Origin of the sequence: Microcoleus sp. FACHB-672 (assembly GCF_014695725.1) — a bacterium.
Lineage (GTDB): Bacteria > Cyanobacteriota > Cyanobacteriia > Cyanobacteriales > Oscillatoriaceae > FACHB-68.
The window spans coordinates 1-57,671 of the sequence record NZ_JACJOU010000025.1 but is presented as its reverse complement, the minus strand read 5'-3'; the positions used below and the strand labels follow the sequence as shown (position 1 = coordinate 57,671).

Below are 57,671 nucleotides of genomic sequence, written 5' to 3'. Positions count from 1 at the left end.
AAGAAATTTCAAGCAGCCTAGGAATAAAAGTACCCACTTTAAGCAGTTTTTTTCAGCGATGCTGTAGTAAATTTCGCCCTCAATTTCAGAAAGACTTAGCACCGGACTGAGTGCTGTAAAATTTATGAAAACATTAGAAACCTCATCTGTGTTTATCTGTCTGTAAGTTCTGACCTTTACAGTAACTTTACAGATTACCCAAAAATGTAAAGTTTTTGTAGAATACGTTAAATTTGCATAAAATTTACCCCTACGGCCAGAGTAACTCATGAAAGCCAAACAAAAACCAACCTCAAACTGCTGGAAATCAGAGTGCTTATGAATCCCCCCACTAAATTCTTAACCTATACCGTACCACTAGGACTAGCGGCGCATTCTCGCGCGGAACAACTACGGTGTCACCAATCTAATGCCGCTAAAGCCAAACAAGTTTATCTCAATAGTCTTGCGGTATGTGCTGTGCAACTTTACCTTCAATGGCATGGATTTGAAACAGATTGGGAAAACAGTGATAGCTACAATCCGGCAACAAGCACACTCATGGATGTGGCAGATTTAATTATCCCAAATTATGGCAAACTCGAATGCAGACCTGTGTTACCAAATACAGAAGTTATTAGCATTCCCGAAGAAGTTTGGTCAAATCGGCTGGGTTTTGTCTGTGTGCAATTGCATGAGTCTTTGCGGGAAGCAACAGTTTTAGGATTTGTCCAAGAAATAACGACTAAGGATTTACCTATAAACCAACTCCAATCCTTGGATGAATTTATTTTATATCTTAATCAATTCCAGCAATCGGCTTCTATTAAACAACCTATTCAGCTAAGCCCATGGTTCCAAAATATTATAGAAGCCGGCTGGGAAACTTTAGAAACTTTGCTGGCTTCGCCTCAACCTCAACTAGCATTTAATTTTAGGCGAGCGCAAAAAGCAAGTGTTGAAAGAGGAAAGTTGCTAAAACTAGAACAAGCTGGCGAACGAATTGTTTTATTTGTAAGATTAACGCCTGCTGACGATTCAGAAATTGATGTTTCTGTTGAAGTGCTTTCAGCCGAAAGTCAAATCGAGTTACCGCAAAACTTGCAGCTTATTATTTTAGATGAAAACGAAAAGCCGGTGATGCAAGCAGAAGCCGGAAGCAGCGAAAGTTTGGAATTTCAGTTTAGCTGTGTACCCGGAGAGCGTTTTAGCGTCAAACTTGTTTTAGGAGAAGCGATTGTCACTGAACTGTTTGCGATCTGAGGAAGTGAGAATCATCTATGAGTAAGTTAGTGGTTTTAGAACTAGATGGCAACTTAGAAAGTCAAGGATTCCGAGTCACCTTGGAAATAGGATCTGATGGCGAAACCTTACAATTTCCGATCAAAATCAAAGGAGGACTACCGCCTAACCCTACTCTGGCTAATAACTTGCACTTCCACTGGCAAGAAAATTACCGAAATTTAGGGAATTGTACAAGGATTAAAACTAAGAAAATCATTCATAAAGGCTCGATTAATAAACGGATTTCTGACTGTGTTGACTCTGCAAAACAACTGAGCAATCACCTAAAAACCTGGCTTAAAGAAGAAGGATTTCGTGAAATTGATAGCCGGCTGCGAGAAGAACTCAACCGAAATGAAACCATCCGGTTTTTAATTTGCAGTGAAGATTCCAATATTCAAAAATTACCTTGGCATCAATGGGATTTTTTTGAACGTTACCCTAAAGCAGAAGTTGCACTGAGTCCTCTAGAATCAAAATCATCTCAGAAATTAACAGGTGAGATTAGAACTAAATCTTGCGTAAGTATTTTAGCTATTCTTGGACATAAACAAGGAATAGATATTGAGAAAGACCTGCAATTATTAAAGAGTTTACGCAACGTTAATTTAACTTTTTTGGTAGAACCCGAACATCAGGAGATTAACGACCAACTTTGGGGAGAGTGCTGGGATATTATTTTTTTCGCAGGCCATAGCGAAACCCAAGGAGATACGGGTCGAATTTATATTAATCCAACAGATAGTTTAACAATTCCAGAACTTTGGTATGGGTTGCAAAAAGCGATTAAAGGCGGCTTGAAACTAGCCATTTTTAACTCTTGTGATGGGTTGGGACTGGCAAGACAACTCGGCGACTTGCATATTCCGCAAATGATTGTGATGCGGGAGTTAATTCCTGACCAAATTGCTCAAGAATTTTTAAAACATTTCTTAAAGGCATTTGCCGGCGGACAGTCATTGTATTTAGCAGTGCGAGAAGCGCGACAGCGTTTGCATGATGATTTTGAGCGTGAATTTCCTTGTGCAAGTTGGCTGCCGGTGATTTGTCAGCAGCCGGCTGAAATTCCTCCTACTTGGAATCAGTTATTAGGGAACTCAGAAAGTGATTTACCAAGCTTACCATCAGCTAATTTTCCTAAAATTAATCTATCTTCACCTTCCCCTGTAAAAAGACAGCGCACCTTAGCAGCTATTGTCTTTACAGATGCGGTTCGTTTTAGCACGAGAATGGCAACCAATGAAGAAGAAACCATCACTTTATTAAACCGCGATCTCGAATTGATGACTGAATTGTGTCATCGCTTTGAGGGAGAAGTTCTCAAATCAACAGGTGATGGCTTGTTAATGTATTTTTCCAGCGCCACTCAAGCAACCGCCTGTGCAATTGAAATTCAAACGACTTTTTTAAATACTGCCAGTTTACCGCCGACAGAAAAGCTATTGCATCGCATTGGCATTCATTTGGGAGATGTTCTTTTCAATGATAGCGATGTTATGGGAAATGGAGTTAATATTGCGTCGCGGCTGCAATCAAAAGCACAACCCGGTGGAATTTTAATATCTCAGACGGTTTATGAAGTCGTCAAAAATAGCTTGTCTCTGGAAGTGTCTGACTTAGGAGAACGGAAGTTAAAAAATATTCCTAATCCGATTCGGGTTTACCAGATTTTACAGAAGCAGCCAAGTCAAGACAATGATAAAAAGCGAAAGTTAACCAAAGTTCTATCGATAAATCAGTATAAACCTGTTTTTTTTGCTGGCATTTTTCTGACAATTTTAGTCATGGGAATGAGAGACTTAGGTTTATTCCAAACTTTTGAACTTAAAGCGTTTGACCAATTAATGCGGTTACGTCCTAATGAAGGAATAGATTCGCGTTTGCTAGTGGTTGAAGTAACTGAAAATGATATAAACCAATATGGGTTTCCGCTGCCTGATGCCACAATCGCCCAGGTTATTGAGAAATTAGAGGCGTATCAACCGCGAATAATTGCTTTGGATATCTTTCGCAATCGACCTCTAGAACCTGGTCACGCGCAGTTAAGCCGCCAGTTTCAATATAATAATCGGCTGATTGCGGTCTGTAGTGCCGGTGAAGCGAACAATCCCAATAAACCAGGTATTCAACCGCCACCTAAACTTCCTGAATCTCGCTTGGGTTTTACCGATGTTCTGGTGGATTTAGACGGAATTTTACGCCGGCATTTAATGTTTATGCAACCTTATGAACATGATTCTTGTGTTACAAACTATGCGTTAAGCACAAGAGTTGCACTGCATTATCTCGCCACAGAAGGCATTCAGCCAAAAGCTGTTTCAAGGGAACAAGTTAAAATTGGCAGAGTGATTTTTCAAGATTTGGAAGGAAATACAGGAGCTTATAAAAAATTAGACGATGGAGGATTTCAAGTTTTACTTAATTATCGAAAAAATATAGCAAAAACAGTGGGAGTTTCAGAAATATTAAAAAATCGAGTTGCTCCTCATTTATTAAAAAATAAAATTATTTTAGTTGGAGTCACAGCGCCGACTGCCGATGATAATTTTTCGAGTCCCTATAGTGCCGGCAAAGAATACTATGAAAGGACAGCAGGAGTTCTTATTCAAGCGCAAATGATAAGCCAAATTCTCAGTGCTGTTTTGGATCAGCGACCGCTTTTAAGTGTTTGGAACCAGTGGGCAGAAACTTTCTGGATTTGGGGATGGGCAATGATTGGAGGAGTTGTTTGTCAAATACAGCACCTTCGTTATCGGGTTATGGCTGTATTAGTAACAGTGGGGGTATTATGGGGAGTTTGTTTAGGTTTGTTAATCCAAGGTTTTTGGGTGCCGGTGGTTCCATCCGTTGTAGCTATCATCGCTACGGGAGGAATTGCAATGACTAGGACAATGTCTCACCAAAAATTGTAAATACCAAAGCAAAAATATGAAGCTGAAAAAACTGCAACATCAGTTATTAACTCTAACCTATACATTCCTGTGGCTGCTGACCTGCTTGAACGTCCGTTCTTTAGCAGAAACGTCTACTTTCAAACCCCCCAGTGATGGGGCACCAGGTAGGCGCGAAGATGCCGGCAGTCGTCCCCTTTGTCCCGCACCCACCGGCTCTTTTGCTGCTTTAATTCCCGCGACCAATTTCGGAAAAACAGCCGCAGAAAACCCGACATTCTGGCTATATAGCCCCTATCCATCAGGGTCAGTTGAACTGATATTAGAGGATGAAATTAGCAAGAAGCAAGTTTATAAAACCACATTTGAAACCAATAAGGGGCCAGGAATCATCAGCTACCGTCTCCCAGAAACAGCACCGTCGTTAGAAATTGATAAAAAATATCGTTGGCGGTTCTTTTTCTTCTGTAATTCAGCAAATCAAGCGGATTTCATGTCTATAAATGGAGTTATTGTGCGCGAGAATTTGCCGGCAGAGGTTCAAACTCAGTTAGAAAATGCTACTTCACCCTTAGAACGGGCAGATTTGTATGGTGCTAACGGTTTTTGGTATGAGATGGTGCATGAGCTAGCCACACTACAGCGAACATCTAACAATCCTGAAATTACAACAGCCTGGACAAATTTATTGCAGCACCCAACAGTACGTTTAGAGAAAATGGTTTCAGTGCCGGTGGTTTCTTGTTGCACAGTGGATTGAAGCTAATTTCATTTCTAATTGAGCTTTTGGCAGCTTTTTTGTAAGAATACTTAATGTTTTTACTAAAAAATGTGTGCTAAAATAATTCGCCATACTTAGCAAGCAGGGTCTTCTTTTTTCACTAAATTCCGCTGGTTAGATTTGCTGAAAGATTAGCCTCAGCCAGTTTGTTAGCCTTCGCAAAAGATTGAAGCTATTTGAGAGAACTCTGATGAATTCAGCCAGAACATCCCTTAAGCCGTTCGTTCTCGGTTTATTCATAGCATTTTACCCCATTTTACCGGCATCATCTCAACCGATCAAACCGGCAAACGATGGCACCGGCACAGTCGTCACCCCCAATGGCAACCGCCTTGAAATCAATGGGGGACAGCGTTCTGGCGATGGAGCAAATTTATTTCACAGTTTTGAGAAATTTGGGCTGGATGCCGGTCAAATCGCCAACTTTAACTCGAATCCTGAAATTCTCAATATTTTAGGCAGAGTTGTCGGAGGTGATGCCTCGTTGATCAACGGATTAATTCAAGTAACGGGGGGAAATTCTAACTTATTTCTGATGAATCCCGCTGGTATCATTTTTGGCCCGAATGCTAGCTTAAATGTGCCGGCATCCTTCAGCGCTACAACCGCTACAAGTATTGGATTTGGCGGTAATGGGTTCAATGCAATTGGGCCGAATAACTATCCGCTTCTCATCGGTTCTCCCACTGCTTTTGACTTCTCAACGCTGCAACCGGGTGCTGTGATAAATTCAGGTGTTCTCAGCGTTAATCAAGGACAAAATTTAACGTTAATGGGGGGAACCGTCGTCAATATCGGCCAACTTTCTGCGCCGGGAGGTGAGATTGTTTTAACCGCCGTTCCCGGTGAACACCGAGTTCGCCTCAGTCAAGCCGGCATGGTGTTAAATCTAGAATTTCAACCCGCCACAACCTCCGAAGGAAACTGGACATTCCCGATTGCTGACTTGCCAACGTTACTAACAGGAAATGCCGGCAGTCATGCTACAGGATTAACAGTTAATCCTGATGGCACAGTTCAACTGACAGGTTCCGGTGTTTCGGTGGCTCCTAACACAGGGACAGTCATTGCTTCGGGAACAATTAATGCTGCAAATTTAAGTGCCGGTGAAACAGGCGGAACCGTACAAATTTTAGGAGATAAAGTTGGAGTATTGGGAGCAAATATTAATGCTTCAGGCTCTAATGGTGGTGGCAGCGTTTTAATTGGCGGCGAGTATAAAGGACAAGGAACGATCCCCAATGCTTCCCAAACTTATGTTAGTCAAGATTCAGCAATTTTGGCTGATGCCTTGCTAAACGGGAATGGGGGTCGAGTCATTGTTTGGGCGGATGAAGCAACAAGATTTTTGGGAAGCATTAGCGCTCGTGGCGGTAATAGCAGCGGTAATGGAGGATTTGTTGAAATCTCAGGTAAAGAAAGCCTGAGTTTTGATGGCACAGTTGACCTCAGCGCCCCCCAAGGCAACTTGGGTACTTTGTTGCTTGATCCAGCTAATATCCTCATAGTTGAGAGTGCAGAACCCAACAACAATGCTGAACCTGATGATGGAAGAATTTTAGTCGATGCTGAACTGGATGATGGAGAAATTTTGGCCGATGATGGGCTTTGGGATGATACTTTTGTGATTACCAGAGAGCGTTTAGAAAGCCTCACTGGGGATATTATTCTAGAAGCGACTGATAGTATTACCATTGAAGATTTACCAGGCGATGAATTAAATTTGCAAACTGGGGCTGGGGAGACTGTTACATTTACGGCCAATGCCGATAATATGGGATTAATAGGAGGTTCGTTTTCAATGCATGGGAGCGACACTATAAATACTCGTGGAGGAAGTGTAATAATTTCAGGAGTAGATGTTGAAGTTGGCAATATTAATACTTCTTCTTTGGGTTCTGCTGGAGACATCAATCTAACAGCTACAAGATATATTAGAACTGGCAATTTAAATACTACTGCTTCTAGCATTTATTTTGGCAATATTTTCCTCCCAGCTTCGGGAGGAAATATTATTCTCGAAACCAAAAGTCCTTATGGTGAAATTATCACTGGCACGTTAAACGCAGCAATCTCTGGAACAGGGACTGGAGGAGATATTAGTCTTGAATCAGGGACAATTACAGTCGATAATATTCAGACTTCATCGGGAGGGAATATTAGTTTAAAAGGGACGCTAGAGTTAGTGGGTGATACTTCTATCACCACCGGAAATATTGGAAGTGGTAATATAACTTTAAATGGCAGTATTAGTAGAAACCCCTTCAGGCCTACAGGTCATTTGACTGTATCAGCCGGCACTGGAGATGTGATTATGATAGCCGCCGACTCAAGCGAATTTTCTGAAGATTACAGCGACTATAGCCCAGAAGAACTTGATAATTTAAACAAGTTAAATCATGTAAATATAACAGGCAATAATATCACTTTTCAAAATGGAATAAAATTGAAGGCAGAAGAGGTAAATATTCAAGCCCAAGGCAACTTGAAGCTCAATAGCGGCGAAATCAAGGCTAGCAATAACTTACAAATTCTTAGCGAAAATACGGTTGAAATAGAAGATAGTATAGAGAATCCTTTTACCGCAACAGCAGGAGGGAATCTCCTGATTCGAGGAGATAATGCGATCAGCATACAGGCATTATCTCACCCCTTGTCTCTATTTCAAAGTAGTGGGGATCTCAGCTTAGTCAGTGATGGGACGATTACCGCGAACGCTCGTTTCCAGAGTGGAGGGAATTTTTCAACAGTTAACTTATTAGGGGAACCCGCCGATTTTCTGTTTAATACAGTTAGCTCAGATGGCATTATTAGTTCAGCCGGCGATGTGACTTTTGGCAACTATGAAGGTGTCTCTCTAAAAGTAGAAGCGGCAGGAAGCATTGTCGGAGAAGATATTACCATTACTGGGCCTAATCCTAATTTACAGGGAACAGATCCAGATATTCCAGTTTTGGCTAGTAGGTCGGCTTTGATTTTGCGAGCCGGTGTCACTGAACTACAGAACACCCCTAATCTCCCTAAAACAGTTGAAACAACAACTGAAACAACAACTTTTACCACCGCAGGCGTAGCTTCATCACCAGGAAGCATTCAAGTTGGAGATATTTACATTAGCCACGAAGCCTCTAGCTCCAACAGAGGAGCGATTATTTTGTCCGCAGAAAATGATATAGCAACTGGAACGATAAGAACCCCAGGGGGATCTGTCAATCTATTGTCTAATAATGGCAATATAACTGTTGGATATATAAATACCGCCGGTAGTCTTGGTGGTCATGTCACCATTAAAACTTCTGGTCTATTTAGAGCTATTGATTCGTTTATAACGGACGATTATTTAAACGACAATTATTTTGACAATGAAGGATTTTTTGATAAAAAATTTGTAAAAATTAAAGGTCAACAAGTTACCGGAAATTTACCAACCAGCATACTAGCGACAGGAACTGAGGGTGCGGGAAATGTTTATATAGAACATGGGGGAGCCTCTTTTATTATTGGGCCTAGTAACATTCAAGAAGATGGAAAAGGTGTAGTAACAACAAGTAACCCTCTTAGTATTGCAAATATTCCGTCAGATGCAAGTTTTACTGCCGGCGCAATTACTTCTAATATCAATAATGGTGGTGGAATAACTTCTTTTCGCGATATTCCCCTCACGACTAGCGATTCAGCGCGTGAAAATGGATCTTCGGTGCCTACTCGCCTTCAAATAACTTTTACTCCGTCACCGACAGATCCACCCACTCCGTCACCGACAGATCCACCCACTCCGTCACCGACAGATCCACCCACTCCGTCACCGACAGATCCACCCACTCCGTCACCGACAGATCCACCCACTCCGTCACCGACAAATCCACCCACTCCGTCACCGACAAATCCACCCACTCCGTCACCGACAAATCCACCCACTCCGTCACCGACAAATCCACCCACTCCGTCACCGACAGATCCACCCACTCCGTCACCCACACAAACTCCCACACCAACATCGGCACCGACTCCCACACCAACATCGGCACCGACTCCCACAAAAACTCCCACATCAACACCAACGCCAACGCCAACACCAACATCAACACCTAATCCAACACCAACACCAACACCAACACCTAATCCAACACCAACACCAACACCTAATCCAACACCCGTATCATCGATACCACCAACAAAAGGAAATGAAGTTCCACTACAAACGCCCTCAATTCCTGGTAATGAAGTTTTGATACCAACTCCTACCACTTCACCAAGTCTCAGTGGTGGAGTTTCTCCTTCGCCGTTACCAACTTCAGTAACCACAGGAAGTGAAGTTTCACCGACGACTCCCGGCACTTCTTCCGGTGCCGGCGCTACAGTTTCACCAATAAATTCGCCAACTTCAGTAACAACAGGAAGTGAAATTTCAACGACTGCTCCCCGAACTTCCTCAAGTGCCGGCACTACTGTTTCACCAATAAATTCGCCAACTTCAGTAACAACAGGAAGTGAAATTTCACCCACAACTCCTCGAACTTCTTCAAGTGCCGGCACTACGGTTTCACCAATAAATTCACAGACTTCAGTAACCACAGGGAGTGAAATTTCACCCACGACTTCCCAAACTTCTTCCAGTGCCGGCACGACTGTTTCACCATCGCCTGTAGCCAGTGCCGGTGAACCCAACGAGCCGGCATTAACCGAGAGTCAAACAGGCGAAACTCAACCACAATTAACTGAAAACACAGCGCAAAAAACTCAGCCTTCAGGGATTTTGTCTATCGATCCTTACCTACTTGCATCAGACAGTTACGCAGCAACGGTGAGATGTCGGCCTAAAGATTCTGAAGAAAAGTTGAATGGAGACACAGAGAGAACAATATCAACAGACAATCAAACTTGTGAAATTACATCGCAAAGTTCTCAACTCCCAGTAAGGCGCGAAAAAAAGGAGGTGATTTCAAAGTAATTTTCAGTTTTCTAACACAATACGTTATTAAAAGATTGGGTGAGTGCATCCCAGATGCAATATTGGAAGTGGGAGCATCTTGTTCCCAGAGATTACTGTAAACCGGCAAGATGACCGCACTACAAATTTACAAAAATGGGATACTCCCAATTGCGCCGGCAGTTACCTTTTCTTCAAAATTAAGTTTACAATCTAACTGTAATTAGCCTAACCTTCTCATGAATCTTCAATTGATAGGGGTTAAAATCTTTTTTTTCATTTCTCATCAACTAATTTATTTTATACTTAATCCAGTTTTTCTTCAAGGAACGTATTTTTTATCTTATTATCCCGCTCAAAAAAGCTCTTTCTCAATTCCATCTATTTACACTTATAAAACCTTTACAGATGAAGGTAAGTTTCAGGGAGATTTAGAGCAAGCAGAAAAACTACTGCACCAAGGAATTGAACGCTATCAATCTAGTCGATTTGAAGCAGCAATTGAATCTTGGCAAAAAGCTCTTATCCTTTATCAAAAAATCAAAAACCGCAAAGGTGAAGGAGCAGTTTTTGCCAACTTTGGAATTGCTTACAGAGCTTTGGGAAACTATACTAAAGCAATTGATTATTTAGAACAAGCTTTAGCAGTTCAGCAAGAATTAAATGATCAAAAAAGACAGATTATTGCTTTAGCAAACTTGGGCAATGCTTATGAATCTATTGGAGAATCTGAGCAAGCCATTGAAAACTATCAACAAAGCTTGCAAGTAGCCCAAAGCATAGGAGATGTTTTTGGTGAGGGAGTTGCCTTGGGAAGTTTAGGAATCGTTTTTACAAGTTTAGGCAATTACAAGCTGGCAATTCAATATTATCAACAAAGCTTAAAAATCGCTCAGCAGATTGGTGATCGTGAAGGAGAAGGATATACATTAAATAACTTAGGTTTAGCTTATCATATTATGGGTGATATGAAACAAGCACTTATTTGTTATCAAGAAAGTTTGGAAATCGCCCAATTAATTGGCAACCTTCCAATGCAGACAGCAGTATTGGGAAGCTTAGGGCTTACTTACGAAAATTTGAATGACTATGACAAAGCAATTGAATATCATGAGCAAAGTTTAGCAATTGCCGATTCAATGAAAGCTCCGCGAGAGCAAGCAAAAGTTCTCAATAACTTAGCTCATACATTATATAAGTCTGCGAATTTTGTAGAAGCAGAAAAAAAACTGCGAATAGCCATTCAGATTTTAGATTCTTTACGATCTGAGCTTAATGATGCTCAGCATATTTCAATTTTTGATACACAGGCTCTCACCTATAATTTACTACAACAAGTTTTAATTGCTAAAAACAGCTTAAAGGAAGCTTTAGAAATATCTGAACATGGGCGAAGCCGTGCTTTCATCGCCTTATTATCAAAACAGCTTTCCTCTAATTTAAACGTAGCGGTTCAAACGATTCCCCCAAATATTCAGCAAATTCAACAAATCGCCCAGTCGCAAAATGTAACGTTAGTCGAATACTCAATAATTCCTGATGACAGTTTCTTAGTTCACGGTAAATTAAGGGGTGTGGGGGCTGAACTATTTATTTGGGTAGTTAAACCTAGTGGTAAAGTTGCCTTTCGTCGCAGTGATCTCAAGTCTTTAGATATTAACCTGGCTAATCTTGTACCCAGTAGCCGTATTTCTCTAGGTGTGCGAAGCCAGGGTGAAACAGAAAGTCTCGCTGTAACTTCAGGTGATTTAGTGAGGCTGAAAGATGATCCACCCGATTGGGAACCTTGGCAAGTTGTCAAAATTAATGAAGCCACTCAAGAAGTTGAATTAACCCAATCTTCTTTTGCAGAAGGCGTGACAATTGCTCGCCCTATTGCTGATGTGACATCAAAAGTAGATTCGCGCAGCAGCAGCAATCTCCAGCTGCAACAACTACATCAATTGCTAATTGCACCGATTGCAGATTTATTGCCGGCAAACCCAGAAGATCATGTCGTGTTTATTCCTCACGGCGAATTGTTTTTAGTGCCCTTTGCTGCTTTGCAAGATAGCGAGGGCAATTATTTAATTGAAAAACACACGATTCTCACAGCGCCGGCAATACAAGTCCTGGACTTAACCAACCAACAAAAACAACAACGAGCAACCCAAACCCAACCTCAAGCATTAGTGGTTGGGAATCCTAAAATGCCGGTTGTGCAAACCACCCCCGGACAGCCGGCGCAACCATTAGCGCCACTTCCCAATGCTGAAACGGAAGCTTTAGAAATTGCTCAATTATTACAAACAACCGCTTTAACCGGCTCTATCCCCACCAAAGCACTGGTTGTGGAAAAAATGCAGCAAAGCCAAATTATCCATTTCGCCACACATGGATTACTCGATGAAGCACAAGGCTTAGAAAGTGCCATCGCCTTAGCGCCTGATAGCCAAGATAATGGCTTGCTAACAGCCAGTGAAATTCTCAAACTCAAATTGAAAGCCGAACTAATCGTTTTAAGCGCCTGCAATACAGGACGAGGCAGAATTACGGGGGATGGAGTTATTGGTTTGTCTCGTGCTTTAATTAGTGCCGGCATTCCTAGCGCCGTCGTCTCCTTGTGGACAGTACCGGATGCACCTACAGCATTTTTAATGCAGGAATTTTATCAGCAATTGCAGCAAAATGGGGACAAAGCAAAGGCGTTGCGAAATGCAATGTTGAAGACAATACAACAACACCCCAATCCTAGAGATTGGGCAGCTTTCATATTAATTGGTCAGCCTTAATTTCCTTGGCGACAGCTTAGGGCGCATTAGTGTGATAGATTGAAAACTCACAGACAGTATTTTGCGCTGCCCTTACAGGCAGGCAGCGGGTTTGGAGATAAGCGAGAGCCGAAGCGATGCTTTTCCACAACTGATAAAATCGCTACAGTTTTAAAATTATTTCCCTTTTTTCTAGAAAAGTAGCACAGCATACCACCGGCATCTAGATCAAAATCGGCCTGAATTTCAGCAAACTCATAACTCTAACATTTAAATCAATCGTTCGCTGCCACTTCAACTAAAAATATTCCGGAAAAGCATAGAACTGTAACAGTATATTTTAATTGCAGCTTAATTTAACAAGTGAATTATTAAAAAATAGTAATTGTTGGATTAACTAAAAACTTTAATAAAAAAAATTATAATACGTTCAGCCCGCGATTGGGAAACAGCTCATGCAGCAACACAGTGACACCTTGAAGCAGATGGGTTTGCCAAACCAACCCCAGCATCAACCCAGGAAAAAGGCGCTCGTGCAAAAGCAAAAGAGAAAATGCTTTTTCTTGCCTTTTTACCTTTTATTTTTTACCTTATCCTCGCTCACCGGCAGCGCAGTATGGGCGCAGAGTTCCCAAGACATAGAGCTTCAAGTCGGGGTAGTCCAGCGATTTGGGGAAAAACCAAAGGACCGGCTGACCCTGAAAGCAACGCCTGGGGATCGCTTAAGCTTGCGTTTTAACCAAGATGGCTTGCCCCAAATTCTCGAAGCCACAGAACTCAAGCTAGAAATTCAGATGCAACCCCTGCCGCAGCCGGTGGTAGAGGAGCGAGTCGTACTCGGTAGCTACCGCAGCTTTGAAAGCGCTGAAGACACGGCTAATAAGTGGCGAGCTAAAGGTCTGGAGGTGGAAATTGGCCAACCGGACGAATGGCAGGTCTGGGCCAAACGCGGTGCCTACAGCAGCCCTTTAATCCGCCGGTTTCTCCTAGAAAGCCTACAAGCGCAAGGCCATAACAGCGTCTATCTCGATACAAAAATATTACAGCAGACACCCCAAGCCAGCTGGGTGGTCAATGGCACCCGCTATAGCCAGTCTCAGCTAGACATCAGCGCCGGCACCGGCTTAATTAAAGTCGAGAAAGGAAAAGAGCAAAAAACTGAACGTCTCTATGGAGGCAGTCTGCGGCTGCAGCCCAATGCCTATGGCACTTATACACTCGTCAACCAAGTGCCCCTTGAAACCTATCTACGAGGCGTCGTGCCTCATGAGATCGGCGAAGAAGCCCCCTATCCGGCAATTGAAGCCCAAACGATTTTGGCACGGACGTATGTACTGCGGAACGTACGCCGATTTGCCATTGATAACTATCAGATGTGCGCCAATACCCAATGCCAGGTTTACCTAGGACTGGGCGACACTTGGCCCGATGCTGATCGCGCGATCGCAGCCACCACGGGGCAAGTGCTGGTTTACCAAAACGAGTTAATTGATGCCCTTTATTCCTCAACCAGCGGCGGCGTCACGGCTCCTTTCAACGATATGTGGAATGGCCCAGAACGGCCTTATTTGCTGCCGGTGCTAGACTCGGTGGGCAACGTTTGGGACTTGTCGAGTCAAAGTTTAGCTTCCGAAGACAACTTCCGCCGCTTTGTCAATATTGAGAAAGGATTTAACGAGGAAGGCGACTTGTTTCGGTGGCGAGAGGAAAGCAGTCTCGACAAGATGAACAAAGACTTGAAGCGCTATCTCCAAGACGGCAACTCTGCTTTGGTTAATTTCCAAACGATTCAGGAGTTGCGGGTGCTACAGCGATCCAGTGCCGGTCGTGTTCTCAAAATGGCCGTAATCACTGACGGGGGTGTGCTTGAACTGGAAAAAGACGAGATTCTCAGGGCGTTTTATGCGCCTTTAAGCACTCTCTTCTATGTGGAACCGATCTATCAAGAAAATACGAAAATACTTAAGGGCTATGCCTTTATTGGAGGGGGTTTTGGGCATGGGGTCGGCATGAGTCAAACCGGCTCCCATAAGCTGGCCAAGTTGGGCTGGTCGAGCGAGCGCATTCTCAGCTTTTACTATCCCGGCACCCAAATCCAGCCGATTAACGAGTCTATTATCTTGTGGCAAGACCCGTTGAAAGAAAAGAGTGAAGAGAAAGTGACTTTGCGGGTGAAGTAGGGCCACTTTGCACCAGAAGCCGATGTGTAAGAGCCGGCTTCTGGGTTCTCAGGGACCAGGGTGAGCCGGCAACTCGCCCTTTTTCTATTTTGCCCTGACTCAATTTGTGCCACAAGTCGTAATTAACAGGGCCAAAAACAAATCAGGGACGCCCGAACGACGCCCCCTGATGGTGAAGTTTGTACGAAGTTCAATCAGTCACTAAACTAATCAATTGCATCAGTTTAGAGAAAGAGAGTGTTAAGAACCCGGCTTAACTCCCTGCCTGATAAGGCTTGAATTAACAACTGAGGGGTGAGTTGAACTTCGCACTCAACTCAGGGCCGAGGCATCAAAGACTGAGTTAGTACAGTGCTTCTTCTTGGTGAGTTAGGATCGTGCAGTCAGAAGAGGGGTATGCAACACAAGTTAAGACATAACCGGCTTCAATTTGATCATCATCCAAGAAGGATTGGTCAGACTGATCCACAGTGCCTGCGGTGATCTTACCGGCACAGGTGGAACAAGCACCGGCGCGACAAGAATAAGGCAGGTCAATCCCTTGTTCCTCAGCAGCATCCAAAATGTACTCGTCATCGGGCACTTCAATCTCTGTGTTTAGCCCTTCTGCTTCGTTGATTAATGTGACTTTGAAAGTTGCCATGCAGCGTTCCTCTCTAGAAATCGACTTAGGGTGATAAGTTTCCTTTATGCAAAAGCTACTTCTGTATTAACCCGTAGCTTTGCGTATCGGTTCAGCCTGTTTCTGATATTACGGGAAAAAATCAAGCTTGCAACACTTATTGACCAAGTAGTCTCAATAAAATTTATTATAAATTTTTCTAATTTCATCTTGATTGCTTATACCTAGGAATATAGGTACGGCATTGTGTCTCTGTTAGCCGCCCTTAAAACTAAGGTAGTATCAACAACGTCCATGATTTCCCAATCGTAGAGTCTCGCTGGTGACAAACACGTTTAACACAAGCACACAAACGCCTATGACTCCTTTATATACCGGCGTGCGCCTGCCGGTGAGAGTCGGGTTGGTGGGGACTGGCTATGCAGCAAAGCTAAGAGCGCAAACCCTGCAAGGCGAGGCGCGAGCGCATCTTGTGGCAGTTGCCGGCCATACCCCTGAAACGACAGAGGCGTTCAGTCAAACCTACGGCGCTCAAGCGGTGATTTCTTGGCGTCAGCTGGTGGAACGCGAAGATCTGGATTTGGTGATCATTTCAAACATTAGTCGAGATCATGACTTGATTGCCCGTGCCGCGCTGAGTGCCGGTAAACACGTCGTCGTAGAATATCCCATTTCCCTCGATCCGGTTGAGGCAGAAAAGTTAATTGCTTTAGCCGCTCAACAAAACAAACTTTTGCACGTCGAGCATATTGAGCTGCTTGGGGGCGTACATCAGGCGCTGGTAGAATCCTTACCGGCAGTTGGCGAAGCTTTCTACGCCCGCTATGTCACCATCAGTCCCCAGCAGCCGGCACCCCGCAAGTGGACTTATCAACGGGATCTGTTTGGTTTTCCCTTAAGCGGTGCCCTCTCGCGGCTGCACCGGCTCACAGATTTATTTGGCCAAGTTGCGACTGTTAGCTGTCAAAGTCGGTTTTGGGACGCCCCACCCCCAGCATCAGAAGCCGGTTTTTTCACAGCCTGTTTGTGCGCTGCTTCGTTGCGGTTTACAAATGGCGTGGTGGCGGAAGTCATTTATGGCAAAGGGGAAACTTTCTGGCAAGCAGAACGGAAGTTAGAAGTTCACGGAGATCAGGGCACACTGATCTTTAATGGCGAAGAGGGACGCCTCGTGCGCGGGGAGGAAACCACCCCAATAGAAGTGGGCAGCCGGCGGGGATTGTTTGCCAAAGACACCGCAATGGTATTAGATCACCTGAGCGAGGGAGCGCCCCTGTATGTGACGCCGGCAGCCAGCGCCTACACCCTTAAAGTTGCCGATGCCGCCCGCCGATCTGCTGAAACCGGCCAAACGATTACCATCAGTAATTAGCGAGTCAATCGTCAATTCTGACTCGCCTTTTTCAAGATGCTGGTGACTTAGATAAAATAGGATTGACAACCGTAAATACCTATTTTCTTAACTCTTGTAAAATCGATACTTTTTGAGATTCTGTTATGATTGAAATGTTTATGATTTCTTGTGAAATGAAATAGAAATTGCTCATTTCTCAATTGTCACCGAACTTTATATATAAAGACTTTTTTTATTAACCCAGGAGGCTCTGATGGCTGCAACGCTGGAACAGATTGCTGTTTATCTTGATGAAAGAGGTTGGCAATATGAGCTAGATGAAAAAAACACTCGGATTATTACGGGAGTGTATGCTGACCACATAGAGAATTTTTTAATTGTGATCCAGCTTGATGAGGATGGAGAATTTTTTAAACTCTTCGCTCCCCAAGTGCTGTCTGGTATTCAAGACCATCCTCATAAAGATGCAATTTTGCAGACGATGCTGTGCATCTCTTGGGAAACAAAAATGTTGCAATGGGAGTACGATCCATCGGATGGAGAAATTCGGGCGATTATCGAATTTCCATTGGAGGATGCCCAATTAACAGAAAGGCAATTTAATCGCTGTTTAAGTGGCTTAATTCAAATTGTTGATGATGTGGCAATGCCGCGTCTAAAACAGGTGATGGAAACCGGCCAAGATCCGGGCGACGAAGATATGGGCGAAAGACTATTGCTCACCCTACAAGAAGAAGCGCCGGGGCTGCTAGATGTCTTAGAAAAAGCAATGGAAGCCCGGAAGAAACGGGGAACCTTTCCGAGTGAGAACTGAGGGGAGAGGGGGTCGGTAATCTGATACGAAGCGTGCCAAAAACCCCCAGTCCCTCGCCCGATCAGCGGCCTAACTTATTGGGGATGCCCTCACAACCGCCTGGAATCGTAGCTCTGGTTTGCTCTCCACCCCAAGCGCAGCAGTAGTAGCGTTGCTCGTCATCTAGTCGCTCAACGCCGGTGAAGTTTGCACTCTCAATCACAGCACCCGTGTGGAGACCTGTTTTGTAGTCGGGATATTCGGTACGACTGCGGGGAGTGGCGTTTTCTGCTTTGCCATAAAATAGCCGCACCCCTTTGAAATCGGAATAGGAAAGATTCGCTTCGTACAAAATGCAGCGGGCAAAGTTGGCTTTGACAAGGTCACACCGGCTGAGGTTGGCCCTGATAAGATTCGCTTCGCTCAATTCTGTCCAGCGCAGATCGGTGCCGGTTAAGTCTGCCCCAGCTAGCATCACACCGAGATCGATCACGCGGACGCCATAGGCGCGATCTTCCTCATAGCCGCCGTCACCGTTCAAAATAGGCCGGCCCAGGCGACGGTCGCGTTTTAACGGCGTAAGCAACCTCGATTGAGACAAAAATCGCAAAACTTTAGCTTTACCGGCAGCATCCACACTCCCGAGAATAGCTGCAGTGCGTCCTTCGGAAAATGCTCGCTCTTGGGGCCAATCTTCCAGCAATCCCTCGTCATCCAGCGCCAGATCAGAAACGCCCTGGAAGTAGGCATCAATTGTCTGCTGCTGGGTGAGGATGTTTTGCTGACTGGTGAGCCGGTTTTGTTCGAGGGTGAGATCGCGAGAAATCACATACTGTTGCCAAGCGATATACACGGCTAAAACCGCGATGAAAATTTGTCCCAATGCCCCGAACCATTCTGCCAGTGATCCAACGGCATCCCACTGAATTTGCTTGGCCCATTTTGTGAGGCGCAGGTAGACACCCAAATATTTTAGTAAGCCCAGCGTCGCCGCCAGGATTCCCAATGCTGCCAAAAATTGCCCGCGTAGGGGTGACGGTAATAAGTCATCCATCACTGAGCGAGCAAACGGCCAAATGATCAGCAGCGATAGTAACAGAGATATAATCGCGCCCGATACCCCCAACCAGGGGTTATTGATAACCAAGCCCAAAATCATGAGGGCAAGTGAAGCCAACAGGAGCGCAATCGGGTTGGCCTTCCAAATCCGATTCGTTGGCTGTGCGGTTTGCTGAATTGGAGATTTTGCCGGCACTATCATTTCAGGAATGTCGGTGGCGACAACTGCACCGTCTTTACCGGCAACTTTGCCATCGGCACCATTGAGACTTTCCAGCGTTACATTTGATTGAGGTTGGGTGGGTTTGGAAGAATCAGGTTCGGGTGTCATCGGTTTTGATATGGGCGTTCGCGCATTTGGGCTGAACTGCTGCCCTATGATAGCGGGTTTGGCGGCGGGAAGTCGTGCCACACGCCAGAAGCAAAGCGCTCACCTTTGCACTTCAACATCTTAACGAACCAAGCCGGTGAGCGCTCAGATGCCACTCCACTCAGTTTATCTGCCCGGATTCAGGAGATTTTAGGGATGCCGGTGTATCGGCGCTTAAATTTAAAATCAAATACAGGTGTTCAAGCCGGAGACAACTGATGTTAAACCTTATCTTTCTAGCGGCTTTAATTGTGTTAGATATTTAGCCAAAAGTACAGCCGACTAAAGATAATGATAGAAACCAGTTTGATAAAACTAAGAGAAAAAAAATCGGATCAAATGCAGATGGTTGGCCAATCGGTGTTCAACTTATTGTAAAAAAAGAATAAAAACGGCTAAGCTTGTTTTGAGTTGTCGGTGACAAGTTGCCGCCCTTTTCCACTAAACCGGCTTTTTTCGCCTGAGCAGAGCTAGCTTTTGGCTAGAAAAGTTTGAGGGGTTTTCATGTGCCGAAGCACGCGCTATAACTGTACATGACGGCTAAATCAAAGCGGGTCTATTTACTTGTTCCTGGTGTCGGGAAATTATTTAAAGGCTAGACTGCGTTTTGATTAGCGTAGCTTGTGGGTAAGGGTTTTAACACTTTTGCAGCGACTTTCCGAACCCAATAGCATACAGGGGCATCTGACAAGACTTAATTTTGTTAGCAACAAGAGGAATATGCCTTTCAAATTCAAAGTTTTGTCGATTGACGGCGGGGGCATTCGAGGCATCATGCCGGCACTCATCTTAGCAGAGATTGAGAAACGCACGGGAAAGCGGATTTCACAACTCTTTGATTTAGTTGCCGGCACATCAACGGGAGGAATCTTAGCGCTGGGCGTGACTAAACCCAATCCAGCCAATCCTGCGGAAGCTCAATATCAAGCGGAGGACTTAATTCGTCTCTATAAACATGAAGGAAAGCGAATTTTTCCCAAGCCTCGCTCTAGACTGGCTGAAATGGCAAAATACCAGTCACTTGTTTTAAAAAATTTTTGGTATTCGCCGATTGTTAATTTCCAAAACCTATTCCGCCCAAAATTTTCGTCTGGTGGCAGAGAATCAGTTTTGACTGAATTTTTAGGAGAGACCCCTATTGAAGAAGCGGTGACAGAAGTTTTCGTTACCAGCTACGATACTGAACTGCGAATGCCTATTTTCTTTACAAGTAACCGACATAACGAAAAAAGAGCCGATTACTTCCGGAAGATATGCGAGGGATTTACAATGAAACAAGCCGCAATGGCAACTTCCGCCGCCCCAACATACTTTGAACCTTACAAAGTTGAAACCCTTCACCCCACTCGCAGCGGCTTTTATTCCTTAGTCGATGGGGGAGTTGTTGCCAATAACCCCACAGCGATGGCAATCATAGAAGCGATTGTTTTTTATCGAGAAAAGTACAAAACTAGACTATTTGTTGATGACATTTTAGTGGTTTCTCTGGGAACAGGAGCGCTGACACGACAATTTTATTTTGAGCAGGCAAAAGATTGGGGACTGATTAAATGGGTGCGTCCAGTCATTAATATGGCCCTTGACGGTCAAAGTGAATGTGTGGATTGCCAGTTGGAACAATTACTGCCGAATCCGGAAGATCGGGCGAAACAGTATTATCGCTTTCAAGCTCCGTTAAATAACGTTCAAGACGATTTTGATGATGCCAGTGATGGTAATATTAAAAGACTAGAAGAACTGGCACAGTTAATTATTGATCAAAGAAATGGAGATCTAGATGAGCTGTGCCGGCAGCTACTTCTTGATCGCCCTAAAGTTAGTGAAGCACCGAAAGCACTTGACTTCAATACCAATGAAGATCGCACCTACTCATTATCCAAAAATATTGAGATGATTTGGGAGCGAAAATAAACCCAGATAAATCTAAGCTTAAACATTTAAGATGCCTGAAAGTAAAATTATTACGCTGCTCACCGATTTTGGTTTGAGCGATGTTTATGTTGGCGTGATGAAAGGGGTGATCGCTGGAATTAACCCGACGCTGCCGGTGGTGGATCTGACGCATCAAATTCCCCCGCAAAATATCGCCGCCGGCAGGTTTTGTCTGATGAATGCTGTACCTTATTTCCCCGCCGGCACCATTCATGTTGCAGTTGTTGATCCAGGTGTCGGAAGTCACCGGCGAGCGATTGCGGTAGAATTTTCAGGGGGTTTCTTAGTAGGACCCGATAATGGTTTATTGAGTGGGGTGCTGAGTCAAAATCCTGCGGTGGCGGCGGTGGAACTGACTAACCCTAAATACTGGCGTACACCGGCACCTAGCAGCACATTTCATGGACGGGATATTTTTGCGCCGGCAGGTGCTTATCTCGCTTCCGGTATCCCGTTAACAAATCTCGGAAAAACCATAGATCTAAAAACTCTCGTTGAGCTTTCTCTTCCTAGCTGTGTTGTCACTGAAAACGAGGTTGCCGGCACGGTTCAATATATTGATCATTTTGGCAATTTAGTGACTAATATTCCCGGCAGTTATATAGAAGAACAAGGTTGGTTTGCAGTTGCCGGCAGTCTTACAATACCGAGTGGTCAAACTTATAGTGACACCCCATCCGGAACCCTTTTAAGTTTAATTGGCAGTCATGGTTGGGTAGAAATTGCTGTCAGCGGTGGTAGTGCTGATTCTGAGTTACAAAAACAACTCAATCAGCCAAGTTTGTTGGGGGTGCCGATGCGTGTTGTCAAAACAAATCTAGACGTTTGATATTTATAAATATTTAAAGTGGTGAAATGGGAGCTTTATTTAACTGCTGATGATAGTGCAGCGTGCCGGCAGGCAGATGAGCGGTAAAGGGGCACGTTTTTGTACAGATATTAGTTAAGCTTAAGTTGATTTACAAAATATTTTCTGTTTTCATGGGCTGCCGGTTTTTACTGATAATTAACAAACCAAACGGCATAATCATCCAGGAGTTGATAATTAGCAGAGCCTTCTTCTGTTGCTTCCAAATATGATAGGGGAAGTGTAAATTTTTTACGATCAGTTGTGCGCTGAACGTCTACTAAAAGACCGTCTGCTTCATTAATATAACCGTTGAATTTAAGAAACTTGAAGGTATCTGTGTAGGAAGGGTTGGTTTTCTTTAATTTTTCATATTCTTTTTTATTGCCGTCCCCAATCACATACTGTTCTTCCCAGTCAAAGTCTTCGCTTCCCGTAAGCTGGCATGGAATTTCAATATTTTTCTTAAGATATTCCATATAAAGAAGTAAGTTTTTTTCATTAACTTCTATTGTTTTATTTTCTAGAATTAATTTTAGTCTTTTTTCAAATTCTTCTATTTTCTCAAATTCTCCGTTGTCTTCATCCATTAAGTCTTTGTTTAAAACAACTTCAAATTCCCCATTACTAAGCACTTTGATAAAATTAACCTTTTCAGCTATCTCAGGAAAATGGCCTAAAAAATTGGGCAAATTATTTTCTGCTTTTTTCGTTCTTTCGGAAACTCTACAAACAACGGTTTCATCAATTTCAATAACCTTCTGATCGTCTGATGAAGGGTTAAGCCGACTGCGATTTTTGCTCTTATCAGATTTAGACATTTCTTTTTACCCGACGCAGGTTTATAAATAAAGTGTAGCCTGAGAGCAGTCCCTTTGCAGTTGATAGATAAGAACGAACCATGACACAACTGACGGAATCTGAACCAGAAGTCTATCAAGGCCAGTTTGGCCAGTTTACCATTACTCAAAGCGACCGCACCGGCGTTCTCATCTACCGCACCGGCTTGATGGTTGCAGCACTCAGTTTTGCCGCCGGCAGCCTGCTGGTATTACTTTTGGGCAACACTCCCGCAACCCTAAATGCCCTGACGCCCCTCTATGCCTGCTTCTCTCTCGGCCTCGGCGTCAGCTTAGTCACCATTCATATCTACCTCGCCAGTTTACACCGGCTGCTGCAAATATTTTGGCTAATTGGTGGCATCACCGCCGGCGTTTTAGCCCTGCAAAATAGCGAAGCGCTGGCTTTAACAGTTTACAACCACCCAGTCACCTTGCTCGGTGCCGGCTTCACCTTCGCCGCACTAACCGGAATTTTCTTTAAAGAAGCCTTTTGTTTTAACCGTTTTGAAACCAAACTGCTGACACCCTTAGTGCCGGTGTTGCTGCTGGGGCATCTTACTGGAGTCTTGCCGGTGCCGGTGGAGAAAACATTACTAGCCGGTTGGGCAATTTTATTCTTAGTCTTCGCACTTCGCAAAGCCTTTCAAGCAATTCCCCCCGACATCGGAGATAAAAGCGTCTTTGATTATTTGCATCAACAACGCTCAGTGGAGGCTTGATCTTCAATCAGTTCACAAAAATCAAAATCGCCCATCTCTAGCAAACAACAATAAATTTTGAGGGCTTTGGGATGGGAAATTACCCGGCTCAGGACGATCAGTATACTCGTGTTGACAATTAATCATCTCCATCCCTTTCTCGCCCTCAATTCTCCCGTTCAGGCTGATATTTTAGTCGTCGAAGGATGGCTGCCAGATTATGCCATCAAAACCTCTATCGATGAATTTAAAAGCGGGGGTTATCGTAAACTTATCACAACCGGCGGCCCTTTATCCAAAGGCTACTATCTCGCGGAATACAAAACCTTTGCTGAAATTGCAGCCGCAACTTTAATCGCTCTCAACTTTGAGCCAGATAATTTAATCGCAGTTCCGGCACCGGCAGCCATCAAACATCGAACCCAAGCATCTGCGGTTGCTCTACGCCAATGGTTATCTACTTCCGATTTAGAAGTCAAAGCAATTAATTTATACACATTTGGCCCTCATGCCCGCCGCAGTTGGCTAATTTTTAAACAAGTCCTCGCGCCTGAAATTCGCGTTGGCGTCATTGCCGCCCAACCTCTCGATTATGATGCTAACAATTGGTGGCAATCTAGCGCTGGAGTTAGGTCAATCGTCTCTGAAAGTATTGCTTATGCTTATGCGCGTTTTATCGATTGGAAAGCATAAAATTTTAACTAGCCAATTTGACTAAATGACAGTTTAACCGGCATTTTATGATAAAAATTGAATTGCAACCGTTTGAGCGCGATGATTTCGCCCGATTAATAGGTTGGATCACCTCTGCGGATCTAATCCAGCAATGGGCACCTTCAACCTTCACTTACCCCTTAGATGACAATTAACTGGAAAAATATATTCAAATGTCCGAGGGAGAGAAACCCACTAAAAAAATATTTAAAGCGGTAGATACTCAGACCTTCGCAGTCGTGGGTCACATCGAACTTGATAGAATTGATCTGCAAAATAGGTCTGGCACCGTTTCCAGAGTTTTAGTGGGTGAAGCTTCCCTCAGAGGACAAGGAATAGGAACTCAAATGGTAAAAAAACTTTTGCTGTTCGGATTTGAAGAGTTGAAGCTGCACCGCATTTCTATAGGAGTGTTTGATTTTAATATAGCAGGAGTTTCTTGTTATGAAAAAGTCGGGTTTGTGAAAGAAGGATATTTTAGAGATGCTTATAAAGTTGGTGATAAATATTGGAGTTATTATGTGATGAGCATTCTCGAATCCGAGTGGAAATCGTCAGACATTTAATCAAACATGGGGGATGAGTGGAAGAACGTGCATACTGGCTAGCCTGGTCGAAAGTTGCCGGTGTGGGTCCGGTGTTCCTCAGACGCCTGCAACAGCACTTTGGCACCCTAGCAACCGCTTGGAATGCCACACCGGCAGCGTTGGGACAAGTAGAAGGATTTGGGCGAAATACGGTTGAACGCGTCGTGCAAGGACGATCCCAAATCCAGCCAGACAAATTGCTACAACAGCACCAACAACAAAATCCCTGTTTCTGGACGCCGGCAGATCCCGACTATCCCCGCCTGCTGCTAGAAACGCCCAACCCACCGCCGGTTTTGTACTGCCGGGGGCAAATTAACAGCGCAGAGACTCTCGGACAAATACCGATGGTGGCGATTGTTGGCACCCGCGAACCATCTGAGTATGGCAAACGCTGGACGCGAAAAATCAGTATGGCTTTGGCAAGAAGTGGCTTTACGATTGTTTCTGGACTGGCAGCCGGCATCGATACAGAAGCGCATCAGGGCTGTTTGGATGCCGGTGGGCGCACTCTGGCGATTTTGGGCACCGGCGTTGATATCGTCTATCCGCCGCGCAACCGGCTTCTGTACGAGGCAATTCTGAAGCAGGGAGCGGTATTAAGTGAGTATCCAGCCGGAACTGGGCCGGATCGTGCCCACTTTCCCCAGCGCAATCGAATTATTGCCGGTTTGACTCGGGCGGTGCTGGTGATGGAAGCGCCTACAAAATCGGGTGCTTTAATTACTGCACACTTGGCAAACGACTTTTGTCGTGATGTTTATGTACTGCCGGGATCGCTCGATAATCCTAACTCGCTCGGTTGTTTAGGGTTGTTGAGTAAGGGCGCACAGGTGATTTTAAATGAGGGTCATCTATTAGAAATGCTGGGCGCGATGCCCCCGATAGATACCACGACAGAAGCAGTACATCCTGTATCTGCACAATTGTCTTTATTTGAGAAAGCGCCAGTGCCGCAATTGGAACCAGAACTCGCTAAAGTCTTGCAAGTCGTGCCGGCGGAAGCAACATCATTAGATTCAATTATGCAAGAAGCGGGCTTAGCAGCTGGAGCGGTTTCTAGTGCTTTATTGCAACTAGAATTGTTGGGCTTGGTAACTCAATTGCCGGGGATGAGATATCAGCGTTGTTAAATTGCCGAGTCTCTCTTTTGGTATGTACTATAACCCAAAGCTTGTAATGCAATCTGTCAATCGTTAAGTTTTTTTAACACTTCTGGTTTAGTCAAATCTGCCGGCAGAAGGATGAGCAAAGTTGGACAACTCCAATAAGCTAATAAAAGCATCCGATAACGGACGTTTAAATAAGAGGAGAACCAAGTATGCCAGTGACTCTTGAAGACACCAAGCGTCAAGCAATTGCCACTAAATTGGCAGATATGAAAGCGTTGCAAAACCTACTCATATCCAACGAGCAAGCTCTTTTAAATGCTTGTAGCGATCAAGAGATTTGCAAGCGCGTCAGAGATATGCTCGAAGACGATCAAAAAAACCTGGGCATTCTTGACACCGTAATCGTTCAGTATGGTGTCAAAGGAGAGCCAAAACAAACAACTCAGGAGTTGATTAAAAAGACTCAAGAACTGATGCAAGGTTCTGAGCTGACTGTTTATGAGAAGTTCTCTCAGCATGAACTGCTCAAGCACGCTCAAGCCATGAAAGGGTTGTTAGTTCATAAAGCCGCTCAGGTTGTTGGTGCTGACATTGAAGCCGCCATCACTCCTTTGAATACAGTTAACTTTGAAAACCGCGCTCATCAAGAACAACTCAAAGGAATTTTAGAAATTCTGGGTGTTCGTGAGCTTACCGGCAAAGATCCGGATCAAGGTATTTGGGCACGAGTTCAAGACGCAGTTGCAGCCTTTACTGGAGTCGCCGGCAGCGTCGTTTCCCGCACCGATGATGAGATGAGCATCCGCGATCTCATTCGTATGGATCACACCAAAGTCAACACCCTCTTTATGCAAGTTCAAGGGACTGACGATCCTCAAAAACTGCAAGAATATTTCGGTCAAATTTACAAGGATTTGAGCGCCCACTCAGAAGCCGAAGAGCAAATTGTCTACCCCGCAGTGCGTTCTTACTACCCTGAAACTCAAGATTTGTACAGCGAGCAAGCTGAAATGAAGCAGATGCTCGAACAAATCAAGTCTTTGAACCCCTCTGCGCCGAACTTCAAGGACAATGTTAAGCGGCTAATGGATGCGGTGATGCATCACGTTCGTCAAGAAGAAACTGAAATGTTCCCGAAAATCCGTGACAATTTCAGCGACGAACAGCAAAAGCAAATGGCTACCGAGTTCAAGACAGCAAAAAGCAAGGTTCAAGACCAATTGGCAGCTTCTAGCAAGTAATCAGAAGCTAACCTAATCTTGAGTTGCTAGCTGACATAATTCGCTGCTCTCTTTAAACAAAACCCCCATCACTTAAGTGGTGGGGGTTTTGTAACCATTTAAAGGAGTTAAAGATAGCTTTTATGCCTATTTACAGAGCGTTAGAGCCAGTTAGTGAGATGGACAAAAAATACAAACATTGGCCACCTCCGCGGCTAGATGAGAGCTTTCAGCAGCAAGCTGAACAAGTTAAGCAACAAGGAAAAAAGCTTGCTGAACTGGCTGAGAAAGTTGAACAACAAGGAAAAAAGCTCGCTGAACTGGCTGAACGAGCTGAGCAACAGCAACACCTAGTTCAGCAACAGAAAGAAAAAGTTTTAAACTTATTAACGGATAATTAAAGAATGTGCGCCGGCAGCACATAAAAAAAAGGAGACTTTTAAATGCCTCCCTTTTTATGTCTTTTTTTTATAATCACCTTATGCCGTGACATCACGCTGCCGGCGCTGTAATAAAATCCAGCCGGCAGCAACTAGCAACGCACTGATCACCAGAAACCCCAAATCCCATGCGAGTTGATTTGGCCCTGGTTTGACATGGTGTATGCCTAATATTTGGTGGTCGATCAAACCTTCGATCAGGTTAAATCCACCCGCACCCACCAGCAATGCGCCTCCGAAAGTGCTAAACGATGCCGTTATCTCACCCTGCTTGCCGGCACGCCACAGCAGCCAAATTCCCACGCTGTTGATCACATACACCCCTGCGTGAAAATAGCCGTCCCACACCATATTTTCTTTGACATTAGAAAGACTGGTCGGCGGCATCACACTCGTTAACATTTGGTGCCATTGTAAGATTTCGTGCAGCACAATTCCATCAAAAAAGCCGGCTGCACTCATGCCGAGCAAGATGCCGGCTGCTATTAGCATTCCGCCTACATTCCCTTGTTGATTCATTCAATTTCCTATCAGGCTCATCAAGCTTACTATTTTGACATTTAACTGAATTTAATGTAAAAGTTGCAAGTTTCCCAAGAAAAGCAAAAACTTAAAGTGATGAGCGATTAGTTTTTTCCTGTCACTAACCGCTCATCACTCACGACTTTTCATTCTTCACTGTACACTCCGCCATTAAGCAATTTAGCCATTCACAACTTTGCCGCCGTTGGGGTGCAAAATCTGACCCGACATATAAGAAGAGTCATCCGAGGCTAAAAACACGTAGCTAGGTGCAACTTCTTCTGGCTGACCGGCTCGTTTCATCGGTACTTGCTGACCGAAACTCTCAACTTTTTCTTCTGAGAAAGTGGACGGAATGAGAGGCGTCCAGATAGGGCCAGGAGCCACACCATTAACGCGAATACCTTTCTCTACTAACGATTGCGACAGAGAGCGGGTAAAGGCAACAATTGCCCCTTTTGTGGAAGAATAATCAAGCAGTTGCGGGTTTCCTTGATAAGCAGTTACTGACGTTGTGTTGATAATCGCGCTTCCTTCTTTCATGTGTGGCAGCGCTGCCTTCGTCAGGTAAAACATCGAGAAAATATTGGTGCGGAAGGTACGTTCTAACTGCTCAGCCGTGATGTCCGTAATACTTTGTTGCGGGTGCTGTTCAGCGGCGTTATTGACAAGAATATCGAGCTGACCAAAGGTGTCAATCGTCTGTTGCACCGCTTGTTGGCAGAATTTTTCATCGCCAATGTCGCCGGCAATGGTGAGGCACTCGGTATTGTGTTCTTCCACCATGCGTTTTGTTTCTTGTGCGTCTTCGTCCTCGTTGAGGTAGCCAATGGCGACTTTTGCGCCTTCTTTGGCATACATAATCGCCACAGCGCGACCGATGCCGCTATCGCCGCCGGTGATAAACGCGACCTTACCGAGTAATTTGCCGCTGCCTTTATATTTGGAATCATCAGCTTTGGGTTGCGGCGTCATCTCAGATTCAAGACCTGGTTGCTGATCCTGATGCTGTGCCGGCTGTTGCTTTTCTTCGACTGGCATATTACTGTTCCTTGGAAATTTTTTGATCTCTACATTAGGAATAAAGCTTTCCTTACCTATCAGCAATCGCTCTTTCTGTAGATTCCTTTCTACGACCAAAGATAGTCTTTCTCTTGCCGGCATCAATAATGCTGAGCTTGAATTGGTAATCGCAAATCAACTGATACCTCATGAATAATTGAGTTGTCTGCGGTACAGATCGCTGACTACTAATGTGCTGCGGATGTATTAGTTGCTACGAGATTGACACATATTTCAGAAGGTGCCGGCTGATTAAAACGCATTTGAATGAGGATGCCGGTTGAACATCTTTACAAAAAGAACGAAGGAACTGAAAAGTCAGAACTTTGACAGCAGTATGAATGGAGGAAGTAAAACTCAAAAATTGTTTTTATTCTTGAGCTAAAAATTCAGATAAAAGCTGATAAATCACCTAAAGCTTTTTATATGGGGAGACAACAACAGTCCAGTGAGTGCCTAATTTTGGGTAGAATCGGCAAACTGATCTTGCACAGCCCGATATGTCCCATACAGTTGGGATGCCGGTTATCCTGAAACAGGATATAGTGCTTAACCCACTGCACTTAGGTCTCTTCGGTGCGGTCGGCGTAATTCTTGATCTCAATTGCGTCTCGCACTTAATCTAAACGCTTTTTAGAGCGCGCTTCCATCAGCAGTTGAGTCAAAGTTACACCATGTGCCTAGTGAGCTTAGTTCTTATACCGCCAGGACGCAGATGGTGCTAGATCTGATCAGGATGAAGGGCAATATGCCGCAAGAAAGCATCTCTCCAGTCAATCAGGAAGACTTCCCGCGCATCGTCAAAGTGTGGGAAGCCTCCGTCCGCGAAACACACCGATTCCTTTCCGAAGCTGACATCCAGTTCTTCAAGCCGCTGATAAGTAATGAGCTTCCACATATAGCGGATCTGGTTTGCGTGCGTGATGAGGCCGATCAAGTAGCCGGCTTCGTTGGCGTGGCAGAGGGCAAGGTCGAGATGCTGTTCATTCATCCAATCTGGAGACGGCAGGGGATCGGACGCCAACTGCTAGATTATGCTGTTAAGAGGCTCGGTGCGACAAAGGTTGATGTGAACGAGCAGAATGAAGAGGCACTAGAGTTCTATAAGCGGATGGGGTTCGAGGTAGAAGGGCGTTCGGAGTTAGATAGCACCGGCAGGCCGTTTCCTCTATTGCATATGCACTTAGGCAAGGTAGCGTAAGAGCGGGGTGCCGACAGGGAGGCTGTATAACAAATTGCTAAAGCGGACGCGATCTCTGTAGGCTTCTTAAAGATGAAGTTACCTACGCGCCGCTTAGCTTAATCTTTAGGTTGGTTAATTTGTCGTTGGGACAGCAGCCTAGGCGTTAGATGGCTAGCCGCAACTGTTTGCCTTCGCGTTCCAAAAGAGGCCGTGATGTAACCACTTCCCTCCTGATAAGACAATTGCGAACAACTTCCGCAACAACTTGTGCTAAATCGCAAGGAACAGCATTGCCAATTTGCCTGTAAATTGAACTTTGTCCACCAATGAATTGGTAATCATGAGGAAAGGTTTGAATTCTTAAAGCTTCATCAACCGTCAAGCGTCTAAGTCTTTTGGGTGCAGCATTTAACGATAATGGTTCTCCGCCTTGCATTAAATATAAGTGATACCATTCAACCCAACTATCTTGACCAAAATAGCAATGGCCTTCATCGATAATTGGTGTTTTATTTCCACCCATAGAAGCATGAAGCGCACATGAGTATCCATCAGGATTTAATGGTCTTCCCTGACCATTGAACATCATCCCCGCATAGGGAGAACGTCGCATCACCGGCTTACTAGCGAGAGTAACTTTTGCATTACATATTCGCTGATTTTTCTCGGAGCCGGCTACCCCTAAAGGTAAAAGAATATCTCTAACAGTTGGAGCTTGCCTCTTATATGGCTCAAACTGTGCTTCTAGGTTACTAATATCTTTAATATCACGAAAACCAATCAGAAACATTCGTTCTCTGGATTGCGGTACACCAAAGTCAGAGGAATTGAGTATCACCAACTTATAGGTATATCCCAACCGGCTTGCAAAATGAAAAAGATGCTTGCGAATCTCAGACCACTTATCGAGAACTGCTAAAGCTTTGACATTTTCACAGATAAAAGCCTGAGGTTTTGTGAGTTCCACGACTTTCATGAATACCCATAACAACTGGCTGCGCGGATCATCAGGGTTCATCTTTCCAGCTACAGAGAAGCCTTGACAGGGTGGACCCCCAAAAACAACATCAACTCCCTCGAACTGACGGATATCAATCAAGTGTTCATTAATATCACCGCACTTGATAATTGCGCCTGGGTGGTTTGCCTCATACGTCAGACAAGCATCCCTGTCGATGTCATTAGCACCAACAACCTTGATCCCTGCGCGGATGAATCCAACATCCATACCCCCCGCACCAGAGAAAAGAGACAGTCCCGATAAAGCCGTTGTGTTTTCCATATATGCGATTTTGGCATAATTGCGTTTCCAAATCAAGATGTCAATCATGGAAAGGCAAAAGCAATCTGTCTCAAGTATTCACGATCCTGAATACCACAGGATCGTTGATGCCCTCATTTCCTTAAGAGAAAAAGCGAAACTCTCTCAGAAAGCAATTGCCCAGGAGATTGGTTTGACGCAGCCTGACGTGTCTAAAATAGAACGCCGGGAACGCCGGATCGATGTTCTGGAAGCATTACGTTGGGTTCGAGCTACAGGGACTGATCCTTCTGAATTTTTTGCCCAGTTTGCTAATTCAGAGAGTGAAACATGAGCCTTCCCAAACCAATCGTAGATCACAAAGTAGCCGAGCAACTTCTTCGGCAAGCGATCATGCTCGCCCAAGATGAGTCTAGCCAACTTCTGGCAACAGAGTGGGATGCTCAGATCAGAACGATTATTAAAGGAAAGCATCTGACTTTCAGATATATCCTTATAACTGCTCTTTTAGGAAAAGCAACCAATCCAAACATCAACGCTCTTGCGCTGCAAGCGGGTGCTGATATTGAAGGTGCTTATGATGCCCGAAGTTTATGTCATAAGGTTTTAGTACCACTTGAACGTCAAATGCTGAATCGGTCTTTGGGTGGTTCAAATGAGCCATTTCTCAACAAGCCCGCCCGCTTTCCAACGATATCCCCTTCAAATGCCGTAAGGGCTGGGAAAGATAGGGAACTTTTACTCATACTTCACAAAGTGCTGTCCGAGATAGAAACTTCTGAACAGGCTTTTGCTGGACTCTGTATAGCCGTGCGGTATGCAATTGAAAGACAAACGACTCGGAGTGAACTTTTTTCTGAGGTTTTAGCGTCCGCAGATTCCCACTTGAAAATTCTTGAATTTGTTGAAGCGTTTGTCACCAAATCAATAGAGGGACAAGTCGCCGCAATCTTGACAGGAACGATCCTCTCTTTGTACTTTGAGCAGTTCGAGTCCTTTGAGGTCATTGTTCATCCGGTCAATCAAAGTGGAGCTTCCTCTAATGAAGTAGCCGATATAGATATCAAGAAAAACGGTAAACTTTTTGTGGCTGTTGAGGTTAAAGACAAACAGTTTAGTGAGCAAGATATTGATCATGCTGCTTTTAAAGCTAGCCAATATGGCTTAAAGTCAATTACCTTCATCATGGGAACGAGGGCAACATATATAGGTTCATCTCTTGAACAAGTTTCCAGAACCGTTATGGTTACGCAAAACATCAATGTTATTTTTATAGATATTGTTTCTTTTATTAAATCAATAATTGCACTATGTCCAGAGCTTTCTTTTTCAAGATTTTTTGAGAAGCTTCAGGATTGTGCGACCAGTGTTCGGGTTAAGGATGAAGTTTTTGAACATATTAATCATGTCTTCCAAACTATACAAGCTCCGTTGAAGTAGCCATCTAATAAATCGTTGCGCCGGCATTGACACAATCGTAACCAATATTATTAACGAGTTTCATCGGTTATCGCCGCTCTGTCGAGCCGGTAAGCTACATCGTTGGGCTACTTCAGTGAGGGGTTGCCACAGCACGTTGCGCCTATCGAACCATTGCTCAACAGGGTGGCGAAGATTTTAAGTGTTAAGGGATCTCTCTACAATTGGAAATCGAAAAGGCTGCCGGCATAACCTCTAAGCGCAGTATTTCGTAATACAAAATAGCTAAATTTGAGCGATTTTTTTGGGCTGTAAACCATTGATTGGCGGGCCGTTCAGAACTTGGCCAGTAGGACTATACCGGCCTCCGTGGCAAGGACAATCCCAGCTTTTTTCCGTATTGTTCCAATGCACAATGCAGGTGGCGTGGCTGCACACCGGCGAAAGGGCATGAATCGTGCCGGCCTCATCCCGGTAAACGGCCAATTTCTCCCCGTTGACATCAACAATTTTGCCTTCATTCGGTCGCACTTCCGACAGCCGGCTGGCATCCGACTTGAACCGATCCGCTATTAAGTGCGTAGCCACATTCAAATTTTCTGTCATCAACCGAGAAGCACCGCCAGCCGGCACCCGATTGGGATCATAAACTTCGCGCCAGGGATTCGGTTTGCCTTGAACCAGATCCGCTAAAAGCATCGCTGCAACCGTCCCGAAAGTGATGCCATTGCCCGAATAGCCCGTGGCAATATACAGATGGGAGTGAACACCCGGTTTTCCAATAAACGGCAAACCGTCCACCGGCTCATATAATTGGGCTGACCATTTGCAATCAATTGAGCCTACCTCATAACGACCGCGCACGTACTCCTCTAAGCGCTGAAAACACGCCTCAGTATCCACATCTTGGCCGGTTTTGTGGTCTTCACCGCCAACCAGCAAAATTTGGCCGGCGCTGTCTGTGTGAGTGCGGGTGTAATGATAGGGTTCTGCCGTGTCCCAAAAGAGTCCCACAGGAATCGGAGAAGTCGGGCCAAAACGCTTCTCTACTAGCCGCACGCCCAGTACATAAGAGCGATAGGCGGCTATTTTAGTTGTCATTAACAACAAGTCTGGCAGGTGGAACAAGTCGTGGATCGGGGTATGGGTGGCGAGAATTACATTTTGAGCTTTGACGCTGCCCCGGTCGGTGTAAACTCGGCAAGGCACGTCATCGGTGATATCGGTAACGCGAGTCCGCTCAAAAATGTGACAGCCATCGCCCTCAATCGCCCCGGCAAGTGCGTGGAGATATTCCATCGGGTGGAACTGAGCTTGATTGGGAAATAAGATGCCGGCGTGGAGTGGGAAAGGCAGGGGAATATCTGTAGTTAAGGTGGCAGTCACACCCAGGCTATTTGCGGCTTGAACTTCTTGTTGGAGATATTCAATATCTTCCCGCGATTCAGTGTAAAGATAGCCCGGAACGCGCTGGAAGTGGCAGGCGATTTGCGCTTGTGCCACAACGTCGGCAATAAATTCAATGGCAGCGCGGCGAGATTGGGCAACTAAGCGGGTATTTTCTTTTCCGAAATTAGAAATTAGCGTTTGATAACCGGCATCCGGGACTTCGCTGAGGTGAGCAGTGGTTGCGCCGGTGGTGCCGTGGCCAATTTTAAACGCTTCAATAACGGCCACTTTTAAACCGGCACGTTTGAGCAGAAGCGCCGTTGTTAAGCCGGTGATGCCGGCACCCACAATCGTCACATCCACTGAAATATCTGCAATCAGTTGGGGAAAATGTGTGTCGGCACTCGTCTCGCGCCAAAATGATAGCGATTGGCTTGGTAAACTCATTTTATACAGTCTCCCACTAGAGCGTTTAGTTAATTACACAGGGGTGTGATTGAAAAAATGCCTCCACACCTTGCTCCACAAGAATTGAATTCCCACACCTTTGCCGGCTGGGGCGATCCCCTCTTTTGGCATAACCTATCCGCCGCCAGATCGACATCTGCAACTAGAGAGAGATGAATTTGGCTGTGAGCGAGCTTAGCGATTTAATTAGGAATATTAATCGTCAGTTTGAGCGATTTTGGAATCATGCCGATGTTTGTAACTTTATACACATTGAGTACGGAAATTTTCCGAACCTGCGATCCCCCTCTTCTTTTCTCTGCCTCGTCTTCACGCGATCCCCAGCCATTCCCCTGACTTTACTTGCGCTTGGTTGGTTGATATGATTTTGGCTTTACCAGGGCTGCAAATTGCTGGACTTCATTCTAAAGCGTCACTTTCATTCACCAATTCGCTAGGAGCGCATTAATGCACTTACTGTGTAAATCTTCCTTAGTTTCTGTTAGCGCTGCTGTTGTTGTATTGGTTGCTGGCTGCGGCAATAACAAAGTAGCCGAATGCAATACACTGATTGAGGCTATCAATAAAGGGCACGGTCTGGTAACAAACTTTAAAGGCAATGATGCGGCGGCTGCAAATAAGCTGGCAGCGGATCTCGATAAAATCACCAAAGAACTGGAAACTGTCAAGTTAAAAGACGAAAAACTCAAAGGATTTCAAACCCGTTTTTCCCAAATTTATCAGGATCTCGGCAAGGCATTTCGCACCACTGGTAAAGCTTTGGGGACGGCTAGCGCCGCGCAGCCCACCCAAGCCGGCGTGCAACAAGTGCAAAAAGCTAAATCAGAAGTAGAAGCCGCCGGCAAAGCCGCAGAACAAGCCGCTCAAAAAGCAGATGTGCTAGCAACTGAAATCAACAGCTACTGCGGCGGCAAGAGCAATTAGTGATGGATATCCAAATTTAAAATGTAGCGACCGAGCTGCACTTTTTCTGCCCATAGCTCGTATTCTAAACGAACGTGTTCTGGTAAAGGTTTACCGATTAATGTCAAGTTTCGGGTGAAGTTACGCAGACGCATTTGGCTATTGGCTCCTAACGAGTCGCTTTGGAGCCAGTAGCGACTGATTCCATACATCTCGCGTTCCCAGAGATGCCGGTAACTAAATTGACCATTGCCCTGCATGGTCATAATGACTCGATAAGGTGAGATTTCTAACCACAACAAGCGCGAAGTTCTTGCCGGCAAAGTGGCAACCTCTGGCGCTACAGTGACAGGATCTCGATCAGAAATAACGGGTTCGCTTAACAGTAAATGAAACCGCTCGCGATCTTTTTGATAGAGTGTGGCGGCTGTTTCCACCACAGACCAAAAAGGCAAGTCTGTGGACACCACCGATAGGCAGACGGGTTTGCGATGATGCGTCAGCATAGCAGGTGAAGAGTTGTGAGGAATGAGTTGTGAGGTTTGATTTTAGCAATTAGCAGTCGGCGATTGGGGACGCTGCCATGCCGTGTCCCTAGGGCTGACGGCTGAGGGCTGAGGGCTGCCGGCTAACAACTAATAACAGAGAAGCCCCAGTTGGGCTAAGAAAACGGTAGGATTACTAGCGCCGTCCTTCATCAGTCTATCCCAATGGCAACCTCTATCGTGATTGTGGAAACCCCCGAATCCCAACAGTTGCTTATTCAAAAAGCGAACGCCAGTTTATCCCTGCAAGGTAGTATCCGGGTGCCGGGGGATAAGTCCATCTCTCACCGCGCTTTAATGTTAGGTGCAATCGCGCAAGGAGAAACGACCGTAGAGGGGCTGCTTTTGGGAGAAGATCCCCGCAGTACAGCGAGTTGCTTTCGGGCTTTAGGCGCAGAGATTTCTGAACTCAATACTGAGCGGGTGCGGGTGCAAGGTGCCGGCATTGGCCAGTTAATTGAACCGGCCAATATACTCGATGCCGGCAATTCTGGCACGACAATTCGCTTAATGTTGGGCTTATTAGCCGGCCAACCCGGTCAATTTTTTAGCGTCACGGGTGATGCTTCTTTGCGATCTCGTCCGATGTCTCGCGTGGTTAAACCGCTGCGCCAGATGGGTGCCCAAATTTGGGGACGCCAAGATGGCAACCTCGCGCCCTTGGCCATCCAAGGCCAGCATTTACGACCGATTCACTACCACTCGCCGATTGCTTCAGCTCAGGTTAAATCTTGTATTTTACTCGCCGGCTTAATGACAGAGGGCGAAACAACGGTGACAGAACCGGCCCTCTCGCGCGATCATAGCGAGCGAATGCTGCGAGCATTTGGGGCACAGCTGAGCATCGATCCCGAAACCCACAGCGTTACAATCACCGGGCCGGCTCAACTGCATGGCCAACCTGTGATTGTGCCGGGAGATATCAGTTCCGCGGCGTTTTGGCTGGTTGCCGGCTCGATTGTTCCAGATTCAGATTTAGTGATCGAAAATGTTGGCGTCAACCCAACGCGCACCGGCATTCTCGAAGCATTGGCAATGATGGAGGCGGATATTGAGTTGCAAAATCAGCGGGAAGTTGCCGGTGAGCCGGTAGCCGATCTGCGGGTGCGTCACCGGCAGCTCAAAGCCTGTGAAATTGGCGGCGATCTGATTCCGCGTTTAATTGATGAAATTCCGATTCTGGCGGTAGCAGCGGCATTTGCTCAGGGCACAACGGTGATTCGAGATGCGGCGGAGTTGCGCGTCAAAGAAAGTGATCGGCTGGCCGTGATGGCCCATCAGCTCAACCGGCTTGGTGCTCGCGTCACAGAATTGCCCGACGGTTTGGAAATTACCGGCGGCACACCCCTCACCGGCGCAGAGGTTGACAGCCATGATGATCACCGGGTGGCGATGAGTTTGGCAATTGCCGGTCTGAATGCTGCCGGTACTACAACCATCAATCGCGCTGAAGCGGCTGCCATCTCCTACCCAAATTTCACCGCGACGCTACAGCAGATATGTCGTGAGGGGTAGGAACTGTAGGGGCTACAACGTCCCTTGATTGTGGTGAATTAGCATAATAAAAGCCTAATGCTCTTTATCCCTAGACGTGAGACTGTTGATCGCTTAAAGTCTAAGGAATACTGAGGCGCACCTCAGCGACAGTCTCTAGTCTGAATTGTAAGGTTATTAGCTAAGTGAGTGTTTGCGATGAGCAATTTACCTCCTTCCGATCCCCGGTCTCCGCGAGATAATCCTCTAGGGTTTGATGAGCTAATTGCGATTGTTGTGACTTTTTCCACCATTGGCACCATTCTCTTGGTGTCCTTGATGCGAGACGATCCCAAGTTTTTTGAGCAATTTCCGATTCCGTCTTCTTCTCCACCTGGGCAGTTGCCAGTCGATCCAACAACGGAGACGCAAGAGGGTCCACAACCGGCTCCACAATCGGCTCAGCGTCAGTCTAACTTGTCTGAATCACCGGCTCCTAAGTCTAGTGCAGTGCCGGCAACGCCCGTACCGGCAGCCGTCGTTGCAATTCCCACTCCCCAGAAGTTGGCCCCAACTGCAACCCCGAAGCCGACGGCAAAACCTGAAAAGACTACTTCGCCGTCGAGTTCTCTGCCGATTAAAACACTGCCGGTGATCGCTTCTGTTGAGTCGGACAGATTTCGGGATGTTCCAAAAACCTTTTGGGCGCGTCCTTTTGTCAACTCCATCGCTCAGCGTGGCATTGTCTCCGGCTTTGTCGATAATACCTATCGCCCCACGAAGTGGGTGACGCGGGCTGAATTCGCTGCCATTGTCTCCAAAACATTCCAACCTAAATCAACTCGCCCTGCCGTTAAATATACGGATGTGCCCTCTAATCACTGGGCGGCAGCAAAGATTGATCAAGCGACGCGCAGCGGGTTTTTGAGTGGGAACCCGCCCCTTCTGAAGCCCTACCAACCGATGACGCGTGTAGACGTGTTGGTTTCTTTGGCGAATGGCTTGGGGCTAAAGCCGAAATCTGACCCTGCTAAAATTTTGAAGGTTTATCAGGACGCAGATAAAATTCCCAAAAATGTGCGAGGACAGGTAGCGGCGGCTACAGAACTGGGCCTTGTGTTCAGGCATCCCAATGGCAAGCTTCTCAATCCCACCCAAAATGCCAGCCGTGCTGATGTTGCGGATGTGATTTATAAAGCCTTGGTAATCGACGGGCAGGCGGAAAAGAAACCGTCTCAAAAGCCGGCTAAGAAGTGAAGTCTTGGCCACTCTAGGCGAACTCGCTAGCGTAAATAAACAACTTTTATCTTTGGGTTTCTGCTGGCTGATAGCTTATTGCTTAGCTGGGAATACTAAAGAAAAGTTTGAATTTATGCAATTGGTTTTCCTGACAGATGTGGCGACAGCTAAAAAATTTCTTTGTCAGTGTCAGCGCCTATACTGACCTAGGTCCAGATCTTCAATTTAGGCGGCAGGTCAATGCAGCCTTGCGCCCTCGTCCTGCCCTGACGTTGGATGAGTGGTTTGAGTTTTTTTGGCGAACTTATGGCGTTTCTAAGCCAGTGGTTGCCTTTGTTTACACTCATCTAGAAAAATACTCTGGGGTAAAAATGTCCAGGGTACAACCGAAGGATCATTTAGAGCGAGACTTACAGATCACGCTTGTGTGTTGCTTTGACTGGCATCTGACTTTGTGTGACGATTTTTTATCGTGTTTTGGGGTGGATATCAGCGAGGAATTTGAGATATATAACCTGACGACAATAGAAGAGTTTGTCGAGTTTCTCAATGCTCAAGTCCTTGCTGTCCAGCCGGCTTAGAGGACTAGCCGGGACTCAGTTTGGCGCTGAACATTAGCTGCGATTTCCTCAGCCGCAATCAAAAGAACGGGAAGAAAGCGGCGGGGAGGAAGAGAAAAATTAATAGGCCGGCAATTCAAAAGAATCGCACAAAATAAAATTATTTAACTGAATTAAAAGTGTCAAATATCGTTTGATTGAAATACTTTTAACAAACTTTATTGCTGGGTTTTAAATTATATTTTATTCGTTTCAGAAATAAGCATTCACAAAAAAAGGTAAAAGGCAAAAGAATATTTTCTTCCCCCTTTTACCTTTTATCATTTCTTCGGGCTTCGGCTAGTTGCTACCGAGGACTTGATCTTTGAGGTTTTTTACCTCACTAGATAACTCTTGGCGATTTGCCGCACGCAGCAAGAAGCGGTTAACAAACCAAGCTGTGTAGCCAAGGCCAATTAACTCAAAGGTTGGTGCCAGCAACGGAATATCGTTAACAGCATCGAGCACAGCCAGGGTCACTTTGATTGTGACTAAAGTGGCGACGATTAAGCCAATGCTAAGAATCGGTCTTTGGTTGGCTGCAAAGAAGCCACCCACATAATTGGGCAGTTCAGAGATAATTTGGACAACTTGATCTCTAATTTGTTGCCACTGATCTCCCATTCCATTTCCATCTGAAGAGTTAACCGTTGCGAGGACACCGGCTTCTTCGACTTTTACCTCGATTCTGGGCAGGTCGGTGTCAGTTACTACGTCGGAGGTGTATTGTTGGTTTTCAGGATTCATAAGGATACCGTGGGAATAACAATGTAATCAGTGCTGGATGGTAGTAAACTCTTACCAGCAGTTGAACCGTAGCAGTGTGATTAAGACTGCCTATCCTGACGCTGTAGGAATACTCCCGCAGGGCGTCTACAAGAAGGATAGCTTTGTTAGGGTGGGAACTTAATCGGCTTTGAGTATAGTTTTTAACCCAAAGTCGGCTCAATTTACCCTGAACTGAGTCTCAAGCACATCTGTGCCAGTTGCACCGCTATAATGAGCCGAAGCAGCCGGTTCCGTCAAGATAAGTTGAGCCATAAGGGTAAAGTTTTCTCTGCTTAGGGTCTTAACCGATCTGTTGAAACCGCATTTGGGCAAGGACGCGCTGCTTCAAAGTCTGTGATGTTGGCGATGGTGGTGTCGGCGATATTCTTTAAGGCGTTTTCGGTGAAAAATGCTTGATGCCCAGTGATCAAAACGTTGGGGAATGTCAGCAAGCGTTGAAATACGTCGTCCTGAATGACCAGATTTGATAAATCTTCAAAGAACAAGTTGGCTTCTTGTTCGTAAACATCTAAGGCGAGGTAGCCGATTTTACCGGCTTTGAGACCTTCAATGGCGGCTTCGGTATCGATCAACGCCCCCCGGCTGGTGTTGACGATCATCACATCGGCTTTCATTTGGCTGATGGATTCGGCGTTGATCAGATGGTAAGTTTCTGGCATCAGCGGACAGTGGAGGGTGATGATATCAGAACCGGCAAACAATTCGGGCAGCGAAACATAGCGCATTCCGAGTTTTTCGCATTCTGGGTTGGGCGTCACATCATACCCCAGCAGCTTGGTGCCAAAGCCGTGCAGAATTCTGGCGACAATCTCGCCAATTTTGCCAGTGCCGGCGATGCCAACGGTTCGCCCGTGGAGATCGAAGCCTAATAAACCATCGAGGGAAAAGTTTCCTTCTCGCACACGGTTGTAGGCGCGGTGAATCTTGCGGTTGAGCGTTAGAATTAGCCCGACAGCGTGTTCAGCAACGGCATAGGGTGAGTAAGCTGGGACGCGCAACACGGTGATTCCGCACTCGTTAGCCGCCGCAAGATCCACGTTATTGAAGCCGGCACAGCGCAGGGCAATGAGACGAACTCCCCCTTTAGCGAGTTGTTTAATCGTTGGCGCGTCCAACTGGTCGTGAACGAAGACGCAAACTGATTGACACTCCCCGGCTAAAATGCTTGTTGTCAAATTTAAGCGCGGTTCAAAATAGACCAGCTCATGTCCGTGATCCACGTTGGCGGCTTCCAAAAACGTGCGATCATAGGATTTGGTGCTGAAAACAGCCACTTTCATCCGTTTTTTACCTACAACAAAACTGGCTAAATTGTATCCGAGCACGGATTAAATGACGTTGCTTTACATTTAATTCGCATAACCGCTTGACCGAATCCCCCCAAGGGAATATTTGGAGCCGGCACGTTGATTGACTTATTTGCCGGCCTATCCACAAAATTGCTCGCAATTAACGTCACACAGCCGACTAGAAAAACAATTTTGCACACTTTGAATGCTCGTACCGCACCCTTCGGAGACTTCTGGGAACAGGTTCGTGTAATAGTTAACACACTGTCTCAGGCTAATTAACACAGTTTTCTTGATAGCAACATCGTTCTTCAGAGTTGTTTGCTGTTTGAGCCTGAAGATAGAACCCGCTGTTATCAAGGTTCGTTAATATCAAAAGTGGAAGCGCATTTAGTTTTTGTTGCGTCAGTTAGAAAAGGTTGCAGGCAGCTTAACCATTGGGCTGTCGCCTTATAAGAATTTGCAGTTCAAAAATTTATCAATTATTTTGAAACGCTCACATTTAACAATTTCACAGAGATGGGCTTTGATTGAGATTATTCTAAATAACTGGTGTATTGAATTAACCTGCCAAGCTTTGCCCCAATGACTCAAGCAACAAACCCAATCCCCTTAGAGACTGCAAATCCTTTCCTCTCACTTAATTACGAACCGGCGATGGAATCGTTGGGTGAGGATTATTTTGATTTTGTGGAAGCGGCAGAGTTTCCTCAGCATATCCTGCGCTTTCGCAATAATGATGTGCTGGCGCAACTTGGTCTAGATCAGATCAATGTTACAAATCAGCATTTTATTGAGGCATTTGGCCAGTTTGAGACTGTGCGGCCTTTTATGGCTTTGCGTTACCACGGCTATCAGTTTGGTGAGTATAACCCGCAATTGGGTGATGGGCGGGGTTTTCTCTATGGTCAAGTGCGCGGTGTAAACGGAGAACTTTACGACTTTGGCACCAAAGGCAGTGGCAGAACGCCTTATTCTAGAACAGCGGATGGCCGGCTGACGCTGAAAGGGGGTGTGCGAGAGGTGTTGGCGGCTGAGATGTTGCAGCGGATGGGTGTGAAAACTTCGCGCTGTCTGTGTTTGATAGAAACCGGCGAACAACTGTGGCGGGGAGATGAACCGTCTCCGACTCGTTCATCGGTGATGGTGCGTTTTAGTCGGTCACATATTCGCTTTGGTACGTTTGAACGGCTGCAATATTTCAAGCGCAAAGATTTAATTGAGAAGCTTTTAAATCATGTAATTGAGTGCTATTATCCGGCGATTCATAACCATGCGGATGCCCAAGAAAGATACGCGCTGTTTTATGCAGAGTTAGTGCAGCGAGTCGCAGAATTGACGGCACAATGGATGGCAGCCGGTTTTTGTCATGCGGTGCTAAATACGGATAATATGTCAATCACCGGCGAAAGTTTTGACTATGGGCCGTATGCGTTTATTCCTACCTACAATCCGAATTTTACAGCGGCCTATTTCGATTATTACGGGCGCTACAGTTACGGCAATCAACCGGGTATCTGTCGTTTAAATTTAGAAATGCTTCAGCGTCCGTTAGAGGCGGTGCTTGAGCCAGTGGTAATGGAAGCCGGTTTGGCGAAGTTTGAGGAATATTATTATCAGAAATACCGGCAGTTGATGCTGAATAAGCTGGGATTTGCCGAGGTGCCGGTGGATCAGGCGGAGGAGTTATTTAAGTTAACGATTCAATTGCTGCGAGATACGCAAGTCGGATATCACGATTTCTTTATTGAATTGAAGAAACAGTTTTCTCCAAATTGGCGAGAAGATGCGAGTCTGATTTTTAACGAAGCTGAGCCGGCAGAGGTTTTAAATCCTTGGCGACAGCTTTACTATCATCTTTTGCAGCAAACTTCGGCAGCGGAATTGGCGGAAATGAAAGGCCGGCTACGGCAGCACAATCCTGAACAAGTGTTGCTCAGGCCAGAAATTGAAGCCGTTTGGGAACCGATTGCTGTTGAAGATAACTGGGAACCGTTTTATGCCTTGTTAAAGCGGATCAAGTCTCCCGATTAAAAATCGGTTACTCCAGAGATTTTGAAACACTTTCTATTTTTTATTGAAAGTCTTTCTATCTAAAAAATATCAAAATATTACAGAGGCGATTCAAGCAATTGTCTCTGTTTTTTCACTAAAAATTAAATAATTAATAAGTAGTCTAATTGTTAGACATTTTCATTCTTTTGTCAACATCCTCAGACATAATACTCCTGACAGATGACACAATAAGTTTTGCAAATTAAATTAAGATTAATCGTTGTTCTCCTGAGAAGTATATGCTCATCTCCTCAAAGCCACTGAAAGATGTCTTCCATTGCCCAGAAGAATCAAATTTTTACTCTTACTGTTTAGATACATTAGTTTTAAATCATTGCGCTCATCATCAAGTGATCCTTGAATTTGGAGCCGGCGATGGAACTCCGATTATTAATTCATTAATGAGAACTCACTTTGATGGAAAAATCCACGGATTTGAACTTAACCCTTTGGCTTATAAAACAGCTAAATCTAATATAGAAGAATATGAGCTTAGTGATAAATATATAATTCACAATACCTCTTTCTTCGATGCCTTGCGACCAAAAGCCGAGTATCTGATCTCAAATCCGCCCTATCTGCCGGCAATCGATGACAACATTTATCAACCTCTCTTACACGGCGGAACAGATGGCTCTAAAATTACCAGACGGCTTTTAACTCTAGGCTATGAAAATGTCTTAGTGATGCTGTCTAGTTATTCCAATCCGCAAGGTTTAATTGAATTTGCTAATTCTCAAGGCTACCGCACGGCTGATTTTACGGTTACCCCCCTTCCCTTCGGTTATTACAGCTCTGAATCTAAGGTGAAAAACACGATAGCCGAGTTGCGGGAAAAAGGTATGGCGTTTTATTCCAAGAACATTTACCTTTTAGCCGGCGTTTTGTTCACTAAAGGGTATAAATCCACCCCCGATTTATCCAGTGAATTCAGTCAGTTGATGACATCTTTATGAGCAAATGGTGGGTTAGAAAAGTAAAGGGACAGCGAGCAACTTAATATGACAGCAACCAGAAACCCGGCTTCAAGAAACCGGGTTTTTTGCAATCTTTATTTCTGTTCTGCTTCCCGCGCTGAACGCACAATTGCCCCACCGGCACGTTCACCCATCAACCGCTCTTGATCATATCCAAGTATGAGTTCCCAAGCATTTTCGGGATACTTTTCAGCCAGTGGCAAAGCGACATCATCCAGCATCCAACGTCCATGTCGTTCATCTTCTCGGATGTGGAGTTCCCAGTAACCCATTGCTGCCGCCGAAAGTTCCAAACGTTGCGCGGCTGCGAGATAATTTCTGTAGGCTGCCGGTCCGGCTACTTCAAAATAAGTTAGTCCACCGTTGTAGCGCAAGAAATGACGTTTGCAGTCGGTCAGCAAGAAGTTATGATTGGCGCAAGCGAGGACTTCCCAAGGCACCAAATCAAAGTAAGATTCTGGTTCGGTGTTCATCCCAAATTCCTCTAACATCTGGGCAAAATAGGTAGAGTGCTTGCGGGAAAGGCGACCGTTGCCGTACTCTTCAATCATTACCCGTGTGAGTGTTGACTGCACCTCATTCGCCGCACCCCCCAAGATAGCGCACATCCGGCTTCCTTCCACTAAGCCATCAAATGAGCCAATTGCTAACACCCGCCGGTAGCCGGCTTCACTCATTTGTTCGCGCAAATACCGGCTGTCTTCAGATAGGGCGGGATCGAGATCCGCATCGCCGCGATCTAATAATGCTTGTTTAACTTGTGCAACGTTTAATTGTTGAAGGGTTGCCACATCAAGTTGAGTGAGTTCCCACTCCTGCCAAGCGGCTTCTATTTGATCGCGCACGGTTCGCAAATACGCAGATCGCTCGTTAGTATAGCGCCGCAAATCATCATACCAAAATAGTTTGAGCCGGTTAATTCGATAAAGTACGCGCTGCAAAAAGCGGTGTGCCGAATTATCGCCAGCCGATTCTCCATAAGCCGCATTAATTGCCGTTGTGAGTGCATTTTCAAAGTTACTCACGATAGAGGGCTGTGCGGCTACTTTTTGATCTAGATTCTCCATTTCGAGCAGGTCTGTAAATTGCTGCTCTGCTTGATCGTAGTTAGTTGCTGTCAGTTGAATTGCTGGCATACTTCATATAGAGTGTATGTGAACTTTGTTTGATAGTAATGTTGTTTTAATAGCGCATTCCTCAGTCTGTGGGTGGAAATCAAGACTGTCAGAAGGGGGAAATAAAGAATACTATTAAGATGGATTTTTTGCAGGAGTTGAGTTTTTGGATTTAATAACTACAGATAAACCCAGATAACCGCAGATGGGGAGAATAGGCCGATAGTAGATGTCTGCCGGCAGGCAATTTTGTGCAAGAGGTTTGATCTTAAGAGACGCTAAAGCCGGTGTTCAACCTATTTTCAACTTTAGTAGGAATCTGAATCACAAACTCAACGCCTTCACCGGCAGCCGATTTGCAGTATAATTTTCCGTTGTGTTTTTCAACAATGATTTGATAGCTAATCGCCAAACCGAGTCCCGTGCCTTTGCCAACAGTTTTTGTGGTGAAGAAGGGATCAAATATTTTTTGCCGAATGTCTGCTGGAATGCCAGGGCCACTATTAATGATGCGAATTTCTACATGATTGGAGTCTAAAAGTTGTGTGTGAATCTCAATTTTACTCGGATCTTCTTTAATTTCTTCTAAAGAGCGATGCTGGTTGTGTTCATCGATTGCATCAATCGCATTAGTGAGTAAATTCATAAACACTTGATTGAGCTGGCCGGCATAGCAATCAATTAGGGGCAATTTTCCATAGTCTTTGATCACCAAAATTTCCGGATGTCCGGGCTTTTCTTTCAGTTGATTTTGTAAAATTAATAACGTATTTTCTAAACCCTCGTGAATGTCAACGGGTTTCATGTCCGATTCGTCCAAACGAGAAAAGTTTCTTAAAGATAAGACAATTTGACGAATTCGCTCTGCCCCCACTTTCATGGAAGACATAATTTTTTGAAAATCGTCTATCAAAAATTCTAGATCAATCTCTTCTATACGATTTTGAATTTCAGAAGCCGGCTTGGGGTAGTGCTGTTGATATAAATTCAACAAATCCAGCACCTCTTGTAAGTATTCATTCGCTGGGTTAATATTCCCATAAATAAAGTTAACAGGATTGTTGATTTCATGAGCAACCCCAGCCACCAATTGGCCAAGGCTCGACATTTTTTCGGTTTGAATTAATTGAGTTTGTGTTTGTTGCAACTCTTGCAGCGCTTGTTCTAACTCTTGAGCTTTTTCTCGATATTGACTTTCCGATTCTTGCAGCGCTGCCTGGACTTGCTTACGTTCTGTAATGTTCTCTACCATCCCTAAAGAATAACAAGCTGTGCCGTTTCGGTCGCGAATTAAGGTTACAGTTAAATTCCCCCAAACAATTTCTTGATTTGGCTTGAGGTAGCGTTGCTCAATTTTATAAGTGGCGATTTCGCCGGCCATCATCTGCTTGAATAAAGAAACATCTAGCTTGATGTCTTCCGGGTGTGTGACTTCCGCAAATGTTCGCATACTCAGTTCAGAGCCGGTATAACCCAACATCTCACACAGCACTTTATTCACTTGCAAGAATTGATAGGTCTCTAAACTCACAATTGCCATGCCAATCGGAGCATCTTCAAAGATGCTGCGGAAGCGCTCTTCAGCCTTTTGAATCTCATCAAATAATCGGGCATTTTCTAAAGCCGTGGCGATCTGTCCAGCTAAGGTGTTGAATGTTTCTAGATCCGTCTCACTGAAGCGATGGGGCTGACTGTCTTGAATGTCGAGCACTCCTAGAAACGTGCCACGAGTGATCAGCGGCACCGTCACCTCAGAACCGGCTCTAGATGATTTCAACCCGGCTTCTAAGGATGATGCGCTGCTGAAATCATCCACCCAAATTGCTTCCTGTGTGCGGGCGACAAGGGCGACGAGGCTATCATTTGCGTTGAGAGGAATGTTAGCACTTTCGTATTGCTCCCCCTTACCCGGCGGGATAGAATCAGCCCGTGCAATCAATTGATTTGTCGTTTGATCGAGCAAATAAATCCGCACATAATGTAAATCAAAGCGATTTTGCATCAGAGTAATCGCTTCACGCAATAGCCGTTCAGGTTCAAGAATTGAACGTGAAAGTTCACTGACTGCAACGGTAACGTGTTGACTGATTTCTAGTTCACGAGTGCGATCTTCTAAGCCTTTAAATAGTTTACTCACCTGCTCTGCCATTTTATTAAAACTAGCTGCAAGTATCCCAACTTCATCTTTAGATCGGATAAAAGTTCGAGCGCTGAGATCGCCGGCAGTGAATTGAGTGACGGTGCCGGTTAGATTAATCAAAGGTTTAGCAAAGAGTTCTCCGATTGTAATAGCAGCAATCACGACAACTCCACCAATAATTAAAGCTAACAACAGCGTATAACGGACTTGCTCTTGCACTGGCTCTAAAAAAGTCGCTTGAGATTCGACGAAAACGACAAACCACGGTTGCGTCTTTAACTTTGTGACTGCTGCGGCTTTCAAGTCATTATTGCTATGGCTTAAGAGTGTTGTAAAAAAAGGAGTTTTTGCAGCGTTTTCTAAACCTTGCTGAAAAGCCGGCAGGTTGGTTGATATATTTGCTGTTGAACCTTGGGGCAAGCGTCCCGCTGCTTGCAAGGCTTTTATTTTAGCCGGCGGTAGTGGTATGACCGATTTAAACATTACCTCTGGTGCGTAGCCTTGAGCTAAACGGATGTAGTTTTCGTCTAGCACGATTGCATAGGAATCAAGTTGTCCTATGATGTCAGTATTTTGACTAACCAATCGCTGAATCACCGCAGCATTATAACGGACACGCAGCACTCCAATCGTCTCCCCAAACGCATTCCTCACCGGACTGCTGAAAAATAGACTTGGCAAATTAGTAGTTGGAGAATACCGAATAGGCGAGACGTAAGGTAAGCCGCTTTTGAATGGTTCCTGAAAGTAATCTGCCTTAGATTTATCTAAACCGATATCCGGTGTGTATGTATCTAAAACATCTCGCCCCTGGCGATCAAGCAGCGCGTAGGACGAAATATTCAAGGTATCTTTACGACTTAGGGAGCGTAAAACAGCCTCAACTTCTTCAGTCATGTTTTGTCTCTGGCTGTCTGGCAGACTTAAATATTTGGCTAGGGTTGGTAACTGCGCCTCAACCCGCACAGCATCCAGATTAGAACTGATAAAAGCATCAAGACTCAAAGCAGTTTGGGAAGCTGCTGCTAAGAGCGTTTGATTAGCATTATTTGTTAGCGCCTTTTCTGTGGTTCGCAAATTTAATAATGAGAGCAGCAGTAAAGGAAAAACCGCGACACCTAAAAACGAAAAGATCAGCTTACTACGGAGGGAAGAAATTTTAAATGGTTTCATGATTAGCTTAACTTATTGAAATTGCCGGATAAAAGATGGATATTTTACTGATTTCGCCTATCCGAATAAATAAATAAACATAAAATGGGGTGCCGACTTGAATATTGCCCTTTTGCGTGGAGCCTTAAAATTTCCGGTTATAGAGGGCGTTCCCTGAGAAGCGGTGATAAGCGAAATGCTGAACAAAGATAGAGGCACAAAGCAGATAAAGTGAGATTTCATCGGGAAGGGCCAATATTTGAACTGATACAGGAGCCTTTGCATTTAAATTCTCAGATTTAAATGGGTTGGGATTGGTCAAATTCATAAAAATTAAGATAAAAATTCTCTGACAAGCTAAAGTTATTCTCTCAATCAGAGATTCAATTAACTATTGTAGCTGCTGTACAAAAGAGGGATCAATTATTTTTTGAATATCCGGTACGGTGCTTAGCCCACCAGTGCGAGTGTAAAAATCGGCGTACAATTGGGCTGTATAGTACAATGACTCTGTGGTAGATCCTGGAGTTAGCGCCGCGAGATTGTTTTTCAAATCCTGTAACTCAATCCCCTCGGTTGAAACTTCCTCTGGTTTGATATTGAGCGTTTTTGCAACCAGGGTTTTGCTTTCCTCTGGATTTGTCTTCCAGTAGTCTTGGGCTTGAAACCAGGCTCGGATAAATGCTCGCACATCATCTGGACGATCTCGTAACACATTGCTGCGAAATACAACGACATCTGAAATCAAACCAGGTGTTTGCTTGCTGGTGAATAGCACTTTTGCTCCGGATTGGACTGCTTGAAACACATAGGGTTCCCAGGTTTGACCAGCTTGAATGCTCCCGTTTTTTAAGTTTTCTACGATAGTTTCGGCTTCTAGATTGACCAGTGTTACATCGTTGGGAGTTAGACCATTTCTTTCCAACATTTTGATGACAAACAATTCTCCAAAGTTGCCTAATTTAGCGCCAATTCGCTTGCCCTTCAAGTCAGCCACGCTTTGAGTATTTGACTGAGCCACGATAGCATCAGCGCCCGTAGAGCGATCAGTAATTAAAACAATCTGTGAGCCAGAAATTTCCTCAATACTGCTCATGAAGCTACCAAGTGTTATTGCCATCCCATCATATTTGCCGGCACTAAAATCAGCCAACGGTGCTTGATGATTTTCTGAATAAACGAGTTTTACTTTAACCCCTTGTTCAGTGAAAAACCCTTTTTCTTGAGCAATTACTAGCGGAAAATACCCTGGCCACAAACTGTAAGCGACTGTTAGGAGCGGTGGCTCAGATTTGGAGGTGACAGAGGTTCTTCCATTGCAGGCAGTGATCAGGACAATACTGAGCAAGAACAGACACACAAAGCGGAGAAATCGAGATTTCATAGTGAACTGCTATTTTTTAAGAAAAGTTGGGTGATGTATTTCGCAGTTGATATGAGAGCCTGCCCAAGCGGGAATCAGCTATTTTAACTGCTGCACAAAAGAGGGATCGATGAGTTTTTGAATGTCAGGTGCAGCGGTCAGTCCTCCTGTACGAATGTAGTAGTCGGCGTATAATTTTGCTGTATAGTAGATGGATTCTGTTGTTGTGCCTACAGCCATCGCTTTTAAGTTGTCTTGCCGGCTAAATAAGTCGAGTCCATCGAGTGAAACTTCCTCTGGCTTTATATTAAATTTATTGGCAATCAAGGCGTTGCTTTCTTTTGGATTGGCTTGCCAATAATCTATGGCTTGAAACCACGCTCGAATAAATGCTTGTATATCATACCGGCGATTGATTAAGATATTATTGTGAAACACAATGACACTTGGAACTAAACCGGGAGTGTCTTTCGTTGAAAACAGCACTTTTGCGCCGGCTTTCACTGCTTCAGATATATAAGGGTTCCAGGTTAGGCCGGCTTGAATGTCACCATCCTGCAAGCGTGCTGGAATCGCTTCCGCTTCCGTATTAACCAAAGTAATGTCCTCGGTGGTTAAACCATTTCTCTCTAGCATTGTGATGACCAACAATTCCCCAAAATCACCTAATTTAGCGCCGATCCGTTTGCCCTTCAAGTCTGCTACGCTTTGAATATCGGGCTGCCCAAGCACAGCGTCACCACCCGCCGATTGATCAGTTACTAAAACAACCCGCGCATCTGGAGTTTTCCCAATAATACTCATTAGGCTTCCCACAGCTATACCGACCCCATCATATTTGCCGGCGCTGAAGTCAGATAAAGACGTTATATAGTTTTCTTCATGCACAGCTTCGACTTTCACTCCCTGTTGGGTAAAAAACCCTTTTTCTTGGGCAATGATCATCGGAAAAAATCCGGGCCATTGGTTATAAGTAACTTGTAGGGGCGCTGACTCCCGACGAGAAGTCACGGTTTTTGGGCCATTGCAAGCTGTGAAGAGGAGAAGACTTAACAAAAAAAGAAACACAAAACGGATAAATCTAAATTTCATGCTGAACTACTGTTTTTAAATAAAAGTCGGGTGATGTTTTTCGCAGTGGATATAAGAACCGGTCAAAGAGAAAATCAGCTATTTTAACTGCTGCACAAAAGAGGGATCGATGAGTTTTTGAATATCGGGCGCAGCGGTCAGTCCTCCTGTACGAATGTAGTAGTCGGCGTATAATTTTGCCGTATAGTAGAGAGACTCTGTCGTTGTGCCTGGAGTCATCGCTTTTAAGGCGTCTTGCTGGCTAAACAAGTCGAGTCCATTGAGTGAAACTTCTTCAGGTTTGATATTAAATTTTTGGGCAATCAAAGCGTTGCCTTCTTCTGGATTAGCTTTCCAGTAATCTACGGCTTGGAACCACGCTCGAGTAAAGGCTTGTACGTCATTCGGGCGATTGATTAAGATATTATTGTGAAACACCATAACACCGGGAATTAAACCAGGTGTTTCCTTTGTGGAGAACAGCACCTTTGCGCCGGCTTTCACTGCTTCAGATATATAAGGGTCCCAGGTTTGGCCGGCTTGAATGTCACCCCCTTGCAAGCGTGCTGGAATCGTTTCCGCTTCCGTATTAACCAAAGTAACGTCATCGGTGGTTAAACCATTTCTCTCTAGCATTGTGATGACCAACAATTCCCCAAAATCACCTATTTTGGTGCCGATCCGTTTGCCCTTCAAGTCAGCTACGTTTTGAATATCGGGCTGCCCAAGCACAGCGTCACCACCAGCCGATTGATCGGTTACTAAAACAACCCGCGCATCTGGAGTTTTCCCAATAATACTCATCAGGCTTCCCACAGATATCGTGACTCCATCATATTTGCCGGCGCTGAAGTCAGATAAAGACGCTATATAGTTTTCTACATAGACAGGTTCGACTTTCACTCCCTGTTGGGTAAAAAACCCTTTTTCTTGGGCAATGATCATCGGAAAAAATCCGGACCATTGGATATAAGCAACTCGTAGGGGCGGTGAATTTCGATGGGAAGTCACGGTTTTTGTGCCATTGCAAGCTGTGACGAGTAGAAGACTCAGCAAGAAAAGACAAACAAAGCGGAAAAATCGGTATTTCATATTAATCGGCTGATTTTGTGACTGAATTGCGTGATAATTTCTCGGATTTACACTTGACAAGAATCTCAATATGTGTAAATTTAGAAAACTTAACTGAGTTAGAATTCAAGTTAGCCGCTCGTTTGGATGTTTTGCTTTCGCTACCAGAGAAGTTGAACAATAGTAATGCTACCTCTGTAAGAATTCCCGATTTTTTCACGAATTTAACAAAGGTATTTTCGGAAAAAAGTCAAGATCGTAAGGTTGTGTAAACAAAACTAAAGTTTTTTGCCGTAACTGAGGAAAATTTGTTGTTTAGCGCTTTAAATATTAAATAAGTTAGACCCATCTTGCATTTTGTTGCTTAAGCCGACCCAATGTCCAAGCCGGCACAACAAGCAAGATAGACCTAAAATAAGCGCTTGAAATAACTGCGATGCGCTCCTGTTAAATTGCTATAGTGTCATGAAAAACCGAAAGCAGCTCAGCAGACGGCAAAAATTCCGGCATAAGTTTGGCTTCACCAGCTTGTGCATTGTGCTCGGCTTCCTGTTCGTGTTAGGTTTCAAGCTTCTATTGGGGATGCCGGCATTCACGCAAACCCCCCAACAAGTCAAGGTTACAGTGTTGCTGAATGCCCTGGAAGCCTCGCAGTGGAATACATTGCTGATGAAGGACTTTAAGGCGCAAAACCCAGATATTCAGCTAGAAATTATTGAAGGGCCAAACGCGAGTAATTTAATTGAAGACCTTTACACGTCCGCTTTTCTATTAGGAGATTCGCCCTACGATTTGGTTTACATGGACATCGTTTGGGTGCAAAAATTTGCCGCTGCCGGCTGGTTGAGGGATTTATCTGACCGAATTTCGGATAAAGAATTAACGAATTTTATAGCCGGTGACGTGAATGGCGGGCGATATGAAGGCGGGTTGTATCGAATGCCTTTCCGTTCTGATGCCGGGATGCTTTACTACCGCACAGACTTACTTAAACAGGGGGGATATAAGCCGCCAGAAACCTTTAACGAGTTGCTTGAAATTGGCAAAGCATTGAAAAAACCAGGAGAAAATCGCTGGGGGTATCTCTGGCAGGGGCGACAATATGAAGGACTCGCCGCGATGTTTGTAGAGGTGCTCGAAGGTGCCGGTGGCTTTTGGGTGAACCCGGAAAATGGCAATGTCGGACTCGATCAACCGGCAGCAGTAGAGGCTGTGAAGTTTCTACAGAACACCATAAAAACTGGCGTTTCTCCAGGTGGCGTTACGACTTATGGAGAAGAAGAAACCCGCCAGTTATTTCAAAGTGGAAATGGGGTCTTTTTACGCAACTGGCCTTATGTCTGGTCACTGGCAGAAGATTCTGCGATTGCCGGTAAATATAACATCAAGCCAATGGTTCACGCACCTGGTAAAAACAGCGGCGCTTGCCAGGGCGGCTGGGGTATGGGAATTGCCAAAACCTCAAAGCATCCAGACGAAGCTTGGCGAGTTATTCAGTTTTTCAATCGGCCTGAAATTCAGCGTAAATTTATCCTGGGAACCGGCTATGTTCCTAGTCGGCGGTCGCTGTTCACCGATCCACAAATTGTTGCGAAATACAGCCACTATCCGCAGCTGCTAAAAGTTACGGAAAAATCAGTTTTACGTCCACCTATCGCCCAATATTCCCAAGCATCCGATATTTTACAGCGCTATCTAAGCGCAGCGTTAACAAATCGAATGACTCCAGAACGGGCAATGAAAGCCGCAGCAAATGAGACGCGCCGGCTTTTATCTGCTCAAAGCTAAAAATAGGCTCATAAAAAATAAAAAAACATCACATCTCCCTATTGCAACCATAGTTAATTTATCTGTGGTTAAAAAAAGACATTTGCCAAAAAGTAACCAATTTTAATAATGAAACAAGACACAATACAACAACGAGAACAACTAACCGGCTGGATATTAGTCGCGCCGGCATTACTCCTCCTACTTTTTGTATTCGCTTACCCAATCGGGAGAGCATTCTGGTTAAGCTTTTTCGCCCAAAACCTGGGTACAAAATTAGAACCCGTATTTGCCGGTTTTGCTAATTACGGGCGGATGGCTGGAGATGGCCGGTTTTGGCAAAGTCTTTGGAATACAACAGTCTTTACCGTTTCCACTGTTTTCTTGGAATTGATTTTGGGAATGGGTGTCGCCTTAGTGCTTAATCAATCGTTTCGCGGACGCGCTGCGGTGCGAACCATTGCGATTTTGCCGTGGGCGCTGCCAACAGCAATTATGGCTTTAGCTTGGACGTGGATTTTTAACGCTCAATATGGGGTTTGGAACGATATTTTGCTCAGGTTGGGATTGATTAAAGAGGGCATTAATTGGTTAGGAGATCCGACGCTGGCAATGATGGCGGTGATCGCAGCAGATGTGTGGAAAACGACACCGTTTATTAGTATTTTATTACTAGCCGGTTTGCAATCGATTTCTTCTGATCTTTATGAAGCTCATGCAATTGATGGGGCGAATCCTTGGCAGAGTTTTCGACAAATTACTTTACCTTTGCTAATGCCGCAAGTTTTGATTGCGATGTTATTTCGATTCGCGCAGGCATTTGGCATCTTTGATTTGATAGCTGTAATGACCGGCGGCGGGCCTGCCGGTGCGACGGAAGTTGTGTCACTCTACATTTATGCGACGGTGATGCGATATTTGGATTTTGGTTATGGGGCGGCTTTGGTTGTTGTGACGTTTTTATTGTTGGTGACGGCAGTGGCAATTGCTAGTTTTGTATTGTCAAGGTTACGGGCTAAGGCTGCTGGGGTTAGTTGATTTTAATGTATTGAAGGAGGAGAATTTTTTAACCGCAGATCCACCCAGATTGCACGGGTGTATTTAGGGCGGTGGTTTAGAGATTTTATAGGATGTTTAAAGTTTTATCTTAGAGTAAAAGGAAGCAGCTATGGCACTTAATTCTTTGAGCAATGATTCACCAACTAGCAAAAGTAAGTTTTCTATCCAAAAAGTTATTCTTTGGGTGGCTATTGTGTTAATTGTAATTTTTACTTTAGCGCCTGTTTTGTGGCAACTACTAACTTCTATTAAAATCAATAAAGCAATTTCTACAATTCCAAATATTTACTTTCCTCGCCCTGATCAATACACGCTAAAACACTACATTGAGCTGTTTACTCGTCGTCCTTTTCTTAGCTATATTTTAAATAGCGCTTTTGTTTCTATCATTTCTACGGCGCTTTCTTTGACAATTGGCGCACCGGCAGCTTACGCTTTGGCAAGATTGAAAATTCCGGGTGAGAAAATTATTCTTGGCGGCATCCTAATTGTTACTCTATTTCCTTATATCTTACTATTTTTAGGATTGTTAGAAATTATTAAAGCAACGGGGTTGGCAAATAACTACCTCGCCTTGGTTATTCCCTACACGGCTATCAACTTGCCCTTAACTATTCTGGTTATGCGTAGTTTCTTTCAACAACTGCCGCGTGATTTAGAAGATGCTGCTAAGGTGGATGGTTATAATACTTGGCAAATGCTTACCCAAATTGTTTTACCGATGACGGTGCCGGCAATGGTAACAACTGGAATTTTAACTTTCATCTTTGCCTGGAATGAATTTCTCTTTGCGCTTACTTTCATCACCAGAGAAACGATGAAAACGATTCCCGTTGCTGCTTCCCAAATCGGAGGGTCAACTGTATTTGATATTCCCTACGGCCCACTAGCGGCTGCTACAATTCTTGGCACATTTCCCCTCATCTTGCTAGTCCTGTTCTTCCAACGCAAAATTGTGCAAGGATTAACAGCCGGCGCTGTTAAAGGGTAACTTTCAAGCTAAAGAATCCTGTAATTACGGCTCTTATTCATCAAAAAAATCATGTCAAAACTTGAAATCAAAAATCTCAATAAAACCTATACTCCTAAAGTTATCCCCGTCAAAGATATCAGCTTAACCGTAGATGACGATGAATTTCTCACCCTACTCGGCCCATCTGGATGCGGGAAATCAACGACACTACGATTAATTGCCGGCTTAGAACAACCTACACGAGGCAAAATCTCAATTGGCGAACGCGATGTCACTCATTTAAGTGCCGGTGATCGTAACATTGCAATGGTGTTTCAAAGTTACGCCCTCTACCCTCACATGACGGTTTATGAAAACATGGCATCCGGGTTAAAACTTCGTAAATTACCCCGTGTGGAAATCCATCAGCGCGTGGATGAAGTTGCTAAAAAACTAGGGCTGGAAGAATTGATGGATCGCAAGCCAGGGCAGATGTCTGGGGGACAGCGGCAGCGTGTTGCCCTCGGACGCGCTTTGGTTCGTAAACCGGATGTGTTTTTGCTGGATGAACCGTTGAGTAATTTGGATGCGCTGTTGCGAGAACGGGTTCGGGCTGATTTAAAACAACTTTTTGACGCGCAATCTGTGCCGGTGGTTTATGTAACGCATGACCAAACGGAAGCGATGACATTATCAACGAAAGTGGCGATACTTTCTAACGGTAATGTACAACAGTTAGATGCGCCGCAACGGATTTACTCACATCCAGCAAATCAATTTGTTGCCGGCTTTATTGGCAGTCCTCAAATGAATTTATTAACGCTAAATTGTCAGGGACGCGATGCAATGCTGGGCAATTTTAAAATTCCGCTGCCGGCACTTCCTACAGTTCCTCCACAAATTGTGCTGGGTATTCGTCCGGAAAATGTGTACTTAGCTGAACCGGCAGCAGAACAGACGATTCAAGGTCAGGTATTTTTGGTGGAAAATTTAGGGATGCACAATTTAATTAGTGTGCGCGTCACCGGCAACGCTGAACAAGCAGAACCCATGACGCTGCGTACTTTGTTGCCGGCAGATCAAAGGTGGAGTGGAGAAGTAATCTCACTAATGTTACCCCCACAGTCGATTCACTGGTTTGATGTACAAACCGGTGATCGCTTAGGATTTGAGCGTTAATCTCAGCAACAATTACAATTTGGTTGAAAACACAAAGGAAAGTTAAGTAACCTTTTCTGTTGCGATTCTTTGCATTGAAAAAAGGTTTTAATGTCTTAGCTTCTTTGCCTAGCGACTAAGGAAATTAAAGTTACAGCGCTTTTGAGAGATATGAGGTACACTCAAGGGAACATTAAAGGTATTGAGAATCATAATGAAACCGTACTCAGTAGATTTGCGAGAAAAAATAGTCAATGCTTACGAC

General features: G+C 44.8%; 47 protein-coding genes (1 of these 47 running past the window's edge). 32 read left to right on the top strand and 15 right to left on the bottom strand.

The genetic code is table 11. The features are described from left to right. The 7 genes from H6F56_RS19785 to H6F56_RS19755 all read left to right on the top strand — a co-directional run. Positions 1-110, top strand: the final stretch of a protein-coding gene (locus H6F56_RS19785; RefSeq protein WP_242032091.1) for a hypothetical protein. It extends 835 nt beyond the left edge of the window; the window shows 110 of its 945 coding nt (coding positions 836-945); its start codon lies beyond the left edge, outside the window; the stop codon is at positions 108-110. A gap of 208 nt (positions 111-318) precedes the next feature. After that, positions 319-1,242: a DUF1822 family protein gene (locus H6F56_RS19780; protein ID WP_190671592.1), complete on the top strand. Its 924-nt coding sequence runs from the start codon at positions 319-321 to the stop codon at positions 1,240-1,242. Between the two features lie 17 nt (positions 1,243-1,259). Continuing rightward, positions 1,260-4,175, top strand: coding sequence for a CHASE2 domain-containing protein (locus H6F56_RS19775; RefSeq protein WP_190671590.1), 2,916 nt, complete (start codon positions 1,260-1,262; stop codon positions 4,173-4,175). Positions 4,176-4,191: 16 nt separating this feature from the next. Beyond that, complete coding sequence (locus H6F56_RS19770; protein ID WP_190671587.1) at positions 4,192-4,914, top strand: DUF928 domain-containing protein; 723 nt, start codon at positions 4,192-4,194, stop codon at positions 4,912-4,914. 211 nt (positions 4,915-5,125) lie between these two features. Next, complete coding sequence (locus H6F56_RS19765) at positions 5,126-9,886, top strand: filamentous hemagglutinin N-terminal domain-containing protein (protein ID WP_190671586.1); 4,761 nt, start codon at positions 5,126-5,128, stop codon at positions 9,884-9,886. A gap of 218 nt (positions 9,887-10,104) precedes the next feature. Next, positions 10,105-12,636 (top strand): CHAT domain-containing protein, encoded by a 2,532-nt coding sequence (locus H6F56_RS19760; RefSeq protein ID WP_190671584.1) that lies wholly within the window; start codon positions 10,105-10,107, stop codon positions 12,634-12,636. Positions 12,637-13,070: 434 nt separating this feature from the next. Continuing rightward, the gene (locus H6F56_RS19755; protein WP_190671582.1) at positions 13,071-14,795 is read left to right on the top strand and encodes a SpoIID/LytB domain-containing protein; all 1,725 of its coding nucleotides are present in this window, start codon (positions 13,071-13,073) and stop codon (positions 14,793-14,795) included. Between the two features lie 343 nt (positions 14,796-15,138). Here the strand turns inward: H6F56_RS19755 and H6F56_RS19750 are convergent, their stop codons facing one another. After that, on the bottom strand, positions 15,139-15,438 hold the full coding sequence (locus H6F56_RS19750) for a ferredoxin (protein ID WP_190671580.1): 300 nt from the start codon (positions 15,436-15,438) through the stop codon (positions 15,139-15,141). A 337-nt stretch (positions 15,439-15,775) separates the two neighbouring features. Between H6F56_RS19750 and H6F56_RS19745 the strand changes: the two genes are divergently transcribed. Beyond that, positions 15,776-16,789 (top strand): Gfo/Idh/MocA family protein, encoded by a 1,014-nt coding sequence (locus H6F56_RS19745; RefSeq protein WP_190671578.1) that lies wholly within the window; start codon positions 15,776-15,778, stop codon positions 16,787-16,789. A gap of 235 nt (positions 16,790-17,024) precedes the next feature. After that, the gene (locus H6F56_RS19740; protein WP_190671576.1) at positions 17,025-17,585 is read left to right on the top strand and encodes a hypothetical protein; all 561 of its coding nucleotides are present in this window, start codon (positions 17,025-17,027) and stop codon (positions 17,583-17,585) included. Between the two features lie 61 nt (positions 17,586-17,646). On the opposite strand, the gene H6F56_RS19735 is transcribed toward H6F56_RS19740, so the two are convergent. Continuing rightward, on the bottom strand, positions 17,647-18,954 hold the full coding sequence (locus tag H6F56_RS19735) for a pentapeptide repeat-containing protein (protein ID WP_190671574.1): 1,308 nt from the start codon (positions 18,952-18,954) through the stop codon (positions 17,647-17,649). A 105-nt stretch (positions 18,955-19,059) separates the two neighbouring features. Here H6F56_RS19735 and H6F56_RS19730 point away from each other — a divergent pair, with 105 nt between their 5' ends. The 3 genes from H6F56_RS19730 (at position 19,060) to H6F56_RS19720 (ending at position 21,754) form a co-directional block, all read left to right on the top strand. Continuing rightward, on the top strand, positions 19,060-19,212 hold the full coding sequence (locus H6F56_RS19730) for a hypothetical protein (RefSeq protein ID WP_190671572.1): 153 nt from the start codon (positions 19,060-19,062) through the stop codon (positions 19,210-19,212). Positions 19,213-19,713: 501 nt separating this feature from the next. Beyond that, on the top strand, positions 19,714-20,904 hold the full coding sequence (locus H6F56_RS19725; protein ID WP_190671570.1) for a patatin-like phospholipase family protein: 1,191 nt from the start codon (positions 19,714-19,716) through the stop codon (positions 20,902-20,904). Positions 20,905-20,935: 31 nt separating this feature from the next. Beyond that, positions 20,936-21,754 carry an SAM hydrolase/SAM-dependent halogenase family protein gene (locus tag H6F56_RS19720; protein WP_190671568.1) on the top strand — a complete coding sequence of 273 codons (819 nt, stop codon included), beginning with the start codon at positions 20,936-20,938 and terminating at the stop codon, positions 21,752-21,754. Positions 21,755-21,921: 167 nt separating this feature from the next. Here H6F56_RS19720 and H6F56_RS19715 read toward each other — a convergent pair whose 3' ends face one another. After that, positions 21,922-22,593, bottom strand: coding sequence for a hypothetical protein (locus tag H6F56_RS19715; RefSeq protein ID WP_190671566.1), 672 nt, complete (start codon positions 22,591-22,593; stop codon positions 21,922-21,924). 80 nt (positions 22,594-22,673) lie between these two features. Here H6F56_RS19715 and H6F56_RS19710 point away from each other — a divergent pair, with 80 nt between their 5' ends. The 7 genes from H6F56_RS19710 to H6F56_RS19685 all read left to right on the top strand — a co-directional run bounded on the left by H6F56_RS19710 (position 22,674) and on the right by H6F56_RS19685 (position 27,346). Next, a complete protein-coding gene (locus H6F56_RS19710) occupies positions 22,674-23,333 on the top strand; it encodes a DUF2301 domain-containing membrane protein (protein ID WP_190671564.1) in 660 nt (219 codons plus the stop codon). Positions 23,334-23,441: 108 nt separating this feature from the next. Continuing rightward, complete coding sequence (locus tag H6F56_RS19705) at positions 23,442-24,005, top strand: ElyC/SanA/YdcF family protein (protein ID WP_190671562.1); 564 nt, start codon at positions 23,442-23,444, stop codon at positions 24,003-24,005. Positions 24,006-24,052: 47 nt separating this feature from the next. After that, a complete protein-coding gene (locus tag H6F56_RS26955) occupies positions 24,053-24,181 on the top strand; it encodes a hypothetical protein (RefSeq protein ID WP_255513758.1) in 129 nt (42 codons plus the stop codon). Positions 24,182-24,199: 18 nt separating this feature from the next. Next, positions 24,200-24,592, top strand: a complete 393-nt coding sequence (locus tag H6F56_RS19700) for a GNAT family N-acetyltransferase (protein WP_199313098.1) — start codon at positions 24,200-24,202, stop codon at positions 24,590-24,592. Between the two features lie 17 nt (positions 24,593-24,609). After that, complete coding sequence (gene dprA, locus H6F56_RS19695) at positions 24,610-25,746, top strand: DNA-processing protein DprA (protein ID WP_190671560.1); 1,137 nt, start codon at positions 24,610-24,612, stop codon at positions 25,744-25,746. A 188-nt stretch (positions 25,747-25,934) separates the two neighbouring features. Then, positions 25,935-26,966: a hemerythrin domain-containing protein gene (locus tag H6F56_RS19690; protein ID WP_190671558.1), complete on the top strand. Its 1,032-nt coding sequence runs from the start codon at positions 25,935-25,937 to the stop codon at positions 26,964-26,966. Between the two features lie 122 nt (positions 26,967-27,088). After that, positions 27,089-27,346, top strand: coding sequence for a hypothetical protein (locus tag H6F56_RS19685; RefSeq protein ID WP_190671556.1), 258 nt, complete (start codon positions 27,089-27,091; stop codon positions 27,344-27,346). Positions 27,347-27,424: 78 nt separating this feature from the next. On the opposite strand, the gene H6F56_RS19680 is transcribed toward H6F56_RS19685, so the two are convergent. Together H6F56_RS19680 and H6F56_RS19675 are read right to left on the bottom strand one after the other, a co-directional pair. Beyond that, the gene (locus tag H6F56_RS19680; RefSeq protein WP_190671554.1) at positions 27,425-27,904 is read right to left on the bottom strand and encodes a DUF2243 domain-containing protein; all 480 of its coding nucleotides are present in this window, start codon (positions 27,902-27,904) and stop codon (positions 27,425-27,427) included. A 183-nt stretch (positions 27,905-28,087) separates the two neighbouring features. Continuing rightward, the gene (locus tag H6F56_RS19675) at positions 28,088-28,948 is read right to left on the bottom strand and encodes an SDR family oxidoreductase (RefSeq protein ID WP_190671552.1); all 861 of its coding nucleotides are present in this window, start codon (positions 28,946-28,948) and stop codon (positions 28,088-28,090) included. A gap of 736 nt (positions 28,949-29,684) precedes the next feature. Between H6F56_RS19675 and H6F56_RS19670 the strand changes: the two genes are divergently transcribed. Further along, a complete protein-coding gene (locus H6F56_RS19670) occupies positions 29,685-30,170 on the top strand; it encodes a GNAT family N-acetyltransferase (RefSeq protein WP_199313096.1) in 486 nt (161 codons plus the stop codon). Between the two features lie 145 nt (positions 30,171-30,315). Here H6F56_RS19670 and H6F56_RS19665 read toward each other — a convergent pair whose 3' ends face one another. Then, a complete protein-coding gene (locus tag H6F56_RS19665; protein ID WP_190671550.1) occupies positions 30,316-31,434 on the bottom strand; it encodes a DNA cytosine methyltransferase in 1,119 nt (372 codons plus the stop codon). Positions 31,435-31,480: 46 nt separating this feature from the next. On the opposite strand from H6F56_RS19665, the gene H6F56_RS19660 reads away from it, so the two are divergent. Further along, positions 31,481-31,747, top strand: a complete 267-nt coding sequence (locus H6F56_RS19660) for a helix-turn-helix domain-containing protein (protein WP_190671548.1) — start codon at positions 31,481-31,483, stop codon at positions 31,745-31,747. Then, positions 31,744-32,853 (top strand): restriction endonuclease, SacI family, encoded by a 1,110-nt coding sequence (locus H6F56_RS19655; protein WP_190671547.1) that lies wholly within the window; start codon positions 31,744-31,746, stop codon positions 32,851-32,853. The genes H6F56_RS19660 and H6F56_RS19655 overlap by 4 nt, the downstream gene beginning before the upstream one ends. 264 nt (positions 32,854-33,117) lie before the next feature. Here the strand turns inward: H6F56_RS19655 and H6F56_RS19650 are convergent, their stop codons facing one another. Further along, complete coding sequence (locus H6F56_RS19650) at positions 33,118-34,668, bottom strand: FAD-dependent oxidoreductase (RefSeq protein WP_190671545.1); 1,551 nt, start codon at positions 34,666-34,668, stop codon at positions 33,118-33,120. A gap of 468 nt (positions 34,669-35,136) precedes the next feature. Here H6F56_RS19650 and H6F56_RS19645 point away from each other — a divergent pair, with 468 nt between their 5' ends. Further along, positions 35,137-35,613: a hypothetical protein gene (locus H6F56_RS19645; protein ID WP_190671543.1), complete on the top strand. Its 477-nt coding sequence runs from the start codon at positions 35,137-35,139 to the stop codon at positions 35,611-35,613. Here H6F56_RS19645 and H6F56_RS19640 read toward each other — a convergent pair. Continuing rightward, complete coding sequence (locus tag H6F56_RS19640; RefSeq protein WP_190671542.1) at positions 35,610-36,098, bottom strand: hypothetical protein; 489 nt, start codon at positions 36,096-36,098, stop codon at positions 35,610-35,612. The two genes, H6F56_RS19645 and H6F56_RS19640, sit on opposite strands and share 4 nt — an antisense overlap. Before the next feature lie 204 nt (positions 36,099-36,302). Here H6F56_RS19640 and aroA point away from each other — a divergent pair, with 204 nt between their 5' ends. The 3 genes from aroA (at position 36,303) to H6F56_RS19625 (ending at position 39,430) form a co-directional block, all read left to right on the top strand. Beyond that, complete coding sequence (gene aroA, locus H6F56_RS19635; RefSeq protein WP_190671540.1) at positions 36,303-37,652, top strand: 3-phosphoshikimate 1-carboxyvinyltransferase; 1,350 nt, start codon at positions 36,303-36,305, stop codon at positions 37,650-37,652. 177 nt (positions 37,653-37,829) lie between these two features. Further along, positions 37,830-38,867, top strand: coding sequence for an S-layer homology domain-containing protein (locus tag H6F56_RS19630; RefSeq protein WP_190671538.1), 1,038 nt, complete (start codon positions 37,830-37,832; stop codon positions 38,865-38,867). Between the two features lie 137 nt (positions 38,868-39,004). Further along, positions 39,005-39,430 (top strand): hypothetical protein, encoded by a 426-nt coding sequence (locus H6F56_RS19625; protein ID WP_190671536.1) that lies wholly within the window; start codon positions 39,005-39,007, stop codon positions 39,428-39,430. Between the two features lie 318 nt (positions 39,431-39,748). Here H6F56_RS19625 and H6F56_RS19620 read toward each other — a convergent pair whose 3' ends face one another. Together H6F56_RS19620 and H6F56_RS19615 are read right to left on the bottom strand one after the other, a co-directional pair. Next, positions 39,749-40,195, bottom strand: coding sequence for a CAAD domain-containing protein (locus tag H6F56_RS19620; RefSeq protein ID WP_190671534.1), 447 nt, complete (start codon positions 40,193-40,195; stop codon positions 39,749-39,751). A 314-nt stretch (positions 40,196-40,509) separates the two neighbouring features. Next, complete coding sequence (locus tag H6F56_RS19615) at positions 40,510-41,517, bottom strand: 2-hydroxyacid dehydrogenase (protein WP_190671737.1); 1,008 nt, start codon at positions 41,515-41,517, stop codon at positions 40,510-40,512. A gap of 594 nt (positions 41,518-42,111) precedes the next feature. Between H6F56_RS19615 and H6F56_RS19610 the strand changes: the two genes are divergently transcribed. Continuing rightward, complete coding sequence (locus tag H6F56_RS19610) at positions 42,112-43,560, top strand: protein adenylyltransferase SelO (RefSeq protein ID WP_190671532.1); 1,449 nt, start codon at positions 42,112-42,114, stop codon at positions 43,558-43,560. Between the two features lie 371 nt (positions 43,561-43,931). Then, the gene (locus H6F56_RS19605) at positions 43,932-44,537 is read left to right on the top strand and encodes an SAM-dependent methyltransferase (protein ID WP_309236582.1); all 606 of its coding nucleotides are present in this window, start codon (positions 43,932-43,934) and stop codon (positions 44,535-44,537) included. Positions 44,538-44,632: 95 nt separating this feature from the next. Here H6F56_RS19605 and H6F56_RS19600 read toward each other — a convergent pair whose 3' ends face one another. From H6F56_RS19600 to H6F56_RS19580, 5 genes are all read right to left on the bottom strand, one after another. Continuing rightward, complete coding sequence (locus H6F56_RS19600) at positions 44,633-45,694, bottom strand: iron-containing redox enzyme family protein (RefSeq protein ID WP_190671529.1); 1,062 nt, start codon at positions 45,692-45,694, stop codon at positions 44,633-44,635. Positions 45,695-45,941: 247 nt separating this feature from the next. Beyond that, complete coding sequence (locus H6F56_RS19595; protein WP_190671527.1) at positions 45,942-48,986, bottom strand: ATP-binding protein; 3,045 nt, start codon at positions 48,984-48,986, stop codon at positions 45,942-45,944. A gap of 370 nt (positions 48,987-49,356) precedes the next feature. After that, positions 49,357-50,349 carry an ABC transporter substrate-binding protein gene (locus H6F56_RS19590; RefSeq protein ID WP_190671525.1) on the bottom strand — a complete coding sequence of 331 codons (993 nt, stop codon included), beginning with the start codon at positions 50,347-50,349 and terminating at the stop codon, positions 49,357-49,359. Between the two features lie 78 nt (positions 50,350-50,427). Next, positions 50,428-51,339 carry an ABC transporter substrate-binding protein gene (locus H6F56_RS19585; RefSeq protein WP_190671523.1) on the bottom strand — a complete coding sequence of 304 codons (912 nt, stop codon included), beginning with the start codon at positions 51,337-51,339 and terminating at the stop codon, positions 50,428-50,430. 159 nt (positions 51,340-51,498) lie between these two features. After that, complete coding sequence (locus H6F56_RS19580; protein ID WP_190671521.1) at positions 51,499-52,491, bottom strand: ABC transporter substrate-binding protein; 993 nt, start codon at positions 52,489-52,491, stop codon at positions 51,499-51,501. A gap of 444 nt (positions 52,492-52,935) precedes the next feature. Here H6F56_RS19580 and H6F56_RS19575 point away from each other — a divergent pair, with 444 nt between their 5' ends. The 4 genes from H6F56_RS19575 to H6F56_RS19560 all read left to right on the top strand — a co-directional run bounded on the left by H6F56_RS19575 (position 52,936) and on the right by H6F56_RS19560 (position 57,427). Further along, positions 52,936-54,258: an ABC transporter substrate-binding protein gene (locus tag H6F56_RS19575; RefSeq protein WP_190671519.1), complete on the top strand. Its 1,323-nt coding sequence runs from the start codon at positions 52,936-52,938 to the stop codon at positions 54,256-54,258. Between the two features lie 108 nt (positions 54,259-54,366). Continuing rightward, positions 54,367-55,275: a carbohydrate ABC transporter permease gene (locus H6F56_RS19570; protein ID WP_190671517.1), complete on the top strand. Its 909-nt coding sequence runs from the start codon at positions 54,367-54,369 to the stop codon at positions 55,273-55,275. Positions 55,276-55,405: 130 nt separating this feature from the next. Further along, positions 55,406-56,287 (top strand): carbohydrate ABC transporter permease, encoded by an 882-nt coding sequence (locus H6F56_RS19565; RefSeq protein ID WP_190671515.1) that lies wholly within the window; start codon positions 55,406-55,408, stop codon positions 56,285-56,287. Positions 56,288-56,338: 51 nt separating this feature from the next. After that, on the top strand, positions 56,339-57,427 hold the full coding sequence (locus tag H6F56_RS19560; RefSeq protein WP_190671513.1) for an ABC transporter ATP-binding protein: 1,089 nt from the start codon (positions 56,339-56,341) through the stop codon (positions 57,425-57,427). Positions 57,428-57,671 lie beyond the last annotated feature (244 nt).

What these genes read in the sequence shown, in the direction of transcription:
- H6F56_RS19665 (WP_190671550.1), bottom strand. Translation starts at nt 31,434, where the DNA reads ATGGAAAACACAACGGCTTTATCGGGACTGTCTCTTTTCTCTGGTGCG.
- H6F56_RS19650 (WP_190671545.1), bottom strand. Translation starts at nt 34,668, where the DNA reads ATGAGTTTACCAAGCCAATCGCTATCATTTTGGCGCGAGACGAGTGCC.
- H6F56_RS19700 (WP_199313098.1), top strand. Translation starts at nt 24,200, where the DNA reads ATGTCCGAGGGAGAGAAACCCACTAAAAAAATATTTAAAGCGGTAGAT.
- H6F56_RS19620 (WP_190671534.1), bottom strand. Translation starts at nt 40,195, where the DNA reads ATGAATCCTGAAAACCAACAATACACCTCCGACGTAGTAACTGACACC.
- H6F56_RS19755 (WP_190671582.1), top strand. Translation starts at nt 13,071, where the DNA reads ATGCAGCAACACAGTGACACCTTGAAGCAGATGGGTTTGCCAAACCAA.
- H6F56_RS19685 (WP_190671556.1), top strand. Translation starts at nt 27,089, where the DNA reads ATGCCTATTTACAGAGCGTTAGAGCCAGTTAGTGAGATGGACAAAAAA.
- H6F56_RS19715 (WP_190671566.1), bottom strand. Translation starts at nt 22,593, where the DNA reads ATGTCTAAATCTGATAAGAGCAAAAATCGCAGTCGGCTTAACCCTTCA.
- H6F56_RS19570 (WP_190671517.1), top strand. Translation starts at nt 54,367, where the DNA reads ATGAAACAAGACACAATACAACAACGAGAACAACTAACCGGCTGGATA.
- H6F56_RS19780 (WP_190671592.1), top strand. Translation starts at nt 319, where the DNA reads ATGAATCCCCCCACTAAATTCTTAACCTATACCGTACCACTAGGACTA.
- H6F56_RS26955 (WP_255513758.1), top strand. Translation starts at nt 24,053, where the DNA reads ATGATAAAAATTGAATTGCAACCGTTTGAGCGCGATGATTTCGCCCGA.
- H6F56_RS19775 (WP_190671590.1), top strand. Translation starts at nt 1,260, where the DNA reads ATGAGTAAGTTAGTGGTTTTAGAACTAGATGGCAACTTAGAAAGTCAA.
- H6F56_RS19690 (WP_190671558.1), top strand. Translation starts at nt 25,935, where the DNA reads ATGCCAGTGACTCTTGAAGACACCAAGCGTCAAGCAATTGCCACTAAA.
- H6F56_RS19765 (WP_190671586.1), top strand. Translation starts at nt 5,126, where the DNA reads ATGAATTCAGCCAGAACATCCCTTAAGCCGTTCGTTCTCGGTTTATTC.
- H6F56_RS19640 (WP_190671542.1), bottom strand. Translation starts at nt 36,098, where the DNA reads ATGCTGACGCATCATCGCAAACCCGTCTGCCTATCGGTGGTGTCCACA.
- H6F56_RS19745 (WP_190671578.1), top strand. Translation starts at nt 15,776, where the DNA reads ATGACTCCTTTATATACCGGCGTGCGCCTGCCGGTGAGAGTCGGGTTG.
- H6F56_RS19565 (WP_190671515.1), top strand. Translation starts at nt 55,406, where the DNA reads ATGGCACTTAATTCTTTGAGCAATGATTCACCAACTAGCAAAAGTAAG.
- H6F56_RS19615 (WP_190671737.1), bottom strand. Translation starts at nt 41,517, where the DNA reads ATGAAAGTGGCTGTTTTCAGCACCAAATCCTATGATCGCACGTTTTTG.
- H6F56_RS19660 (WP_190671548.1), top strand. Translation starts at nt 31,481, where the DNA reads ATGGAAAGGCAAAAGCAATCTGTCTCAAGTATTCACGATCCTGAATAC.
- H6F56_RS19740 (WP_190671576.1), top strand. Translation starts at nt 17,025, where the DNA reads ATGGCTGCAACGCTGGAACAGATTGCTGTTTATCTTGATGAAAGAGGT.
- H6F56_RS19670 (WP_199313096.1), top strand. Translation starts at nt 29,685, where the DNA reads ATGGTGCTAGATCTGATCAGGATGAAGGGCAATATGCCGCAAGAAAGC.
- H6F56_RS19625 (WP_190671536.1), top strand. Translation starts at nt 39,005, where the DNA reads ATGTGGCGACAGCTAAAAAATTTCTTTGTCAGTGTCAGCGCCTATACT.
- H6F56_RS19710 (WP_190671564.1), top strand. Translation starts at nt 22,674, where the DNA reads ATGACACAACTGACGGAATCTGAACCAGAAGTCTATCAAGGCCAGTTT.
- aroA (WP_190671540.1), top strand. Translation starts at nt 36,303, where the DNA reads ATGGCAACCTCTATCGTGATTGTGGAAACCCCCGAATCCCAACAGTTG.
- H6F56_RS19770 (WP_190671587.1), top strand. Translation starts at nt 4,192, where the DNA reads ATGAAGCTGAAAAAACTGCAACATCAGTTATTAACTCTAACCTATACA.
- H6F56_RS19760 (WP_190671584.1), top strand. Translation starts at nt 10,105, where the DNA reads ATGAATCTTCAATTGATAGGGGTTAAAATCTTTTTTTTCATTTCTCAT.
- H6F56_RS19580 (WP_190671521.1), bottom strand. Translation starts at nt 52,491, where the DNA reads ATGAAATACCGATTTTTCCGCTTTGTTTGTCTTTTCTTGCTGAGTCTT.
- H6F56_RS19600 (WP_190671529.1), bottom strand. Translation starts at nt 45,694, where the DNA reads ATGCCAGCAATTCAACTGACAGCAACTAACTACGATCAAGCAGAGCAG.
- H6F56_RS19610 (WP_190671532.1), top strand. Translation starts at nt 42,112, where the DNA reads ATGACTCAAGCAACAAACCCAATCCCCTTAGAGACTGCAAATCCTTTC.
- H6F56_RS19595 (WP_190671527.1), bottom strand. Translation starts at nt 48,986, where the DNA reads ATGAAACCATTTAAAATTTCTTCCCTCCGTAGTAAGCTGATCTTTTCG.
- H6F56_RS19735 (WP_190671574.1), bottom strand. Translation starts at nt 18,954, where the DNA reads ATGACACCCGAACCTGATTCTTCCAAACCCACCCAACCTCAATCAAAT.
- H6F56_RS19655 (WP_190671547.1), top strand. Translation starts at nt 31,744, where the DNA reads ATGAGCCTTCCCAAACCAATCGTAGATCACAAAGTAGCCGAGCAACTT.
- H6F56_RS19560 (WP_190671513.1), top strand. Translation starts at nt 56,339, where the DNA reads ATGTCAAAACTTGAAATCAAAAATCTCAATAAAACCTATACTCCTAAA.
- H6F56_RS19720 (WP_190671568.1), top strand. Translation starts at nt 20,936, where the DNA reads ATGCCTGAAAGTAAAATTATTACGCTGCTCACCGATTTTGGTTTGAGC.
- H6F56_RS19590 (WP_190671525.1), bottom strand. Translation starts at nt 50,349, where the DNA reads ATGAAATCTCGATTTCTCCGCTTTGTGTGTCTGTTCTTGCTCAGTATT.
- H6F56_RS19680 (WP_190671554.1), bottom strand. Translation starts at nt 27,904, where the DNA reads ATGAATCAACAAGGGAATGTAGGCGGAATGCTAATAGCAGCCGGCATC.
- H6F56_RS19645 (WP_190671543.1), top strand. Translation starts at nt 35,137, where the DNA reads ATGCACTTACTGTGTAAATCTTCCTTAGTTTCTGTTAGCGCTGCTGTT.
- H6F56_RS19750 (WP_190671580.1), bottom strand. Translation starts at nt 15,438, where the DNA reads ATGGCAACTTTCAAAGTCACATTAATCAACGAAGCAGAAGGGCTAAAC.
- H6F56_RS19575 (WP_190671519.1), top strand. Translation starts at nt 52,936, where the DNA reads ATGAAAAACCGAAAGCAGCTCAGCAGACGGCAAAAATTCCGGCATAAG.
- H6F56_RS19630 (WP_190671538.1), top strand. Translation starts at nt 37,830, where the DNA reads ATGAGCAATTTACCTCCTTCCGATCCCCGGTCTCCGCGAGATAATCCT.
- H6F56_RS19675 (WP_190671552.1), bottom strand. Translation starts at nt 28,948, where the DNA reads ATGCCAGTCGAAGAAAAGCAACAGCCGGCACAGCATCAGGATCAGCAA.
- H6F56_RS19725 (WP_190671570.1), top strand. Translation starts at nt 19,714, where the DNA reads ATGCCTTTCAAATTCAAAGTTTTGTCGATTGACGGCGGGGGCATTCGA.